Origin of the sequence: Pseudomonas syringae pv. tomato str. DC3000, assembly GCF_000007805.1 — a bacterium.
Classification (GTDB): Bacteria; Pseudomonadota; Gammaproteobacteria; order Pseudomonadales; family Pseudomonadaceae; genus Aquipseudomonas; species Aquipseudomonas avellanae.
The window spans coordinates 887,672-945,066 of sequence record NC_004578.1 but is presented as its reverse complement, the minus strand read 5'-3'; the positions used below and the strand labels follow the sequence as shown (position 1 = coordinate 945,066).

Sequence of the window (57,395 nt, the reverse complement as noted above, 5' to 3'; positions counted from 1 at the left end):
ATCCTGATAGTCATCAATTTCGGTGGCATATGCCTCAGAAAGTTGCTGGACCTCAGTAATGATTCTGACCCCTACAGATCCCGCCAGAGACCGAGGTTTCAAAATAACCGGAAACGTCGCCCCTCCACGGTTAATATCATCAAGCGATAGTTCTTTTGCTGTCGGGATATTAAACTTTTGGGCAATTTTTTTCATTCGCCTTTTATCACGAAACCGTGTCGCCACGTCAAAAGTCAATCCAGGCAGCTGCCAACAGTCGTTGGCCCATGCAGCAATGTATACCGCGAACTCGTCATTCGGAATGACGGCGGTGACGGAATATTTCCTTGCAATCTGGCCGAATACCTTTTCGACCTCGGTGTGAACGGCAAAGTCTCGGATCACAAAGTGTCCATCGCGATTCAGCGCCTCTCCCGCCTGCCCCAGAAGATCCTCCAGAAGGTAGATGAACGTCCAGGCATCGATCGGGTAGAGACTCCTGATTCGGGAGACCACCTCGCTTACATCCAGTTCGGAAGAGACGATCAGAATAGTGTTTGGCTTATTTTTGTCCATGACCTAACAGCTCTTTTAAATGTGGTTATCATTAATTGTGCAAAGGGGAATGTCACTCCTCAAACGGAGGGCTGTTTTTCGCGGCGACCTTTACCGAGTAATGTTCGCTCAGGTAGTGCACATCCCGTGAGACAAGGTCACGGTCTCCACAAAATACGAAGGATCCCAGCGAATCCTTGTAACAGTAGAATTCACCTGATGCGATGTCACCTAGAGCCGGCACTACGTGGGTTCTCAAGGTCGGCATGCTTTCGAGGGGGGGCAAGAAAATCTGAGTGACGTAAAGCGCTTCAGTAGAAAGATGCTTTTTTGGAAAAGTCATATAACCAAACGCCTCTTCCTGACGTTGCGAATCGACATAATCGACGAGCCCAAGTTGCGCCGCTAAGTGAATGCATTTCAAATTCAGCCCATGCACCATCTCAATCATTTCTACAATCGCTGCTCCGCCAGGACGATAAGCAATTTCCAATAACTCTAAGCCGAAGCCGGCATCGGCAAAGGCTTCAATGTGATAAACCCCCTCAGGGGCTTCAAAAGCGTTAATCACGGATTCAGCAAAGGGTCGCCACGTATCTTCGACGGCCTGATCAGGTACAGACAATACTCCGATCGGCTTTTCTTGCAAGAAGTCAATAGGCTTACCCAAATACTGACCGACTGAAATAAAAGATAGGTGGCCCTTAAGAACAATGCAGTCAATATGATAAATCGTATTAGGGTTGTACTGTTCAATCATGTACTGTCGCTCATCCATATCTCGGTAAGCCGCTCCCCAGTCGACATCCATTTCCGTCAGTTGTTTTGCTTCAGTAACGATTTTGACGCCCATTGAACCTGCCAGAGAGCGCGGTTTAACGACCACAGGAAATTCAACATGCCCGCCCTCGATGTCGGACAAGGTGATTTCCCGCGCAGTCCTGATACCGGCGTGTTGAGCGATTTCCTTCATTGCTTTTTTGTCACGAAAAGATTTGGCTTTTTCACGGGTTATACCGGGAAGATCCCAGCGGTCATTGGCCAATGCAGCAATGTAAACAGAAAATTCATCGCTGGGGACAACCTGAGAGATAACGTGCTGCTGGGCAATCACTTCCAGCACCGCCATCATCCCGGCTGTGTCGGCGAAGTCGCGCACGATAAAGTGTTCAGGGCACTTCAGCTCATCGTTGGCCACTCCCAGAAAATCCTCCAACAGGAAGATAAAATCCCACGTGGCAGACGGGTACATGGTTTTGACGTCGCGTACCGTTTTCGCGGCATCCAGTTCGGAAGAAACCACCAGTATTTTTTTTGTAGGGCGCATGTCGAGTTCCTATCGTCTGTGTCCGATTGAAAATGTCTTTGTCAGTGGCAGGGCCTTCAGGCCCTGCACACGCTTAGGCAAGGCCCTCAAATATAACGGTGCAGTCCTCCCCGTCGCTTAACATCCAAAGTGGCACAATGGAACGAGCCGCCGAAGGATTGGAAGTGCTTGAAAGGGCAAAGAATGGTTTCAAAGCCCCATTTGCGGAAAGCGGAGATGAGCGCCTCTTCATCTTTCTCGACCACGACAGTCCGCTCGTCAAGCATCAGGACATTCGTGTGAATCCACTTCGACGTAATGAACAAAGGATGGTCATCCGGGAGGTTGGAGGGAGGCGGATTGAGAATTTCCCAGTCCTTGAAAATATCAGGAATCTGTGGCACCCAATCTTTATTGATGAGTACGCGGCCCGGTGCTAACGGCAATATCGTTGTATCAATGTGCATGGGGCCCGGCTCTTCAAACTCATAGATGTGCACGCGGTAGTCCGGACCCAAGGTTCTACGCAACCATTCAATGCCTTTATTGTTCGTCACATGGCTGCGCTGCCCGATAATATCCCGGCCCATTTTCATAAAATCGGCGGCGTCAAACAGCGGCTCCACCTCCGTGATAATAGAACGAAACGGAAGTTCTTGTTCGAAATCATAATTCGGTTGCCAGACATCGTCCTTCAGCATGGGCTTGGGGGCCGCGATCCACTCGGCGCCCTGACTGAAATAGTCGTTCAACAGGTCGCGGAACGCGAAGGTCTCGAAGTAACGGCTTCGCCAAGCCATGGGTACTTCAATGATTTTTTTGCCGATCGCGAAAAGACAATCTCTGGGCATGGCGGAGTAAAAGGTTCCGCCCGTTGTAAAGTGCGGCGTCATGATGGGTTGGTGGTGATTTGACTCATTGGGCCTTTTTACGCGAACGCCTTCAGTTTCCAATATTCGCGCCAAGGTGTTGACTTCTTGCCTGGCTTTAACAAGCAACTCCTCTGGGAAGCGTCGCCCGGAGTACGTCATAAAAAAATCACTGGATTCTTTCGGGATAATTGCTTTTAGGCCGATGTCCCAATCCGGGACACGAATATCATCCATGATTCCGACGATAACCTCCTCCAACGGGTCCCATTCTGTATAAACCTCTACTGGGCTTTGGGTCGTTGTGAAGTAAGCGGGTTCTGCTTTTTGATATGACATGGTTGACCTTGTTTTTCTATCGATTTTAAACGCCGCTATATTGACTGAAGGGGCGCATTTAAACGTATGACCTTCACAGCCAAGCGCTGCATCCTGAGATTCACGTTATTCAGGCATTCATAGCGTCAGCAGGTAGATGATTACACCATGGCACCTCCAGTTTTTTTCATTAAACGCCTTGAGGAAGGTCTGAAGCAGGCATCAACTTTTGATCACTTTTTAGCCTGAGTTTCAAAAAATCCCCGTCCTATCAGAACCTCAGACTTTTCCCGCGTTTAATTCATTAAGTTTTGTCGATTAGCACCGTCCCAAGACGTTTTCCACACTTAGGTGCAACTTTCCTATCACCGGCAGGCGCTTTCGCCCCCCCCCCCAACTATTCGACAGGGTAAAGAGCGCGGCCTGTTGCCCGGTGTTTTTAGAGCGCCCGCGAAACCGCACTTTCGTATACCCAAACTGGCGCTTGATCACGCGGAACGGATGTTCGACCTTTGCGCGCACTGGGCTTTCGCGTACTCGATTTTGCAATGCACCTGCACGATCCAACTAGTCTCATCAAGCTTTTTGCAGCGGCTCGGACGTACAACAATCGACCAGATAATTTGACGATCCTGATGCTTGTCCACGCCGGTGTAACCCGCATTACCGCTGATCCCGCCTGCTTAATCATGTTTTATGCGCAGCACGGCCATCGGCGGAAAGGCCGGACGAACCCCTTTGCATTTGGGATAATGAGGCTTGGTCAGAAAACGCTCTTTAGAGGCTTGCTTACATTTATCAGCGTACTCGGCGTCGGCGAAGATCATCTGCTTCATCGGGTGTCCCTGCGGTTGAGATCAAACACTCTGCCAAACCTAGAGTGTATGCATCGGAATGTCCTTAAACCATGTAAGTGGCCAAAAAGTCGTTATCGGTTCCATGCCATGAACGTTATTTGTGAGAGGGCATCACTAGTGCGTGCCGTCTTCAAGACGGCGCACGGCGGTTGAAAAAAATCCCATCAGGCAAATCAGTCCGCCTAACACGCCGGTAACGACAAACAGCCATCGCACGCCGATAAGCTCACCTAGTGGAGTTGTCAGTGCCAAACCTAGTGGAGCGGCTAGCCCCATGACCATATTCAGCAACGAAAGACCACGCCCTTGCAGGTGATTGGGGATGCTGCTTTGCAGCAATGCAGTCATTGGGGCATCGCCTAGAATGAAGGACATGCCACTAACCATCCAACACACTGCGGCGATGTTGAAGCGGTCGGCCGGCATCAGACCTGTTAATGCTAGCGCGAAACATGAGGTAGCGAAGCCCCAGAGGATCCATGTGACTGGCTGGCGAGGCGCAAATAGCGCCACAACTACGCCCCCTACCAACATGCCAGCGCCTGCCATCGCATCAATAAACGCAACGTGCGGCGCACCACCGCCGAAGTGCTCTTTGACCAACAATGGCACCAATGTGAACGAAGGCATAATCACAAGTACCACGGCCCCCATCAACGCATAGAGGCGGCGCAAGCCAGGGTGACTCCAGATCAAATGCAAGCCATCGCGAAACTCACTCCTTAGAGTTGATAGGCCCGTGCGGTTGCTATTGGATGCCTGGGGAATACGGTAGCGCAACAACGGCAAGCAGCCCAATAGTGCTGTCACCACATCGATGGACAGTGCCCATCCCAGCGGGATCATGCTGATAGCGAGCGCGCCTAGCGGTGCGGCAGCAACCAGGCTTATTCCCTGCATGGCCTGACTCAAACCCGCTGCACGGGGTAAAAAACTGCGTGGCACAAGCATAGCAACACTAGCCGATGCGGCCGGCGTCTGGAACGCCTGCATCGCGCTGCGTACGAACATCATCCAGTAAATGTGCCACAGTTCAACACGCTCGGTAAGAAACAGTACAATCAATATCGACATGCACAGCGCGCTGATCATATCGGTGGCAATCATCAACACGCGGCGACTGTAGCGGTCAGCAAATATGCCTCCCAGAGGGCTGATCAGCGCCTGCGGCAAGAGCGCTACGACCCCAGCGGTTGCCAGCGCTGCCAGACTACCTGTTGTGTCTGTAATCCACCAAAGGAGAACGAACTGGGTCAGCCCGGAGCCGATCGGGGAAAGAGTCTGACCGGAGAAAATCATCCAGAAACGCACCTGCCAATTGCTCCCAAGATCGCTGTTGTCTGAGTTGGGAAGGGAATGGCCATCAGCGGTATAGATGATTTCCGGACGGTTCGATAAAGCCATAGAAAAACGTTTCCATCGGGTTATTTCTTAATGCGCAATAAAGGGAGCGGTGATCTGGGCACTTTAGGTGTTACGTTCGTGGTGCGCTTGTGCTGATGGGTTCCGTTATTCCCCCATATCTCGAAAAATAAAGGCCATGGTGGAGTTGTTAGCGCCTGAATGAGCCATATGCAAAGGCGCTATGCCCGTCAATAATGATGGCGTTTGGTACTCATCGCGCGCGACTGAAGCTTTCTGATGGGCAAAGTGGATTCAGTAGGATACGACAGTTGCTTCGCCCTCAGCTCGCCCTACCTGCCGACGCGATACTGGGCGAGGATTGCGTTAACTGCATGGACCCGAATCCGTCTTAAACACCACTCAAGGGAAATTCTGAAAAAGACTTCCTGATTGGGCAAAATTCCCGGACACCAATCGCCGAGCTTTTCGATGATGATCTGTCCGATCACACCACCTTGCAGTTGGTATCCTATGACACTCTTTGAATACACCCAGACCTTCGTCCCCCTGCCCTATAAAACCGTGACCAGCGGCGTGCTGATGTTCAAGTCGACAGATGAGACGACCGAACCGGATATTCAAGGTTACTTAAGCAGCCCTGAGACTCTACGTATTGAACCGCTACGGTCGAGAGGGGTGGGAGCTGGTCAGCGTTCAGCCGATCAATCGTGGCCACGAACGATTTGGTAATCAAAACGCCCAGGCCTGGGCGGTTGGGTATGCAATCAGTACCGGGTTCCTTTTCTTCTTTAAACGCAGCATTGTCACACCGACCCGTTTGGATAAACCCTCTCAGACCTAAAAAGGGTTTCGTACTGATTCAAACTCGGCCCTTGGTCATGCTGTGGACATAGATTCCCACAGCATCCAAGGCCCGCGACGTGAAAATCAATCTCCCCGCGCTCAGAACAACGTCTTCACGCGTGCAGATCTGCTTGACCGCAGTCCTGCTGTGCACACCGCTGCTGTTTTCCGCGCATGCCCAGGCAGCCGGCACGGCTTCTGAACAAGCCAATGTGGAAGTGATGATTCGTCAGCTCAACGCGCTCGAGGCCGTCGCCCAGCGCAGTGTCGATCTTCCACAAGACCCGGCCCAACGCTATCACCTGGACTATCCCCGGTTGGTCAGCGACATCGCGCGCATCCGCCAGGGCTTGCAAGACTACCTGTCGCCGTCCCGCGCACAGCCCCGCGACCCCGTGGAGCTATCAGGCCATTACAACGTCAGCGGTGATCACACGCCATGACGATGTCCTCCACCCAGACCAGCGCATTCCAGGCGGCGGCGGGCTTTACGCCTGCCAGCAGCAACACGCTGTGGACCGGAATCGCAGTGGGGATCCTCCTGCTGTGGGGCGTCTGGGTGTTTTCAAGCATTTATCGCGGCTGGGCTACCCGAAACCTGGCAGCCCCGGCGGCGGCAGTCGCTGCCGCTCGCTGGGCGGTGCTGTTCATGATCATGACTTTCATGTTGTTGAGTTGATTTTTCCAAGGAGATAAAGATGACGCTGCTTTCATTGTTCACCCAGGCACGTGCCTTTTTGAAACATCGGCCTTATCCGGTCCTGCTGATGGCTGCCACCCCCGGTAGTAGTTTTGCAGCGCTACCGGGTGCCCAAGCCCCCACGCGCGGCACAGGAACCAGCTTCCTGCAGACATTCCAAAACTACGCTTTCGACGGCTTCACGCTGCTGGGCTTATGCCTGTGCGCGTTCGGCATCATTCTGGTGGGCCGACATGCGCTGGGCGTCTATCACGAAATCCACATGGGCAAGGCCAAATGGGCCGATCTGGGCAGCACCGCAGTGGTCGGCGTCTGCTTGATTGGCGTCACGATCTACCTCGTCACCACCGCGTCTAACATCCTTTAAGGCGGTGAGGCTTGCATGTCTGAGCTCCAGCACGATCAGCATGAAGACGGCACCTTGCGTTTTCTGCCCAGTCGCTTGAATAACCAGCCCGTGGTGATTGGTGGTCTTACGGCGGATGAGATGTGGGTGACCGTTTTTGGCTGCAGCGGGGCAGGCTTTGTGATGGGGCTGCCGTTGGCCTTCGTGATCACTCCATCCATGCCCGTGGTCTGCGCGCTCATCGGAGGAACATTGGGGCTGCTCATCGCTGCTCGGGTCTTGCGACGTCTCAAACGCGGTCGACCGGAGACCTGGTTCTACCGCACGTTGCAGTTGCGGCTCGCCACACTCGGCCCTACGTGTCACCGCCACTGTAAAAATGACCCCCTAACGCCAACCTAGAATTGACCCCCCTGGGTAAAACTGGCGGCTTTGAGCTGCCAATATGTTGACCCAGGAGCAGTCTGTGGAAATTAAAGTGTTGGCCCGTCAGGGCCATGGCATCAAATTCATCGCCCGTGAGCTGGGTATTTCGCGTAACACCGTGCGCAAGTACCTGCGAAAGGCCCGGTCGCTACCCAGTGACAAGGTGAGACCCGCACGTCCGTGCAAAATCGACCCCTTCAAGGACTACCTGCACGAGCGTATTGAGGCGGCGCGCCCACACTGGATTCCGGCGACCGTCCTGCTGCGTGAGATCACGGCATTGGGGTACAGCGGCGGCGTCAGTCGTCTGAAGGCTTATATTCGCCCCTTCAAACGTAAGGCAGAAGAGCCGGTGGTACGTTTCGAGACACTGCCCGGCAAGCAGATACAGGTGGACTTCACCACCATTCGACGAGGCCGTCAGCCGCTTAAGGCGTTCGTGGCGACACTTGGTTTTAGTCGAGCAAGCTTTGTCCGTTTCTCCGAGCGAGAGGACAGCGAAGCCTGGCTGACAGGGCTTCGGGAGGCGTTCGCTTACTTTGGCGGCGTGCCCGAGCAGGCATTGTTTGATAACGCCGGAACCATCATCACCGAGCGAGATGCTTTTGGGGAGGGCCAGCACCGTTGGCATCCCCGATTGGCTGCGCTGGCCGATGAGTTTGGTTTTATTCCCAAGGTCTGCCGCCCTTACCGTGCCCAGACCAAGGGCAAGGTTGAGCGCTTCAACGGGTATCTGAAGGGCAGTTTCATTACCCCGTTGGCCGCTACGCTCAAGAGTGCGGGTCTGACGCTGGATGTGGTGACGGCCAACGCACATATCGGCCAATGGCTCGACGAAGTCGCTCATCAGCGGATTCACGGCACGACGGGTGTTCAACCGGCGGTACGTCTGGCCCAAGAGCAGCAGGTACTATTACCACTGCCAACACAGAGCCTGCGCCCACAACCCGCCCAAGGCCTACGCCTGGGACGGGTCCTGCCGTACGAGAGCTTGCAGCATCCGCTGTCGGTTTATGAGCAACTGCTGGAGGTGAGAGCATGAACCTTCAACATGCTCGCCTGACAGAACTATGCAAGGGGCTAAAGCTTGAGCGCGTCGGGGTGGACTGGCCGCACCTGGCCCAACAAGCAGCAAGCGGCGAAGACAGCTTTGCCGACTTCCTCGAAAAGCTGCTGGCTGCCGAGACCGATGCCCGAAGTGAACGCTCTCGACAGGCCCTGCTGAAAACTGCCGCGCTGCCCGCTGTGAAAACGCTGGAGCAATACGACTTCGCGTTTGCCACCGGCGTCCCCCGGGCACAGCTCCAGGAGCTGGCAGCACTGAGTTTTGTTGGACGTGCCGAGAACATCGTGTTCCTGGGGCCTAGTGGTGTAGGCAAGAGCCACCTGGCTATCGCCCTGGCCTACCGGGCAGTGATGGCCGGTATCAAAACCCGCTTCGTCACGGCGGCTGACTTGATGCTGCAACTGACCGCTGCGCACCGCCAGGAACGGCTCAAGGAATACTTCAGTCGTGTGGTGATGGCCCCTGGGTTGTTGGTCATCGATGAAATCGGCTACCTGCCGTTTGGTCGTGATGAAGCCAACCTGTTCTTCAATGTTGTCGCCAAGCGCTACGAGCAAGGCAGCCTGATCCTCACGAGTAACTTGCCGTTTACCCAGTGGGCCGGAACCTTTGCGGATGATCAAACACTGACAGCGGCCATGCTGGACAGGCTGTTACATCATGCCCATATCGTGCAGATGACAGGTGAAAGCTATCGACTCAAGGACAAGCGCAAAGCAGGAACCAAATCTTCTCGGGCCGAACCGGCTCGAAAATATGAACCCGAGGGGGGTCAAAACTAAGTTGGCGATTTAGCACGGAAGGGGGTCACTTTTTAGTTGGCGTTGACACCTACGTCATACAACAACGCGAATCTGGTCATCCGATCGGGCAACTGGACGTGCCGTCGGAGGGCGCAACAATGAGCCGTTATTTAAAGCTGGCCGACTCGCAGCGGGCGCACATCACCAGCTTGAGGATGGCCATCGTCCTGCTGGCGCTCCTGGCCCTGGGGCTGGGTATCGGCTGGTATCGAGCACCGCAGAACATGACCATTCACGTTCCGCCCGACCTGCGTTCCGGCAGCACACGCCTTTGGTGGGACATCCCTCCTCAGTCGGTGTACGCCTTTGGCCTGTACATCTTTCAGCAAATGAACCGCTGGCCGGTCGACGGTGAACAGGATTATCAGACGAACATCACGCGCCTGGACGCTTACATTACACCGGCTTGCAAGCAATACCTGCAGAGCGATTTTGATCTGCGCAAGTCCAGCGGTGAGCTGCGCAAGCGTGTCCGCGGTGTCTACGAGATTCCCGGCCGAGGCTTTGGCGACTCGCCTGAACTGCGGACGGTGACCAACTCCATCGACGACTGGACGGTGACGCTCGACATCTCAGCCGACGAGTATTACGGCGGTCAGCTGGTCAAGCGTGCCCTCGCACGATACCCGCTTCACGTTGTACGCATGGACGTCGACCCTGAAACCAATCCCTTCGGCTTGGCATGGGACTGCTACAACGGCGCGCCACAACGCATCGAGGGCAACGTCGAAACTCCCGCAGCTCCATCGAAAGGAGTCTTCAAATGAGGATTTTGCGTGTACTCACGGGTTCGGCATTACTGATGGTGTTGGTCGGCACTACACAAATCGCCTCGGCGGTGGAGATTCTCCGCTGGGAGCGTTTGCCACTGGCCATTCCACTGCGCATCAATCAGGAACGCATCGTCTTCGTCGATCAGAATGTCCGAGTCGGGCTTCCGAGGTCTTTGACAGACAAGCTGCGGGTGCAGAGTACGGGCGGCGCGATCTACCTGTTTGCCAAGGATGCGATCGAGCCGACACGTCTCCAGCTGCAGAACGCCAAGACCGGCGAGATCATTCTGGTGGATATCGCTGCTACAGAGGCCCCTATGGATCAACCGGCGCTGGAGCCGGTGAAGATTGTGGAAGGTGAAACATCATCCGCACGCTATGGAGGGGCTGCTACAGCACGCTCAGCCAAGGCCACGACAAAGAGCATGGATTCAACCAGCCGGTCGAACGATGAAGACGATGAGCCAGAGGAAGTAGTCAAGCGAGAAACGCCTGTCCCAGTGGTTCTGACACGCTATGCGGCCCAGATGCTCTATGCGCCGTTGCGCACCGTTGAGCCTGTAGACGGCATCGCCCAGGTGAAGGTTGAGCGCAGCCTTGATCTGGCCACCCTGCTTCCCACTCTACCTGTGAAGTCCACACCCTTGGGCGCATGGCGTCTGGATGATTTTTGGGTGACAGCCGTGAAGTTGCAGAATCAGACGGCGCAGCGCATCACGCTCGACCCTCGGGAACTGATGGGTGAGTTCGTGACAGCGGCCTTTCAACATCCCTATCTCGGGTCGCAAGGTAATGCCAGTGACACTACGACCTTGTACCTGGTCACGCGGGGACACGGGCTGACACAAGCAACCGTGTTCTCCGCCGCCCCAGCAGATCCGCGTGCAACCCGGGGAGCCAAGCATGAAGAGTAACCCGCTGCTCAAGTACCTGGTGGTTCCGCTTCTCCTGCTCACGGTGTTCATCGGCATCAAGATGATGAGAGGTGGACCCGAACAGCAGGCTGACAACGCACCGGCCCCAAAACTCACAGCGGAACAGGCCAAGGCTCTGGGTGTGGAAGGCGACACGCCGAGCGACACGCTACGCACGGTCGTGGCTGAAGGGCGCGAGCTCAAGCAGCAGATCACCGATGTGATGGCGCAGAACTCAGCCGTCAAGCAGGACAACGAGGCGCTCAAACAACGATTGGCGAACATCGATCAGACGGTAGAGCAGCGTCTGAAGAATGCCCAGGAGCAGTTCAAGCTCGACAGTCAGCAGCAACAGCAGAGCGTGCTGGATGGCTTGCGCAAACAGATGGATGAACTGACCCGGATGGGACAAAACGGCGCTACGCACCCGGATCTACCGATTGGCCTGGGCGTTCAGCAGGGAGATGGTCAACAGTTCAAGTCCGACTCAAGCGGTTCGGACCTCATGTGGATCAATCCACAGGACGCGACGGCCCTAGACAGTAACGGTAAACCGATCACTGCTGGCAATAGCGTCCCCGCGAGCGCCTACAGCTTTCCTACAGCCTTTGGCGAATCGGTAGACCGAGGACAGAAAGCCCTGACGACAGGCGCTCAGTCTGTCCGCGATGACATGGGTGGCCAGCAACAGGAGCGCAAGAAGGTACGTCGTGCCTACACCCTGCCTCAAAACTCGACGTTGATGGGGTCGGTGGCCATGTCCGCGTTGATCGGCCGGGTTCCTGTTGATGGGACGGTTAATGACCCCTACCCGTTCAAGGTGCTGATCGGTCCGGACAACCTGACGGCCAATGGCATCGACCTTCCTGACGTAGCCGGTGCGGTGGCCAGCGGTACAGCGTCAGGCGACTGGACCCTCTCATGCGTGCGGGGGCAGATCAAAAGCCTGACCTTCGTGTTCAACGATGGGACTGTCCGTACGTTACCCGCCCCAGTCCAGGGCGGTAATCAGCAGAATAATAACCAGAACAATCAGAACAACTCTGGAGACCAGCAACCCATCCAGGGCGGGCTCGGATGGATCAGTGATCCCTACGGCATTCCGTGCATCGCCGGCGAGCGACGCAGCAATGCGCAGCAGTACATCGGCTCACAAGCCCTGATTACCGCAGCAGGTGCTGGAGCAGCCTCGTTGATCAAGACCGAAGGAAGCACCTCCTCTTACGTCTCGAACGCTTCTGGGACGCTGGGTAGCACCGGTTTGTCTGGTAACGAGGCGATGGGCAAAATTCTCACTCAAGGCGTCACGGACGTGTCCAGCTGGGTCAACAAACTGTATGGCCAGGCGTTTGCGGCCATCTACGTCTTACCTGGTGCGCAGGTCTCACTGCACATCGATCAAGAGCTGGAAATTGACTACGAACTCAAAGGCCGCAAGGTCAAATACGCCTCAGGAGCGAACCATGCCAATGCCAACCTGGATTGATCAATTGGGGTCAGCGCGCAGCGCGCTGATGTTTTGCCTTCTCACGGCGGGCTTGCTGGCTGGATGCTCGACAAACAAAGAGCAAATGCTTCCGCATGGTCAAAACACCATGATGGATGTCTGGAACCAAGGGACGACCGGTTCGGCCGGGAGCGCTAGTGGCCGGCAATTGCTCGATGCACGCTCAGAGTTGCGCCGTCCAATCGATGTACGCGCTACCCAGCCCTTACAGGATAGCGCGGCCTACACCCGTACCGCTCAAAACGAGATCTACAGTCAGTTCAAGCGCCTGCCCAATCCGGACCTGGTCATGTACGTATTCCCTCACCTGGCGGGCTCAGATCCCGCGCCAGTACCGGGGTATACGACTGTTTTTCCGCTGTATCAACGCGTGCAGTACGCGATGCCCGGTGAGCGGGTGGAGGATTATTGATGGGACTTTTGAAGCGTTTGACAAAGCGTCGGGATCGAGGCACTGACACCGTGGTTGATACTCCAGTCGAGACGATCGCCGACCAGCTACGAGAAGAGGCCATCTTCGCGCAGGCCAGAGAGCGTTATCTGGCTCGCCTGGCGGCTGAGGGCATACCAGAGCCTGGCGCGTGGCTAGATCCCAAGCGCAAACCTGCGACGGTCGACGATATCGCAGCCCTGTATGCCGTCAACCCGTCATTCGTCGACATGCTGCCCTGGACGGAGTACCTCCCTCAGGAGCAAGCGATGCTGCTCGAGGACGGCAAGTCACTGGCAGCATTCTATGAACTCACCCCCATCGGCACCGAAGGTCGGGATCCTGAGTGGTTACGCAAAGCGCGCGATGCTCTCGAAAATGCGCTGCAGGACAGTTTTGACGAACTGGATGAATCGCCTTGGGTGGTGCAGTTCTACGCCAGGGATGAAACCAGTTGGGCAGATTATCTGGAGACGTTGCATGATTACGTCCAGCCTCGCGCTCAGGGTACGGCGTTTACAGAAATGTACCTGCAGCAATTCAAACATCACCTAGAGGCAATCTCCAAGCCGGGAGGTTTATTTGAAGACACCAAAGTGTCTCAACTGCCCTGGCGCGGACAGCAACGCAGGGTTCGCATGGTCGTCTACCGGCGCTGCACCGGCGATGGACTGGTTCGTGGCCAGACGCCGTCGATGTACTTGAAAAACATTTGCGAGCGTCTGACGGGAGGACTGGCCAACGCGGGCATCAAAACCCGGCGCATGGATCGCCATGACATTCGTCACTGGCTGTTGCACTGGTTCAACCCGCATCCCGAACACTTGGGATCAAAGCGCCAGGACATCGATCGTTTCTTCGAAATCGTCAATAACCGCAAGGTCGAACCACCAGAAGAGGGCACGCTGCCGCTGGCCAGCGGCGATGATTTCTCTCAGTGCCTGTTTTACAGCGAACCGCAATCGGATGCCAAGAAAGGTCTCTGGTACTTCGACTCGCGCCCTCATCGGGTCATCGTCCTCGATCGCTTACGCGATGCGCCAAAGACCGGGCACCTGACGGGTGAAAACCGTAAAGGCGGGGACGCGCTGCATGCCTTGTTCGACAAGTTGCCCGAAGACACGGTACTCAACATCACGCTGGTGATCACTCCCCAGGATGTTCTGGAGGCCCACCTGGAAAAACTGGCACGTAAATCAGTCGGTGACAATCAAGCCTCCGCCCTGACCCGTGAAGCGGTCGACGAAGCCCGGAAACTGATCGGTCGAAAACACAAGCTGTACCGGGGCAACGTGGTTTTTTACTTGACCGGCAAGGATGAGCAACAACTGGAAAGTCGGAGCATGGAGCTTGCCAATGCCATGCTTAGCGCCGGTATGGAACCTGTCTATCCTCGTGATGAAGTCGCCCCTCTCAGCAGTTACCTGCGGTGGCTGCCCGCCAGTTTTGATGTGAACAAGAAACATGCTTTGGACTGGTACACGCAGATGATGCTCGCCCAGCATGTCGCGAACCTTTCGCCAGTATGGGGGCGTGCCAGCGGCACGGGCAACCCCGGCATAACCCTGTTCAACAGGGGCGGTGCACCGCTGACGTTCGACCCATTCAACAAGCTTGATCGGCAGATGAATGCCCATCTGCTCCTGTTTGGCCCGACAGGTTCAGGTAAGTCAGCCACGGCCAACAATTTGCTGATGCAGTTAATCGCCATTTACAGGCCGCGCCTGTTCATCATTGAAGCCGGTAATAGTTTCGGCCTACTGGGAGATTTTGCCCAAAAGCTTGGGCTGACGGTCAACCGGCTCAAGTTGGCGCCAGGGTCGGGCGTGAGTCTGGCCCCCTTCACTGATGCCATTCGCCTGGTGTCAACACCTGACAAAGTCACGATCCTGGATGCCGATGACATTGAAGGATCCGATGAGCATCTGCAAACAATGCCTGAACAGGGCGAAGAGGAGCGTGATGTTTTGGGCGAAATGGAGATCGTAGCCAGGCTCATGATCACCGGCGGCGAAGAGAGAGAAGAGGCTCGACTCACTCGCGCAGACCGCAGCGCCATTAGGCACTGCATTCTGACGGCAGCCAGAACATGCTTTGACGCTGAACGAGCAGTCAAGACGGAGGATGTGCGTGATGCGCTGAGTGACGCTGGCAAGGACACCACCCTTCCGGAAAAGCGCCGAGAACGCATGTTTGAGATGGCTGAAGCCATGGACATGTTCTGCATGGGGGCTGACGGTGAGATGTTCAACCGGGAGGGTACGCCTTGGCCTGAGGCCGACATCACAATCCTGGACTTGGCCACCTACGCCCGCGAGGGGTATAACGCCCAACTGTCGGTCGCCTACATCTCGCTGATCAACACCGTGAACAACATTGCAGAACGGGACCAATTCAAGGGGCGTCCGATCGTCAACTTCACTGACGAGGGTCACATCATTACGAAAAACCCCCTTCTCTCGCCCTACGTCATCAAGATCACCAAGATGTGGCGAAAACTCGGGGCCTGGTTCTGGCTTGCCACTCAGAACATCGACGACCTTCCGTCAGCAGCAGCACCGATGCTTAACATGATCGAGTGGTGGATCTGCCTGAACATGCCACCGGATGAAGTGGAGAAAATCACCACGTTCCGTAAGCTGACGCCCGCGCAAAAGTCACTGATGCTGTCAGCCCGTAAAGAGAGCGGAAAGTATACTGAAGGGGTTGTGCTTTCCAAATCGATGGAGGTTTTGTTTCGAGCCGTGCCCCCAAGCCTGCTCCTGGCATTGGCCATGACTGAGCCGGAAGAAAAAAAACAGCGGTACGATCTAATGCAGTCGTTAGGGGTAGACGAGCTGGGAGCCGCAATAGCGATCGCACACGACCTCGACCGCATTCGCGGGATTGAACCGACAACCATTACATTCCCCGCTTCGCCCTTGGAGAACCTGGCATGAGAGCCATGGATGCCCTGACTCAAAATCTGATCGACAGCCTGACTCAACTACTCAAAAACCCGCAGGAAGATGCTCTACTGGCCTTGAAAATCTGCGCACCGGTACTGATCGAGCACCTGGAAGTCGTGAAACATGTGGCGGTTGATCGTCGAGAGATCCAGTCCCAACTGCACAAAGCGCTGGACCAGTGGCTTGAGAATCACCCACAGCCTGAAAGCGCGCAGAAGGCTCTTCTCACGTTGCTGGATCAGGAGTTGCTGACCAAACAGTTCCTCGATAAAGAGGCCTCCGCATGAAGCGACCCACACGTCGTCAGATCCTATACGGCATCGGTGCGGTAGCCTTGGCAATTCTGGCTTTTGAATGCCTGCCAGATGTCAGGCAGGGCATGCAAATGCTCAACACCGCCGACAGCATCAGCCAGACATCCAAACAGACGAAGCATAATGGCGCGTGGGTTTACGGGAGCAGCAGTGCCAGATTCACCATCGTCGAGTATGCAGATCTGGAATGCCCGTACTGCAAGGATTATTTCCCACAGCTCAAAGCATGGGTTGATCAGCATCCAGACGTGAACCTGCAGTGGCACCATCTCCCTCTTCCCATGCACGAGCCGGCCGCGAGCTATGAAGCTCGCTGGGCTGAGTGCGCAGGGATCGAGCGAGGCAATGACGTGTTCTGGCTCGCCGTCGAACTCATTTATCAGCGCACTCGGTCGAATGGTGCTGGAACTGCTGGCAATCCGCAGATCCCGGGGCTTGAGGATCGCCAGCACTTCATCGATAACTGCGCGTCGAGCAACCCGGCTGCCCGACAGGCTGTTGTTAGCCAGGCACACAAGGCCAGCCTAGGCGGCATCACCGCCACACCGACGTTGGTCATCAAGGACAAGCACTCTGGCCGCACGATCAAGCTGCAGGGAGCACCTGACGGTAACGTGCTGCTTTCCGCAATCGACTGGATGGCCAGCACGGACTCGAACAGCAGCGATAAGTGAATCCAGGCGCTCCGTGATCCTATGCATTTCGATTACGGACGGTGTGGACAACTACTGCGACCGCCGCATCGATAGCAACCGGCATAATTACGCAAAACGGGATGCCCATACGCTTACATGCAATGTGTATTCGCCAGATGCTTACACCCGTTTTAGGTCTGTAAAGCCAGCTTTCAAGTGGGGTCATCCTCGGGGTTGATCGGCAGCCCCTCCTCACTCTGCACTAGCGTAGGCGTCGCTGCGGGAGGTGTCACCGATGATAGGGCAACCTTTGCCAAGTGCTCCACAGATGGTTCCAAGACAGGCTCCACCGTGGAAGAAACGATGGGTTGGGCGGTGCGGAATATAGAGTCCACCAAACGGCTGCCTGCCCCAACGACTTTAGCCAATACTCGTAGCTGCTCGCTACAGGCAACGTTGTCCGTTGGCGATGGGTAGTTTAAGGAGTGATCTACCTCTCCCCAGATTTCCTCGAAAAGAGTGCGCACTTGGATCTCACACACCACGTCTGACTCGGCTTTTGGACGTATCACATAGTGCAAGCTAGTATAATGGCTCTCCTTCAACTCGGTGTTGATGTCCAGCTTTTTGAAAAACTCTGCTGATTCTGGATCCCACGTGTAGGCCTTTGGGGGTTCCACGAGGTGCCAGTCGTTCTTGGTCTTCTTCAGGAACTCCGCGTGAAGTGCAATAAATTGATACTGGTGTAGCAACAAAACTCTCACTCCAGACAGGTCTGTTAGCCGACGGAACATTTCTTCCGGCGCGGGTTCAGCTGCTAAATCGGCAAGTTTTCGGGCTACTTTTTCTGTTAAATGTCCCGGATCCTTAATGCGACTTTTAACTGAGTGGATAACAGGGTGTGGATGTCCGACCAGTCGCGGGTGTGTCTCAAACCACGTGCGAACTGTCGTCATAAAAATGGACAGCTCATGATTCACCTCAGTGAATCGTTGCAAGCAATGCTGAATCAGCGGCTCGGCGTTTGTCATGTTTAGCCGAGCCTCTCAATGCGTGAGAGGAGATCCTTAGAAAACTCCGTATATTTGTCCAATGTTGCCTCGAAGACCCGCCTGCTCCCCATGACGGTATTCACATCATCACCGAGATTTTCTTCAGCAGGTACTTTCCACATCGGAACGTGATACTTCTGCGACATGCCAGTAAGCGTGTTATGGGTATGCATTATTGCCGTACCGCCTATTGGCTGAGCCAGCACTTCAGCAGGTATAACGTTCCTTACGTCCTCCGGCACACAGCCCATAATTTCAGCAGGTATCTGAAGGGCGTAATGGTAATGGGCCTTCGCAAGCTCCCAAGGTTGGTTTCCTGCATATTTTTTTGCGTTGTAAATAGTGAAGCCAAGTAACTTGACGAAATCCTCGGGAAAGTTCTTCCGTTTTTCTTCCGATAGTAGATGAAATATCGTGCCGAACTGTTTCTGCCATACCGCGAGCGCACTTCCCAGATTTCGAATACCGTAAAGCGAGAACATATCTGGAGCACAAGGAATGATGAAGCCGTCCGTAGTCGAGATGACTACCTTGTTCAACGCACCAATGCTAGGAGACGTGTCCATGATCACAAAGTGATACCCGTAGGCTGCGGCGTATTCCTCGGCAAGCTTCCTTATTCTAGTAATAGTCCTTATTGCGAGCGGATCGCCCTGATAAACATCACTCCACCGGCTTGATATTTTCTCTTCATACAGATGCATCGTCAACCGACCGGGAATAAGGTGCAAATTTGGAGCTAGTGCAACTGGCGGAGGCAAGATGCCTATTTCTGCTGTACCTTCTTGGGTCGGAGTTAGGAGGTAGTGAATAGATCGAACATTTTGATTTAGAGCTTCGAACTCTTCAACGGTGCTCTGCTCGCGAGTAGCCTTGAAGTCATCAATATAAGCATTTTCCTTTGCCCAAACATCCATCAGCCAATCTTGAGGGACTGAGAGAGTGGAAATATTGCACTGAGGATCCAGATCGATAATGAGAACTTTCTTACCCATTGTCGCGAGAGCATGTGCCAAGTGGAACGTCAACGTGGTTTTCCCCACTCCACCTTTGTTGTTGAATATGGAAATGGTTTTCATGCTGATTCCCTTCAAATAGACATCGTGTGATGGCCGAGTGCCGGTAGGAGATCACACAACAGGTAAATAGCGCAAGGAGCGCAAGTGGTTCGGACTCAACCGAGCTGACGCATATCTGCGTGCTCTCCGAGAGTCATTTGGTTTGCGGGCACTCAGTGGTCCAAGGGCTCTGCAGCTTCATTGGCTGAACGGGATTGAGCCAGGATTCGATTGACGAGGGTGAAGATGGATGACCACTACAGATTGACGATGTTGCCAGAGGCCGCGCTAACTCAGTTTTCGGATTGAATTTTGGCAGTTCTAGGCAGTAAGATTTTTCCCCACCCCTGTAGGCTCCCCTATATAGCCCGTTCATGACGAAAGACTCCCTACATCGTTCATGAGCAAGAAAAGTATCGAACAGAGCCGAAAGGCTGAGGAATCTCCCGAAACCCCATCTGTACGAGTAAGCTCATCATACTGATCGAGGCTGGCATGCAACGCACTTGGAGCCTACGCCCAGAGTTCTTCATTTCTTCTCGAAATGCATTGATAACCCAGCGACCAAAACCTCGATTACGCCAATTGGGACTGATCAACAGTACGTTGAGATCTAGAATTGTCGGATCTTCTATAGCTCTGAGCACGCACAAACCTATCGCTTGCCCTTGAGCCTTGATAGCGTAAGTCATTACCATTGCTGGCTTTCCGCTGCTTAGAGCGTCATTTGCAGACTGCAATTCTGACGCGTACTGGGTGACCATAGTATTACTTTTGAGTCCGGTAAAGTGACCACGGCTCGCTTCACATTGAAGAAGCTCTAAGAAATCATCAATCTCCACTCTGCTCGCTTGACTGATCTCTGGCTCAACATACTGCACTCCGCCCATCTCATTCTTCCTTTGATATCGTGCTCGATAGTCCACGCAGACTTCATCTCGCGTGATAGGCAAACCCTACCTATCGGATCAGCAACTTTTCACGCAGCAGCTCAAGAAGCTCGATCCCAAAGGCTGCCATCATAAGTACAATTCCCAAGAAGAGAACGAGAATACCTGCCTCGGTGTACGCCAGATCTGCTGTTCGCTGCCCTGCTTCCCCCAGACCTGTTGAGGCAAGAACCGCAATTACTTGAGCCACTGATGGTTTCATACGACGTTCCTTGGGTCTTTTCGGTGCTAAAGAGGTATTTTTCTACTGACCCAGCCCCGGCGACGTTATTCTGCTTTGAAATATGCCGGTGTCAACCGCTGAATCTACATTGAACAACTCTGCAAACCATGTTGCCCAACAACGCAGGATTGTCTGCACAGCGCTTTCCATCGAACCGCCACTGGATGCGTGTTCGGTTTCAACATAGGGATTGGGGAGCAATAGTCGGTTAAGGCCTATAGGCACTGACCTACTCATCGTCACGAAGCACCCAGCCCGCTTTTGAAAAAGCCCACCGGGTCAGGACGAGGCTATCAAGGGGGGTCATACGGGCGGTTGTCCCATTCGTTACATGAGATGCTCACCCTTCTAGCATTTATGATCAGTGTTCCTGTGTGCCCTCCCCGGGAAATCAATTGGACTGAATTATCTGACTGTCGCTCGAATTCAATCCGAACCAGGATGGGATAGTCATACCCATCGCCTTTGGCCTTAAGCGGCACGGTAAACGCTATGAACCCCATGACAGGGGTAGGAATTGCGTTTATAGAATGTCCCTTAGCACTTTGGCTGCGCAGCGGCCCATTGGATATAAGCACTTTCGATCAACCACGTTGCATCAGCTGCTGTGGTCACAGGATTGAGCGCTATTTGAGCAAGCTTTTTTTCTATCCACGTCATCAATGCGGTACGTCCTGCTGGACAAGGCATCAGATCGCGCTCCAAATGGTCGGCAAGCTCTGAGATAGCAACATCGCGCTCGACACTTTTTGCAGTCATCGCAATTCTCCTTGATCACTTCGCTGCGGCGACTTTACTAGGCCACTTGGCGTTGGTGCATCCCCTTGGCCTCCAGCACCCGCATCGATTCGACCGAGTACAACGACTCGGGGACCAGTAGCAGGCGTTTTATGCCTATGGCCTCGCCAGTTTCCTGGCAAAAACCGTAGTCGCCCAGAGCGAGAATTTCCAGGGCCTTAAGCACATGGCTCAACGTCTGTCTGTCCCTTTCTATCATGCTTGCTGCCACCGCTCTGTTTTCCTCATCGGAAGCGAAGTCGGCTTCGTCCGGGTGACGCTCGACTTCGCAACTGGCCTGACAGCTGAGCAAGCGATCACGAAGCTCTGCGGCTTTGACCTCCAACCTATCTTTGAAAAAGACCAGCTGGTCTACGCTCATGTAATCGTCCTCTGCTTGATTCAGCAGTTGCTCGACACTCATCAATGCCATCTTGTGCTCCTGATCTGGTTGGTCATCCAAACTTCCTACTGAGTGACCAACGAACGCCACCGCCGCTTATGAGTAATAACAGGGCCAGGCTTGTGATCGGTCACTTCGTTCCCAGCGGTTCTGCCCTGGGCCTCGACGACATCCGGGGCTTCAATCTGGATACGTACATCCCCAGTATCCTCTGAAACGCTTAGGACTTGGATCTGAATTCCATCGCCAATCACAATATTTTCACCTTCGCGGCGAGTCAGAAGGAGCATACGATTTTCCTCTTTACCTAGAAAACTGGATCAGCGCTCTGCCTCTGGCATAAACCAACGCTGTATCGAGCAACCAAAGGACAGCCACCACAGCTGCCAGGATGTTCAAGTCAGACGATAGACCTCGCCCAACTGACGAACAAAATCATGTCAGCTGTACCAAGGCACCGACCTGGCAAAGGGTGCCGGTCGATACGCTGGGCGTAAACCTAATACCAAAATGCATGAACGGGTCATCGCCCTCAACAGCGGTGGATGTAGCATTCGCAGCAAAACACGATGCAGCAACAGTGCGACTTTACGTTCGGTCGTTATCGCTGATAAGCAATGTCATTGGTACCCTCGAGCCTCAAATTTCATGTTTTCTTGATCCAGATCAATAAAGACCCTCTGGCCTATTGCTGATGGAACCAAATTGCTGGCTACGCTAACCAAGGCCTGTGTTACGGAAAAATTGCGAAAAAGAGACGATTTGTAGATGGTGGGTTTACAGAAGACCGTAATCCAGTTACAGCGCTTTGTGATCCTCAATGGAATGCAATGACTTGACCTTAGCGGGTCACTAACACTTTTTATTTAAGGAGAAGATCAATTAAAAGGGCTAATAATTGGAAAGGCAATCTGGATGCCTACAGGATACTCCAAGAAACGCAAAATTTTACTGCGGTGCTTCCTCACTTTGTTACGACTTTCCCAGTTCAGACATGAAAACATGGCGCCACCGGAGCATCACAACCATCGCTACTTTATTACACAAGAGGAACGCCTTGGCCGAGATCTTGCTGCAAACAGGAATACGGGCCCCACCCTCAGCACGTGCGTTCGGAAACGCCAGAGATAACAGTTCGCGAAAACTGAAACAAACAGACTTATGCTTAAACGCTTCTGGATATTCGGTGCGGAATTTGTATAGAAATCATCTTTTCCGCAGCGTCACCGTTCGATTTTCAAACTCTATCAGCAATCATGGAAGAAGCACATGACTAAATTTCCATACCTCGTAACCCCCAATGATATTCGGATTGATCGGGAGTCGAGTCCACATACTGCTACAGTGCGAGGTGCGGGTGGCGAACCGGTACTGACAGTTCCCGCCAGCCTGCCTGACGAAGAAATAATGCATGTGGTAGACACGTTCAACCTTGTTTATGCGCAGGGATTTGAACTTACCAAACGGCAAGGAGGATAAGACGGCAAAGGTTCGTGTGTAGGAATTCAAAATCCTACACATCGAGATTGAGACGGCGGCTAGAAAAAACAGATGCTCCGTCACCGGCTCAGCCGGCAGACATGACGGAGTGACTACCAAGCAGTGGAGACAGAGGAGTAAGAGGGCCTGTTTCCTACAGGAAATGCTGACCGTAAGGTTTGTCCCCGAATGCTGCGGGCTCCGCGTTGTCGACATAGCGTGATAGTGCAGGACTTGCATGGCTGATAGAAATTTCCGATGGAACCTCACGCTTAGTGATGACCACGCATAGCCCTGCAACATGAACAAATGGCCCAGCACATAGGATATGTAGATTATGCAAATAAGGAATGCCCACACTTCTTCATTGATAAGGCTGGCGCAGAATACCTCGACACCTCCCCAAGTTAGAAGCACCACATAGGCCACTTTCACTGCACAAGCACCGTATTGGAATCTTTACAGGAGAGTAAAAGCTATGCGTTCCAGGGTTATAACTACATCGCTGGTAGTCATTATGCTCTCATGTGCATCAGCCGCTCCAGCTTGCTTCTCCGCAGACATGACTCCCAGCGTGTCGAACGAGAGCACGTCGGAGGCGGATTTTCAGCAATGGCTGGCTACTTTCCGCAGCAATGCAACTACTAAGGGCATCGACACAGCCACACTCGATCTTGCTTTCCAAAACATCACGCTTGACCCGACTGTGCACCAGTTGGATATGGCGCAACCAGAGTTCACGACGGCCATCTGGGATTATTTGTCTGAACGTCTGACTCCGAAGAATATCCAGCAAGGGCAGGAGCTTCTGCAAAAAGAGCCAGTTCTGAACGAGGTAGAGCGTCACTACGGTGTGGATGCGAAGATTATCGCGGCCATCTGGTGTATTGAAAGCGGCTACGGTAAGGATATTGGTAGTCGCGATGTGATTCGTTCCTTGGCCACGCTTGCTTACAAGGGCCGGCGGATGGATTACGGGGCTACACAGTTGATGGCCGCCCTTCATATCGTGCAAAACAAAGACATCGCCCGTGCGCAATTGATTGGCTCGTGGGCTGGCGCGATGGGGCAGACGCAATTCATCCCGACGACCTATCTCGACTATGCAGTTGATTTTAACCACGACAATCGGCGCGACGTTTGGAGTTCCCGGGCCGATGCGCTGGCCTCCACTGCCTCTTATTTACAACGCAGCGCTTGGAACTCGCGCGTCTCTTGGGGACAGGAGGTGCAGTTGCCCGAGAATTTCGATTACGCTCAGGCTGACATGTCGATCAAGAAGCCCGTTGCCGAATGGCAACGGCTCGGGGTGATGGGAACGAAGCAAGCGATTCCGGGCGAGCTCGCACAGGAGCAAGCATCGGTCCTGCTGCCCGCAGGTTATCGCGGGCCAGCATTTATGGTCCTAAGTAATTTCCGTAGCATCCTGCGCTATAACAACTCCACTGCCTATGCGCTAACGATCGGGCTACTAGCCGACAGTTATGCTGGCGGGACCGGCGTGTCTCACCCGTGGCCAACTGATAATCCTCCCTTGGGCAGCATTGCGCAGGTAACCGATTTGCAGAAACTGCTGACTGCTAAGGGCTACTCCCTGGGTGCTGCTGACGGTGTTATAGGGGCGATGACCCGGGCGGCCATCCGGGCTTACCAGAAGGATCAGCATTTGCCACCCGACGGTTACGCCAGCACTGTACTACTGGAGAGCCTGCGCCGATAGGTGTACTCACTTCATAGGTTTAGCTCGCTATATTTTTTTTTTTTGGGGGGGGGGTTACGCCGGGTTACACCCCCCAGAAAGAAAGCGAAAAAATTTGTATGATCGTGTGCAGTCCCAGAATAAGATCGCTTCGATATTTATAATTTACCTATTAAAATCATAGTGATACGAATAGCCGTCGGGTACTTCTATTTTGAGGAAACGCTCTGGGCGCGGATCTGGATCTCTCAAGCTTGGTCTATCGAAGGAAAGGATGTTGACTTGAAAACTCGTGAATATTATGTCGCGGCAGCGGCCGGCCTAATTGGAGGTAACGTTTCTAGCTTTGTCAAGTGGGGGACGGAAATCCCATTTCCGCCTCGCACACCAGATCGTCCGATCCCGCCTTTAGAGATGCTTGATTCGCTCGGTATCAACGCTAATCAGCTTACCTACGTGTACTCCGAGCACATGGTGAATTATGGCAGTGCCTTGATTCACCAAAGCTTTTCCATTTTTTTCGCCATCTTCTATTGCCTGACTGCGCTTAGGTATCCGCGTGTTGCCGTATGGCAAGGTTTTGGCTTTGGCATGCTTGTCACCTTGGCTTTTCACGGGGTACTTTTACCGATGTTTCACTGGGCTCCTCCGCTCTGGGAGCTTCCTCCAGCGGAATGGGCATCTGAAACCTTTGGACACTTGCTATGGATATGGGTGATCGAAGTCATACGTCGCGATCTGCAGCAACGTTGGTCGCCCGGCCCTGGTTAGCTGTAACGGCCTGCAATCGAAATGGCCTCAACCTGCGACCATCGCGTTTTTCGACCGGGATTGATTGCTTGGCGGTAAAGGCGACGTTTCAAGCTGGGCCAGCTCTGTGACGCGCAGGCCAGCTGTGTGAGTGAGCCAAAGCAGCAGCACGTCCGCTCTGGCATGCGGCCTGTCATCGAAGCCACTCTTATGAGGTGTTTGATTTGACCACGTCGAAGGTATGTTGCACGACGGATCTTGGCTGTAGTGGAACTCTCTATCAGGATTGGCGGAAATTCGCTGTCGTTCCAAAGAGAGTCAGCAGCAGGCCTCCGGGAAAGCCTACCACCAGTGTTTATGCGGCGTTATAAGAAAATGCTACCGCGCCTGCTGCTCAATGGCAGGCGCATGGCCCAGACAGGCGCCACCAAACCCCAACCGTCCCGATAACGGTTTCCTACTGACGACAGTTCATTAATCGCGTTTTCTGTACCTGACACCACCTGCAGGTACTGCCTCATGCCACCCTCCAGCCCCTATCGTTTCAGCTACAACATCCGCATGGCCTTCCTGATCTTGATTGCGGCCATACAGGTCCCCTTCGCGAACGCGGAGACGTGGATCGTTACTGACCGGAACCACCCAGTTCAGGCACCGGCACGTGTCCGGCTGATCCTCCTGGACGAATCAGAAAGGCTTGAGGCCAAGTTCTCTGAAGGATTGCCAGCGAATCAGCAGCAGGCCATTGTGATCATGCAGCAACGCCTCAAGAGCGCCGATGCGCAGCGCTTGCAACGCGACCAACAAAACCTCGTAGACGCCTGGAGCATTGGGGTCACGAAGGTCCCAGCAGTGGTGGTCGACCGCACGTTTGTTGTGTATGGCGAAACCAATGTTCTGGCGGCGGAACAGCGCATTGCCCAGTGGCGTGCTGCTGCCCACCATCAAGATGAAGCTGGCCAGGGAGATATACCGTGATGAACCTGCGCAAGCCTTCGGCATGGACGGCCTTGGCCCTGTCGATCTCGACCGGGCCAGCCGCCGCCGGTACAGTGACCTCGGCCACCCTCGCCGCCTCAACCCTGTCGCCTGACTGCCTGGAGTACAAGGTGGTCGGCATATGCTACTGGCTGCTCTGCACGCCGTTTGGCTGCAAGGTCAAGACGTCGACCAAGGTTCGACATTATGTTCCCGACGCGGTTGTATCGAGCTACTCGAACACTGGGGAAAACCCTTGGGTCGAAGTCTCTTCGCTGAGTTCACCCACTTCATTCGCCCAGGATGGCGGCGACGGAACCACCAGCCACAACAACGAAGACAACCTGGCCAAATTCAAAAACACTGACGTCATTGGCCACCCCGGGGGAGCTACGTTCAGTAAGTTTGCCAGCGCTTCGGGGTATGCCTGTCAGGGTGCTGCGACCCCCTACATGCCTTACCTGCTGAGCACGCTGGACACCATCGCCTGGCGTTATGGTGTTCCAGAATCAGCCTATCCCGAAGCCCTGATTCCCGGTCAGCGAGAGGTGGGCGGTCTCACCTCGGGGGACATGTGGGGAAGCCTTTATCCCCGTAGTGGTTTTATCCATCAAGCCGACGATTACAAGGCAGCGGCCGTGATCGCGCAGCGCGCTGGTGACGTGGTCACTCGCCGCGGTCAGATTCACATCTATCAACCCCTTCTGGCAAAACCTCAGTCAGGCTACTGGCCTGCTGGGGAATTGATCGAGACCGACGCCAGCACCGGTAAGTGGCAAGAGCTCACGCCGACCCTCAGTCAAAGCTGTGCGGTATTCCCGAACTCGCAGCCCCGTGTGCAGGCGACCGATGGCGGTTATGCCTGGGCGCTATGGCGACCCTATTCCTGCTGCAAGCGGCAAGGACAAACTTTTCTTGGCAGTACGGACTTTCAATGATGATCAAGAGGACTTCAATCATGCGCCGCGCCGCCATGTTGACTATCGCAATCATGAGCGCCCTGACGGTAAACAGCGCCCTTGCCGAGACGCCAGGGATCAGTGCCAGCTCGTCCGGCAGCGTCATCGGTGATGATGTGTTGTACAGCGTCGGTGGCGGCAACGCCGTGACCATGGGAAGCGCCGGGAACATGGACAGCATCAGCATTGGCGGTGGCTGGAACAGTAACCTGGTCTGCGGAAACATGAGCCTGAACAATACACTGGAGAATCAGTTGAACGGTACCACTTCCGGCTTTCAGACGATCATGGGCTCGATGATCTCCAACGCCACCAGCGCGGTGGCTTCATTGCCAGGGCTGATTATCCAGCGCGCCAATCCAGCGCTTTACAACCTGCTCACCAACGGCATCCTGCAAGGCCGTCTTGATTTCGACCGTTCCAAAGGCACGTGCCGCGCCATAGCGGACAAGATGCTCGATGTCGCGGGCGGACAAATGGGCTGGTACAAGATCGCCGAAGGCCAGGCCATGAGTCAGGCAGTGAAAACCGGAAACACAGACGCGGTCTCAGCCGTTGCTCAGGTCGAAAAGCAAGGTGGGAATGACGGTATCACCTGGGTGGGTGGAAGCAAGGCCGGCGGATCGGGCCAGCAACCGATCAAGGTCGTAGGCGATGTCACTCGGGCAGGATACAACCTGCTGAACGGACGTAATGCCGCTGATACAGCGTCTATCAGCCCATCGAGCTGCAACAACGGCATGGTGTGCTCTATCTGGCCTTCGCCGCAGGAAGCAACCACATTCGCCAACCGTGTTCTGGGAGAGCAGCAACAGCGCACGTGTGAGGGTTGCAACAAAACCACCTCCACTGCTGGCGTTGGGCTCACGCCCCTCATTCAAGAGTCCTACGACTCAAAACTCAAGGCACTGCAGGAGCTCATTTCAGGCAACAAGTCCCTCACGCAGGAGAACCTGTCGCAAGCCAGCAGTAGCTCTCTGCCTGTGACGCGTGGCGTGGTCGAGGCCCTTCGTTCCGAACACGACCAGGACATATTGGCCAAACGCCTTGCTTCAGAGCTCGCTTTATCGGATGTGCTGGGCAAAGCGTTGCTGCTTCAACGCACCCTGTTTACCGGAAGCAAGGAACCGAACATCGCCGCCAATGATGTGGCCCAGCAGGCGGTCAGTCAGCAGAACAACAACCTGCAACAGGAAATTGACAACCTGAAGACCGAGCTGGACATGCGGCGCAATCTGGCCAGCAACTCTCCGACAGCCATTCTCCAACGGGCTCAAATCAGGAGAGACGGTTCAAAAGGCATCTTCCAAGGCGACCCGACGCCTGATCGTCTTGACCAGTTGCAAAATCCTGCGAAAGGAAACGCACCATGATATCCACCAATTTAAAGCCTGGACGACTTAAAAAAACAGCGAAAGCGATTTTGGCTTTTCTATCACTGACATCACTGACGGTGCTGCTGGTCGTGGTGTTTTTGACTTTCGTCAACATAGCGTTCGGTGATCTGGAGCGTTTCAGTGAATGGCAGAAGGCACATTACGGAGCGATGCTGGCCTGGAGGTTAATGGTCTATACGGCGCTAGCGTTAACATGGTTCAGAGTTAGGAAGCACCTGGTTCACCAGGCATCGTCCGATATTCCCGCAGGTCTAATGCGATGTGAGGTGATCGCCCTGCTGTTGATTGCATTGATGGAGCTACGACGTGCCGGCCTACTCGAGGGAGTCAGTACGCTATGATGTTACACACCAATGATTATCTGGAGTATTACCTCACGCTGGTGGGCTGGATCATCAACAGCGGCATCTGGAACATGATTGAGGACAGCGGCTTGGTGGCCACGCCGTTTGCCGCCATCATCATCAGCGAATGGCTCAAAGCACGTGCTGAGGGTGCCGACGAAGGTAACAAAGGCGCACTCTCGCTGGCTCGAGTGGAGAACCGCTTCTACACCGCGATTCTGGTCATCATTGTCTGCTGTATGCCTTTGGTGACGGTCAGCATCGACACGCTGCAGTTTGATCGAAGCCGCTCGGAGCAGTGTCAGTATTCGGTACCCAACCCTGCCGATACGGGCTGGAACACCTCATTCAGTACGTTGAACGGCAAGAGCGCCGTAGTGCCGGTGTGGTGGTTATTTGTGCATGCGATGTCCAAGGCCGCGACAGCAGCCTCCATCACGGCGATTCCTTGCGGAGTGGACCTGCAACAGGTACGGATGGATGTGAACAGGGCACGTATCAACGACCCGCTGCTTGCCCAGGAGGTCGCTGACTTCACGAACGACTGCTATGCACGGGCGCGTGCAAAACTGTTCATGACCCAGCCTACCCTGAGTAAGGATCAACTCAACGACGTCAACTGGATCGGCTCGAGGTTCTTTCTGCAGACGCCAGGGTATTACGATGATGGTTTCTCTGGATTTAGATCACACACGCCTCGAACCAAATGGCCTTATGACACAACTCGCGATGCAGGCCTGCCCCAAACCACCGGTGGGGGTGGCTTCCCTACCTGCACGCAGTGGTGGTCGGATAGCAGCATTGGCCTACGAGCCAGGCTGCTGGAACAGGTCAGTCCAGATCTGCTGAGCAAGCTTGCACAGTGGGCAAAGTTCATGACCCAGACAGAGGTGAGTGACTCGGTCATTCGCGATCTGGTTTCTCCGAGGAAGCAGAAACTGACCCAGGGACAGGTGTATACCGACTACGGCGGCCAAGTAGGTGGTTCAGTGATGAATGACTTCACCCGCCTGACTGCAACCGTCGGTCAGGCAGCAGGATCGTTGGCGATGTACCCCGCCATGGACAGCGTCCGTCAGGCAGCCCCCATGGTAATGGCGTAAGCGATCCACCAACCACACCTACCATCAGATGCGGCTTCCGTTTATCTTGGCATTTCCGGTGAGCAGTTCCACGGCAGCAACGCCTCATAGTCGGCCACCGACTGCGCAAGTGGCAACCTCTCCAGTACGTGGCGCAGCCACGTATAGGGCTCCTGGCCGTTGACCTTGGCGGTCTCGACCAAGCTATAGATCTGTGCACTGGCGGTGGCGCCTTTAGGCGTGTCGCTGAACAGCCAGGCTTTGCGCCCAATAACAAACGGCTTTATTGCGCGCTCTGCCGGGTTGTTGTCGATCGGTAAAAAGCCGGCTTCCACGTAACGCTTCAGCCGACTCCAGTTATTCGCCAGATAACCAACTGCCTTGCCCAGCACGCTTTGCGGCGTCACGTGGGACTGAGTTTTATCCAGCCAGCTTTTCAACTGAGCCAAGATTGGCAGGCTTTTCTCCTGCCGACCGGTAAAGCGCTGTTCGTCGCTGCCGTCTTTCAATTCGCGCTCGATACCGTACAGCTTATTGATCATCGTCAGCGCGATATCGGCACGCCCGGTCTTGCCCTTAGGTTGCACTTTTTGTGCTTCGACAAATTTGCGCCGCGCATGGGCCATACACGCCAAGCGCTCCACGCCCGGTTGTAACGCCAGCGCGTTATAGCCCGCGTAATCATCAGTCATCACATAGCCGCGATAACTTTCCAGCAGCCGTAACGGTACGTCCTGCGCGCGGCTGGAAGTGTAGTCGAACAATACGACTTTATGATCTGGAGGCCCGCTGGCCTGTACCCACATCCAGGATTGGCTGGTCGGGTCTCGATCTGGTTCTTTCAGTACCTGAACGCGGGTTTCGTCACAGTGGATGACCGGGCTTTCCAGCAATCGATCACGCATCAGATTTAACAGCGGCTGCAAATGTTCGCCGCACTGGATAATCCAGCGGGCCAACGTTTGACGCGGGATTTCTATGCCATGTCGGCTTAGCACCGTTTCAAAACGATGCAGCGGCAAGCCGTCGACATACTTGGTGGTCAGCAGCATGGCCAACACGCTGGGGCTGGCCATGCTCTTTTCAATCAACTGCGCAGGCTTGCCGGCTGTGACCGGTGCCGACTCACAGCCACGACAGCCGTAGACTTTGCGGATGTGTTTGATCACCCGAATCTGCATCGGCACGATATCCAGTTGCTCGCTGGTTTCCTCGCTGACGACATGCTTGCGGCAACCGCAGGCACAGGTCAGTTCGTGTTCGGGCAGCTCGTGGATGACTTCAATGCGCGGCAGATCAGCCGACAGTGGCTTGCGCTTGCCACGGCGTGGCGCAGGAGCAACTACTTCCTCATCAGCATCGCCGACCGGGAGCATAGGCTCGCTTTCAGGTTCATTGAACAAGGCAAGTTGAGGGGTATTAGGCTCGACGGTTTGTTCGGACTTTCGACCAAAAATACGGTCACGCAGCAGCTTGATCTGCTCTTTGAGATCAACGATGTGAGTGGCGTAGGCGTCTTTAAGGAAACTCTGAAAAAGGTTTCCTGATTTGGCAAAATACCCCAACACCTTTCACCGAGCTTCCCTGATGAAACAGATGACCTTCGCCGATGCCGAGTACGCGGGTAAACGTAAGCATACCCGCCGCGAGCGCTTTCTCATCGAGATGGATCAGGTTGTGCCCTGGAAAGGCTTGATTGCCCTTATCGAACCACATTATCCAAAGGGCGAAGGTGGCCGTCCGGCTTATCCGCTGATGGCGATGCTGCGTATTCACCTGATGCAGAACTGGTTTGGTTACAGCGATCCGGCGATGGAGGAAGCACTTTACGAGACAACGATCCTGCGCCAGTTCGCAGGGTTGAGTCTGGATCGAATCGCCGATGAAACCACGATTCTCAACTTCCGGCGTCTGTTGGAAAAGCATGAGTTGGCAGGCGGGATTTTGCAGGTCATCAATGGCTATCTGGGTGATCGAGGTTTGATGCTGCGCCAAGGTACGGTGGTCGATGCGACGATCATTCATGCGCCGAGCTCGACCAAGAACAAGGACGGCAAACGCGATCCCGAAATGCATCAGACGAAGAAAGGAAACCAGTATTTCTTCGGCATGAAAGCGCATATCGGCGTCGATGCCGAGTCGGGTTTAGTCCATAGCCTGGTGGGTACTGCGGCGAATGTGGCGGACGTGACTCAGGTTGATCAATTGCTACATGGTGAGGAAACCTATGTCAGCGGTGATGCGGGCTACACCGGCGTGGACAAGCGTGCGGAGCATCAGGATCGTCAGATGATCTGGTCAATTGCGGCCCGCCCAAGCCGTTATAAAAAGCATGGCGAGAAAAGTTTGATCGCACGGGTCTATCGCAAAATCGAGTTCACGAAAGCCCAGTTACGGGCGAAGGTTGAACATCCGTTTCGCGTGATCAAGCGCCAGTTTGGTTATACGAAAGTCCGGTTTCGCGGGCTGGCTAAAAACACCGCGCAACAGGCTACTCTGTTTGCCTTGTCGAACCTTTGGATGGTGCGAAAACGGCTGCTGGCGATGGGAGAGGTGCGCCTGTAATGCGGAAAAACGCCTTGGAAAGGTGCTGTTTGAAGGAAAATCGATGAGTTAAGAGCGGAAAACGTCTAATTATCTGATCGGGCGAGCTTTTTTTGAACCTCAGGCCATGAGAGCGTCAAAAATCGATGCCTACTTCAGACCTTCCTTAACTTCCTGTTCGCGCGAGCGTGCTTCGTAGCTCTCAAGCAGCATCTGTTTGAGCAATACGGGATCGTCAGGAAGGTTGTCGGGCAATGGTCGCATGCCCTGGATTATACCCGTCAGGCAACAAACCTTGGAGTCAAAATCTTATGAGGACGGTTGCGCCACAGATCAAATCCATCCAGCAGCCAATTCAATTCCTGAACCGTCAGCACAATGGCTTCGTCGACATCATCTGGCGAGATTTTGAAACGCTCGGACTCGAGACGCTTGAGCCAAAGGCAGAAGCCGTTACGCTCCCAATACAAAATCTTCACTCGATTCCGGGATTTGTTGAGAAAGACAAAGAGCACCGGATCAAAGACCGCCACTTTAATATCCAACTCGACCAAAGCAGCTAAGCCATCGATGGATTTTCTGAAATCCACGGGTTTGGGATAGAGGTAGACTTTCTCGACTTTGGCGTCGGGTCGCATCATGGTGCTGGCTCCTGAAAGAAAACGGGAGCACAGCATCAGGCGTCAGCCAGTGGCTTGAAATGTGGGGTTCGTGGATCGGATACGTAATGGCCTTTTTGAAGATGGCTTTGATCATCTGCATTCCATTTGTCCTGGTATTCGGAATGTTTGATCTGAAGGTCGTGATGACGATCACATTCGCCGAGTTTGCACTGATTTTTGTCGACTTCTGGTTCCAACTGGCCCGCTGGGTGGACAGCACGATACTGGACGCCTTGTACGGCAACGGGATCGGCAGTGACGTACCTCATTCCAACTTCGACCCAGTGTTTGGAGCCACCAATGCACAGGGAGACCTGCTGCTGGACTTCGTGATAGGGGCAATGTTCATCGTCCTGCCAAGTTTCTGGGTCGTTGCGCTCGGCTGGACCGGAATGAAGCTTGGCTCACTTATGAGCGGACTGACCGACGGTGTTGATAGTGCGAGGCAAGCATCATCGAAAGGTGCTAATCAAATTAAAGCAGCAATGGAAAAAAAACCTTAGCATCAGCTGATTAGGGTGCTGCGCTTTACGGATTCGGCACTCTAATCAACACGAACACCACCAATATAGTTACCGAAGCCATCTACGCCATTGCGTTTGACCTTGCTGGAGGTAAGATCTTCTTCATCACCAAATCCATCCCCATCAAAATGAACAAGCTGAGAACCACGCAAAGAGCGTTCAATATCAGGGTTTGTGACGAAACCGATTGCAATTGCAATAAAGCAAACAACCGCCAAAACATACAACAATCCCCAAGCCACGAAAAATGCGCCAGTACCGATCACCGCCGCACGGGCACACCACTTGACTGGAGTGACGATCACTCTGGGCACACCGGTGCGGTCGAAAAGCGACCAGAACGCGCGCTCAACATTAAGTATTCGACGCAGACCATGACCGAGCAAGTGACCAAAACGCGCTGCTCCGCGTAAATCCGTATTGGCGTCTGTGCTCATGTGTCACCTAGTCTGGTCGGCTGAAGCATGCAGTATTGATATCAATCTATAGCCCTAAGCTTGGTATATTCAACTCAACTCCCTTTGAAATCAAGCTCACAACGGACAACTGGACAACTGATACATGCCGCTTGATTACACGAAATGGATGCTCGACCTTGGCCCGTGTCTGAGCTTTGCAGTACTCGATCTTGCGCTTGGCCTTGTAGAGAACGCTGCGTTTATTGAACCTGGAATACGTGCTGCGCCGCGCCGCGATTTGCCAGATGACCTCACGATTTTCATGCTCTTCACGCTTCTCGACACTTATGTATCCAGCGTCTGCATACACCGCGTTTTCTTCGCCGCGCAACAGCTCGGCGACCTGCGTGACATCGGCCACATTGGCCGCAGTGCCATGAACATGATGAACCAGTCCCGACTCGGCGTCGGCGCCGATATGCGCCTTCATGCCAAAGAAATATTGGTTACCTTTCTTGGTCTGATGCATCTCGGGATCACGTTTTCCTTCCTCGTTCTTGGTCGAGCTGGGGGCATGAATGATGGTGGCATCGACGATGGTGCCCTGGCGCAGGGACAGGCCTTTCTCTTGCAGATAACCGTTGATGACCGCGAGGATCGCTGGGGCCAGTTGATGCTTTTCCAGCAGGTGCTGGAAGTTCATGATCGTGGTGTCTTCAGGTATCGGGGCGCTTAAAGTCAGGCGTGCAAACTGGCGCATGGGCGTGGTTTCGTAGAGCGCTTCTTCCATGGCCGGGTCGCTCAGGGAGAACCAGTTTTGCAGCAGATGAATGCGCAGCATGGTTTCCAGAGGATAAGGTTTTCTGCCACCGCCAGCCTTGGGGTAGAACGGCTCGATAAGGCCCAGCAGACCTGTCCAGGGCACGACCTGATCCATCTCGGCGAGGAAGCGTTCGCGGCGTGTCTGCTTGCGCTTGCCAGCATATTCGAAATCGGAAAAGCTCATCTGGCTCATGAGCAGCTCGGATCAGGTGGTCAGGGCGTATTTCATCACATTTGGGGACTTGTTCGGAGATTACCTTGGTCAAGGAGGAGGAATCACAGCCTTTCCACGTGACCAACGAGCCATCCATACGAGCAACACCATCATCCCTACCGGGCAAGCCATGACCGCCAACAATCCAATGTGAATGTCTGAATAATTTATGATGACACCCACCAACCAAGGGACAATACTACACCCCGCGTTGCCGATCGCTGTCAATACAGAGAACATTGTCGCCCCTCCCTGGGGGTAGGCATCAGCAGAAACAGCTAGCATCGTTGGCCAAAGGCAACTTCCCGAAAATCCTGCGGCAATAGCAGCAGCTATTGCAATTACAGGGCTAGGCGGAAAACTGATTAGTATGAAAAGAACAGCAGTAACCGCGCAACACCCCAGCATCAGAGGAACTGGTGGGATGTGCTCTTGCAAGACCGCAGCGACCATTCGGCCGAGTGCCATACCGACGGAAAATCCAGCCAGCGTAAAGCCACCAGCTTCTTTCGAGTACCCTAATCCTTGTTCGACGTAGGTAGGCAGCCATTGTGAAAGCCCTGTTTCGGTTGCTCCACCTAAAAAGATGGCGATCAGACAAACGATAAAAAAGGGTTGCCGGATAAGCGCCGGCATCGAGTCACGTTGCGTGTCTTCATCTATTAAGGGGGGCAAGGTCAACCGCAGAAACAGCAAAAAAGTAAATAAAGGCGCAGCCATCATGACGAGTGAAACAATGCGCCACGAAATACCCCACCTCAGCGCGACACTGGCGATCAGCACTGCCCCCACAGCACCTACGCAGAAAAAAGCATGCAACCAGTTTATGGCTGCGCTACGCCGATCTGGCTGCAGGGCCGCCACGATGGGGCTCAGGATCATGTCCAGTACACCCGCGCCAAAACCCATAACCGCAACGGCGAACAACAGAAAGGAGTAGGAAGGAGAGCAGGCGACTACTCCCAAACCGGCCATGGTGATCAGCAGACCGATGAGAATGAAAGCCATGGCGCTGCCACGGTCCGCCAAAGGCCCCGTAACCAGAATTGCAACGATGAAACTGAGAAACATGACAGCGGGAATTCTGCCAAGTTGCTCAGCTGTAAGCCCTGATGCTCCACCGAACGTATCACTGAATGAAGTCAGATATACCGGTAGGAAGTTAAGCGCCATGGCCAGACATGCCATGGCGGCGTAGCACGCATAAAGTGCGCGACTGTTTTGGCTGAATAGATTTTTCATTACTCACACGACTCTTTGAATTAGAAACGGGAGGAGGTATGCGCATCCCACAGACACTCTGTCCACTCTATTTCCGAAAAGTGTGCGGCAAATGACGAGTCACCCGGGCTACTCGCAAAGAACCCGAATTGAACCGTGGTATATGCTTGAAACATATGAAACATCCGCATCATATTAAAGATTTTTCCGTCAGCGGAATGCTCGAGCAGAAAATCGTTGCCCCGGCGACTAAGTCGGTAGTACATAGTCTGCGTAACACGATCAAGATTGGTCATTGCCCAATCCGAAAACCCGTTATTCGTGACCACCGAAAAAAGCTGCTGATAGCCATTACTCTGATATTCGATCCCGCTTTTCATCCAGTTATTATCATCTATATAGATCAACATTCCACACTGATCAAAAAACATATTGGATTCAAACGCGACCTTAGATTTCAGCGTCCAGAAACGTTCCTCGCTGCGCATCACAATACCCGGAGCATTATTGTATTCAAGACCATAATAGGTACCCCGCCAAAAGTCAGTATCAGGTGACGTATGGATGACGAGTTCATTTTCGGTAATCGAGAAATTCTCAGGAGTGTTAATCCAGTTCAGCTCGGAAAAATTGAGTTTTTTCATACTATTTTTCTGCAAACCATTGCTTGATGTCATAATGATTATTGGCGATCAGATCAGCAGCGCTCAGATCCTGCTGAAATGAGCTGGAATGACGCAAACCTATACAAAACATATGGGCGGCCTTCGCAGCGGTAACACCGTGATGGGAGTCTTCAATAACCAGACATGCACGAGGTGACACTCCAAGTCCCTTGGCCGCCGTAAGAAAAATCTCCGGATTCGGTTTACTCTCTTTAACATCAGTACCACAAATAACCTCTTTGAAAAATCGACGCAATTTCGTTTTCTTCAATATAAGCTCGACCAAATTACGTGGAGACGAAGAGGCTACGGCACAGGGCACTCCGGTATGCTCCAGTAAATTGAGAAGCGCCTCCACGCCAGGCATGGATTGAAACAATTCAAAACTGATTGAGCGCATTAATTGCTGTTGATGCTGTGCCATCAAGTGGTCGATGGATTCAGTGAGCGCGTACTCATTTTTAATCGTGCTCCACATGTAGTGCTGTGTAGTTCCCAAAAAACGTGACAGATCTTTTTCATTAAGGGTCACGCCGTAGCGCAAACAGGAACTCTTTTCCTGCTCCATATAAAGGGGCTCACTGTCAACCAGAACTCCATCCATATCAAAAATAACAGCCCCTATCGCCTGCATCAGTACGGGCTCCGATTGTTCGATTCGCGCTTGAAGTGCATGAGATTGTAATGGGGGCGTGCTTCTAAAGCATGCAGCGTAAACGAATTGGCCATGTTGATATCCCGATACCCCACCCCGTCAGCAAGCGTTGCAGTTGCCGCACCACCTATGATGATAGGCACCTGCATGAGTATAATTTCATCTACCAGATCGAGATTGAATACCTGCCAGTTCAGGTGGCCACCGCCCTCAACCATGATGTGGTTTATTCCGCGCGCCTCCAGCATAGGGAAAAGTCGTGTAAAGTCGACATGCTTTGCACCGGCAAAGAGCACCTCCTTTCCACAAGCACGGATATGTTTGACCATTTCATGATCACGAGCCTGTTCGCTAGTTGCGATAATAGTTTTCTCTGGTGATTTGAAAATACTGGCGGAAGTAGGCAGATCTAAGGAGGTGGTGGGAATGATACGTATTGGGTTACGACCCGACTCATAGCGATTGGTCAATTGTGGATCGTCAGTAACAATTGTATTGCGCCCTACCATGATTGCGTCGACTTCGCCGCGGAACTTATGAATAAAACGCATGTCATCATCATCAAAGTTCTGAAACAACGGCTTGCTGGATGCGCCTTTGCCCATCGTCAACTTGCCATCAATTGATATCTGACTGAATACAGTAACTTTCATATTGACTCCTTTATTCCTTTATTCCTTTATTCCTTTATTTCGTTCGTATCATACAGAGGAAATTGGGTATTAAAGATAAGCGAGATTTGGTGTGAATACGCTTTTTATATTGGGGGCGGAAGCATCGTTCAGAAGTGCATCGAAAACCTCCGAGTGATTTTCTAGTACGTAGCGATGCGTTACCAGCCGCCCTAGCTCAGGAAGTTTTTGCACAAGACGAATTGCTCTAGGAAAGTGCTGATTGTATTCTCCAGCAGAAATAATACTGATAGCGTTAACCAGGAAGTACTTTACAGGCAGCATGTAGTGATAGTCACTATCAAATCCAAAAAGTACAATTCTCCCACCGCGACCGATGTAGCGTGAAGCTGTATCGATCTGATTACCGACAGTATCGATAACAACATCAAACTTTTCTTGGTGCTGCATCTGCAACTCAAGATCATCGGCATGTATAACATCAAGACTTTGTGAGCGGCCGAACTGTATGCGATGTGTGTTTCGATCAGTGGCGAGCGTGTCAACTCCCATTGAGCGCAGAACGATCTGCGCAATCAGACTCATAGGGCCAGACCCTAGGATCAACACACGCTCTCCCGCTCGAATGAACGCCTGGTCTATATTATTCAGAATGCAGGCAACAGGCTCAACCAACACACCAGCTGCCCAGCTCATATCGTCTGGCAATTGATACACAAAACGCTCACGAGTAACGAAGCGCTCGGCAAAAGTTCCATGTTTGTTGACACCTGCGATATCCAACCCAGCGTTCACCCCCCCATTGCATAGGTGCGTTTTAGCAAGACGGCAAGGTTCGCAAACGCCACAGTATTCGTTGGGATCAACCACCACCCGCATCCCTTTTTGTAGGTGTACTACATCCTTACCTACATCGATAATAATGCCAACTGCTTCGTGCCCGCGTATAATGCCCACCTCTCCACCTTCACGGCCCGACAATACCGCCAGATCAGTTCCGCATATACCTGATAGCACGATATCGATTTCTACGCCGTCAGGAGCAAGCATGACAGGATCCTTGCAATCCACAAGTTCAAGCCTCTGGTTATCCATTAAGCCCAGTGCTTTCATAAGTTGATAATCACTCCATTTCTACCAGGAAAACATTAGCCATAAAGCGCTTGTGCTGCCAAACCTGCAGCAACGCTTAGCCTTAAGCAATGTTGGTGTCTGCCCAACTATCTCTGTCCCAAACCGAAAAAATTCGTGCACGTTGAGTGGATGTTTTTCCAGTTTTGGTTCCAAATTTTTCGCGCCTCGCCTCCCTGCTGCCCAGTTCCCCGTACAAACGGGTTGATTTTCAGCCCCTCTCCTCACAGGCGCAATGAAGCAGGCTGAGGCAATCAAAGCCCCAAAGAGCCGAAATGGTCTGAAGCAAATGGCAAGGCGAAGGGTTTGAATGGAACGGGGAATAAGGGTAAGTGCCTTACCCGAAAAGGCCGGCGAGCCCGCCGGAAATGGATGCCGAAAGGGCTAGAAAGGCAGCTTTGCACGAATTGAAATTTACAAAAAACCATCCTAAACAAGCACTTGGAGACTACATTTTCTTCGGCAAGCATGGCAACATCGGTTCGCTGACACTGTTTGGATCCCAACCATTCAGGTGGCGGCTGATGTACTTAACCTTTCCAGGATGGATATGGGTGTCACCGCCACTGTAAAAATGACCCCCTAACGCCAACCTAGAATTGACCCCCCTGGGTAAAACTGGCGGCTTTGAGCTGCCAATATGTTGACCCAGGAGCAGTCTGTGGAAATTAAAGTGTTGGCCCGTCAGGGCCATGGCATCAAATTCATCGCCCGTGAGCTGGGTATTTCGCGTAACACCGTGCGCAAGTACCTGCGAAAGGCCCGGTCGCTACCCAGTGACAAGGTGAGACCCGCACGTCCGTGCAAAATCGACCCCTTCAAGGACTACCTGCACGAGCGTATTGAGGCGGCGCGCCCACACTGGATTCCGGCGACCGTCCTGCTGCGTGAGATCACGGCATTGGGGTACAGCGGCGGCGTCAGTCGTCTGAAGGCTTATATTCGCCCCTTCAAACGTAAGGCAGAAGAGCCGGTGGTACGTTTCGAGACACTGCCCGGCAAGCAGATACAGGTGGACTTCACCACCATTCGACGAGGCCGTCAGCCGCTTAAGGCGTTCGTGGCGACACTTGGTTTTAGTCGAGCAAGCTTTGTCCGTTTCTCCGAGCGAGAGGACAGCGAAGCCTGGCTGACAGGGCTTCGGGAGGCGTTCGCTTACTTTGGCGGCGTGCCCGAGCAGGCATTGTTTGATAACGCCGGAACCATCATCACCGAGCGAGATGCTTTTGGGGAGGGCCAGCACCGTTGGCATCCCCGATTGGCTGCGCTGGCCGATGAGTTTGGTTTTATTCCCAAGGTCTGCCGCCCTTACCGTGCCCAGACCAAGGGCAAGGTTGAGCGCTTCAACGGGTATCTGAAGGGCAGTTTCATTACCCCGTTGGCCGCTACGCTCAAGAGTGCGGGTCTGACGCTGGATGTGGTGACGGCCAACGCACATATCGGCCAATGGCTCGACGAAGTCGCTCATCAGCGGATTCACGGCACGACGGGTGTTCAACCGGCGGTACGTCTGGCCCAAGAGCAGCAGGTACTATTACCACTGCCAACACAGAGCCTGCGCCCACAACCCGCCCAAGGCCTACGCCTGGGACGGGTCCTGCCGTACGAGAGCTTGCAGCATCCGCTGTCGGTTTATGAGCAACTGCTGGAGGTGAGAGCATGAACCTTCAACATGCTCGCCTGACAGAACTATGCAAGGGGCTAAAGCTTGAGCGCGTCGGGGTGGACTGGCCGCACCTGGCCCAACAAGCAGCAAGCGGCGAAGACAGCTTTGCCGACTTCCTCGAAAAGCTGCTGGCTGCCGAGACCGATGCCCGAAGTGAACGCTCTCGACAGGCCCTGCTGAAAACTGCCGCGCTGCCCGCTGTGAAAACGCTGGAGCAATACGACTTCGCGTTTGCCACCGGCGTCCCCCGGGCACAGCTCCAGGAGCTGGCAGCACTGAGTTTTGTTGGACGTGCCGAGAACATCGTGTTCCTGGGGCCTAGTGGTGTAGGCAAGAGCCACCTGGCTATCGCCCTGGCCTACCGGGCAGTGATGGCCGGTATCAAAACCCGCTTCGTCACGGCGGCTGACTTGATGCTGCAACTGACCGCTGCGCACCGCCAGGAACGGCTCAAGGAATACTTCAGTCGTGTGGTGATGGCCCCTGGGTTGTTGGTCATCGATGAAATCGGCTACCTGCCGTTTGGTCGTGATGAAGCCAACCTGTTCTTCAATGTTGTCGCCAAGCGCTACGAGCAAGGCAGCCTGATCCTCACGAGTAACTTGCCGTTTACCCAGTGGGCCGGAACCTTTGCGGATGATCAAACACTGACAGCGGCCATGCTGGACAGGCTGTTACATCATGCCCATATCGTGCAGATGACAGGTGAAAGCTATCGACTCAAGGACAAGCGCAAAGCAGGAACCAAATCTTCTCGGGCCGAACCGGCTCGAAAATATGAACCCGAGGGGGGTCAAAACTAAGTTGGCGATTTAGCACGGAAGGGGGTCACTTTTTAGTTGGCGTTGACATATGGGTTTCGACTTGTCACGCTGAGCCCTATAGAGCAAAAGGCCCACCATGACTTCATCATGGGTACCTCAATGCTTAGTTTCTTTCAGCGAAGAAAAACATCTCCAACCACGCCCTCCAATGCTGCAGGGTTTACCAAACCCGAGTCTGCCGACGCGTTACTGTCTACTCCCCGACGGCGTCAGCTCATTGAAAACATATGGCAGCGAACGTCCCTGCCCCGCACGCAGTTCGATACGCTATACGTGCAGGCATTCAAGAGCTACGCAGCCTTGGTGCAGCATCTCCCTGCCTCGGAGAATCATCACCATGCCTATCATGGTGGCATGCTGGATCACGGTCTTGAAATCGTCGCCTACGCACTGAAGATTCGGCAAATGTATCTGCTGCCAATCGGAGCTCCGCCCGAGTCACAGGCTGCCCAGTCCGAAGCGTGGTCTGCAGCATCGGCTTATGGTGCGCTCGTCCATGACCTGGGCAAGATTGCTGTAGACGTCAAGGTGGAACTGGCAGACGGCACGACCTGGCATCCATGGCATGGGCCACTGGATCAGCCATACCGATTCAAGTACGTGAAAGGTCGGGACTACCGGTTGCATGGAGCTGCTTCGTCGCTGATCTACGCGAATGTCATTCCGGCGAAGGCACTGGACTGGCTCAGCGGGTTTCCCGAGCTCTGGACCCAACTGGTGTTCGCGTTCGCAGGGCAATATGAGCATGCCGACATCCTGGGAGAAATTGTCTCACAGGCGGATCAGGCATCGGTGGCGCAAGAACTCGGCGGCAATCCGGGTCGGGCAATGTCAGCGCCTAAACAATCCATTCAGCGGCAGCTGGCCGAAGGCTTGAGGATGCTCATCTCTGAGAAATTCAAGCTGAACCAGCCCGATGGTCCTTCAGACGGCTGGCTGACGCAGGACGGCTTGTGGCTTGTCAGCAAGCCTGCGGTAGACCAGCTCAGGGCTCATCTGCTGTCACAGGGCATTGAGCACATTCCGACGTCCAATGCCCCCATGTTCAATCTGCTCCAGGATCAGGCAATCATTCAGCCTAATGGAGAGGGAAAAGCCATTTGGAAGGCCAACATCGACAATGGTCGAGGCTGGAAGAACACGCTCACGCTACTGAAAATCGCGCCGGCATTGATCTGGCCGAACGCCACCGAAAGACCAGAGGCGTATACCGGCACCCTTACGGTGGAAGCCGCAGGACCGGTGGAAGAAGTCGAGCAAGCGCTTGTGGGAGCCGCCGAACCACTATCGGTAGATAACAACAAGAAGATACCTGCCGCGGTCAATCAGACGGCGCAGCAATCCTCGCAGAAACAAGCACCGGCACCAGTAAAAGATTTTGATGCGCTGGATGAGCTGCTCGATCTATTTCCCGATCCAGTACCTGCTGCTCCAACTGCACTAGTGCAAAGTGGCCCGGAGAGCACTGACGACGACCAGATCCCCTTTTCTCTTCCAACCAAACCACCTGCACGGCTTAGTCAGCCCAAGCTGGCTGAGGCTGACATCCCCGTTTTTGAGACAACTCCAGCAACAGACACTGCCAAGAACTCGACTGACTCGGCCCCGAATCATGGCACCAACTTCCTCACCTGGCTGAAGGGCGGTGTGATCTCTCACCGGATCATCATCAATGACGCCAAAGCGCGTATACATACCGTGGACAGCACGGCGTTTCTGGTCAGTCCGGATATCTTCAAACGTTATGCGCTTGAGCATCCCGCGATTGAGCACGAGGCGAAAGAGCGCGATCTCGAAGCCTGGCAATTGGTCCAGCGATCTTTTGAGAAGCTGAAAAAACATCGGAAGACGCCCGCAGGCCTGAACATCTGGACATGCCTGGTCAAAGGACCGCGCAAAAGCAAGCAACTGCGGGGCTATCTGCTCCTAGAGCCCACCGACGTCTTCAGTGAAGTGCCCTACGATAACCCTGTGGTCAGTTTGGCGGACTTGGCAGATAAGGAAGCATCTGAATGAACACGATGACACTGCCTGAACTGACCCAGGAATACATCCTCACTCATGACCTGAGACCCGACACCGTCAAGATCTACTGGGCTGCCACAAAGTCCTATGTCAGATTCTTCGGTAACCGTCTGGCAAGCGAGACGACGCACCGGGACATGCTCGACTGGCGCAGATCCGAACTGGAGAGAGTTTCCAAGCGGAGCTGGAATACGTACTCCAGTCACCTGCGAACGGTATACCGGTATGCAATGGAACACGGTCTCGTCGAACTCAAGGTGAATCCTCTGAAAGAAACGCGCGTGATTCCAACAAAACGTCCGAAGAAAACCATCAACACAGACGCCATTGTGCGCGCAAGAAACTGGCTAAACATTTTGGTCCAGGAGGAGCGTGCAACCGGGAACAGAACAGAGATCACCCCCGCATGGTTCTGGCTCGCAGTATTTGAAATGTTCTACTACACGGGCATCAGGCTCAATGCACTGATCTGCTTGAGGTATGCCGATATAGATTTGGGACAACGCCTGATCAGAGTCAGGGGAGAGACAGAAAAAACCCATAGAGAATTCATGATCCCCATTCCAGACGGACTGATGCCTCATCTGAAATTGCTCATGGAAATCGCGCACAAAGTCGGCTTCGCACCCACGGATCAGATTTTCAATGTTAACAGGTTTTCCGGCCATTACAGTCGGTCACAGATGAACTCTGACCAGGTGGAAGCCATGTACAAAAAGCTCACCGCTATGACGGGCGTTCGAATGACCCCTCATCGCTTCAGACATACCATCGCCAGTGAAATGATGCGACAACCGGAGCGCAATATTCACATTACAAAAAACCTGCTCAACCACTCCAATATCGCGACCACTATGGAATATATCGAGCCAGATTACGATGTGATGCGTGAGGTCATGAATGAGCGCGGCAAAAGACCAGCAAAAATTAACTACTTAGCCAAGTCAGATGCTGCTAACCGAGCGAATGCGCGCACAAGCAAGAAAGCAGCACCCGTTAAAGATCTGGCTCGGAGCTCAGCTACAAGCATCCCTGCCAGAGGTAGCTCCTCCCAAAACACAAGGATCCCTGCCCCAGCAGCAAATTTCCACTCACAATTGAAAGCTGATGAGATACACCGCCCAAGTGATCAGGTCAAAAACAATGAGTCAAACCAACCGGAAAAATATGGAACCGACCCAGTACCCGTTGGGCAAGCAGATCTTCTTGACGATTCCACTGACACACCAATGAGGCAGGCTCTGCCTCAGGACCTGTTCAGCCCGGAATATCTCGCACGGCGGCTTGACGAATTTTCTCAGTGGGTAAGAGAAGCCGCTAGCGGCAGAATAGTCGTATGTCCTACAACCACCGATAGCCGATTATCCTCAGGCCCGAACGAGCAAATGGGCAACCCACTGCCGTCAGGCTTTGACGCAAGCGTCTGGAACAACCGCACCGGCTAAAGTATGGGGGCTAAGACAATTGCTAACTGCCATCAGTAATGGTCATACCCGCCTATTGTCTGTGCCGAGAGCCTGCGTCAGGAAGACGGTACGAGGGTAGATAGCGATGAACGCTTATTCGCACACGCAAAAAAAACGCCCTGTTCACAAGCTTTCGCCTAGAACAGAGCGCTGCAATTTGACATCACCGCGTGTCGGAGTTATGTTTCGCGACAGACGGCTGCTTGCCTGGATAAATCGTTTCACATGCAATGCTCGCCCTCAATAAGCAGACGACACACCGTAATTGAAGATTTGAAGCACACAACAGTGTTTGGTCGGGGTAAGGGGATTCGAACTCCTGACATCCTGCTCCCAAAGCAGGCGCGCTACCGGACTGCGCTATACCCCGGTAAATCAAGGCACCTCAACCAGCTGCCTGCGACCTGATACGAGTGGCATCAGATCTTTAAGATTCGGCTCCAAGGTGAACCTTGGAACCAAAAATGGTGGGTCGTGTGGGATTCGAACCTACGACCAATTGGTTAAAAGCCAACTGCTCTACCAACTGAGCTAACGACCCAAATATGGTCGGGGTAAGGGGATTCGAACTCCTGACATCCTGCTCCCAAAGCAGGCGCGCTACCGGACTGCGCTATACCCCGACTGAAACTGCATTGAACCTTGCGAAATCTGGCTCCACGACCTGGACTCGAACCAGGGACCCAGTGATTAACAGTCACTTGCTCTACCAACTGAGCTATCGCGGAACTATCGATTTCAGATTCAACTTTACAACCTGTAGCCTTGAAACCAGCTCGCTGTTAACTCGTTGATTTCAATCTCATCGACCTTTGCGCTTCGTTTGTATCGTTGCGTTCACGTCTCTGAGGCGCGCTATTCTACAATTTTAAAAACACCTGTCAACCCTATAAATTGCTTTTTAAGACAATGATTTGCGATTTTTTTTCAGATGGCCTTTCGAGGCCGATTTTACCGCTGGCAGCCCCCTCATGAGAAGGGCCCTCATCCCGAGAGCCCTTCTATAGAGGCGAGAAGCCGACGCACCGATCAGCCAAACACGATCTCGTCGTCGACCACCTTGCCGGTGATGCTGCTGCCCGGCTCGAAGCCACCCGAGAGGATCAGTTGCGCCAGCGGGTTTTCGATCCAGCGCTGAATGGCGCGCTTGAGTGGCCGTGCGCCATAGACCGGGTCGTAACCGACGGCAATCAGCTTGTCGAGCGCCTCGGGGCTCAGCACCATTGTCAGCTCGCGCTCGGCCAGACGCTTGCGCAGACGGCCAAGCTGGATATCGGTGATACCGGCAATCTGATCACGCGCCAAGGGCTCGAAGATCACCACCTCGTCGATCCGGTTGACGAACTCCGGACGGAAGTGCGTGCTGACTGCGTCCATTACCGCCGCACGCTGCGCCTCGCGATCACCCACCAGTTCCTGGATCTGCGCCGAGCCCAGGTTGGAGGTCATGACGATCACGGTATTACGGAAATCCACTGTCCGCCCGTGGCTGTCGGTCAGGCGTCCGTCTTCAAGCACCTGCAGCAGGATGTTGAAGACATCGGAGTGCGCCTTCTCCACCTCATCGAGCAGGATCACCGAGTACGGCTTGCGACGCACGGCTTCGGTCAGGTAGCCGCCCTCTTCGTAACCGACATAGCCGGGTGGTGCACCGATCAGGCGAGCCACGGAATGTTTCTCCATGAACTCGGACATGTCGATTCGCACCATCGCCTCTTCGGTGTCGAACAGAAATTCGGCCAGCGCCTTGCACAGTTCGGTTTTACCCACGCCGGTGGGGCCGAGGAACATGAACGAGCCGCTTGGGCGATTAGGGTCGGACAACCCGGCACGCGAGCGCCGCACGGCGTTGGAAACCGCCACTACCGCCTCTTCCTGACCGATCACCCGGTTATGCAGCAGGGTTTCCATGCGCAACAGCTTCTCGCGCTCGCCCTCCAGCATCTTCGACACAGGAATACCGGTCCATTTGGAGACGACTTCGGCAATTTCTTCTTCGGTCACTTTGCTGCGCAGCAACTGGTTCTCGGGCTTGCCGTGCTGATCGACCATTTGCAGGCTGCGTTCCAGGTCCGGGATGATGCCGTACTGCAACTCGGCCATGCGGTTCAGGTCGCCACGGCGACGCGCCGCTTCCAGTTCCTGACGGGACTGCTCTATTTTCTGCTGGATCTGCGCAGAACCGGTGACTTCGGCTTTTTCCGAAGTCCAGATTTCTTCGAGATCGGCGTATTCCTTCTCAAGGCGCACGATTTCTTCCTGGAGTTTTTCCAGGCGTTTGATGGCTGCCTCGTCCTTTTCCTTCTTGAGCGCCTGAGCTTCGACTTTCAGCTGAATCAGACGTCGCTCAAGACGGTCGAGCACTTCGGGCTTGGAGTCGATCTCCATGCGAATGCGGCTGGCCGCTTCGTCAATCAGGTCAATGGCCTTGTCCGGCAACTGACGATCGGTGATGTAGCGATGGCTCAGCTTGGCCGCAGCGATGATCGCGCCGTCGGTGATCGCAACCTTGTGATGCACTTCATAGCGCTCTTTCAGGCCACGCAGAATTGCAATGGTGTCCTCTTCGCTCGGCTCGTCCACCAGCACTTTCTGGAAACGACGCTCAAGCGCGGCGTCCTTCTCGATATATTGGCGGTACTCGTTGAGCGTGGTGGCGCCGACGCAGTGCAACTCGCCCCGAGCCAGTGCCGGCTTGAGCATGTTGCCCGCGTCCATCGAGCCCTCGCCCTTGCCCGCGCCGACCATGGTGTGTAATTCGTCGATGAACAGGATGATCTGGCCTTCCTGCTTGGACAGCTCGTTGAGCAGCGACTTCAAGCGCTCTTCGAACTCGCCACGGTACTTGGCACCGGCAATCAGTGCGCCCATGTCCAGCGACAGCAGACGCTTGCCGCGCAGGCCATCCGGCACCTCGCCATTGATGATGCGCTGCGCCAGACCTTCGGCGATGGCGGTTTTACCCACACCGGGCTCACCGATCAGCACCGGATTGTTTTTGGTTCGGCGTTGCAGAACCTGAATGGTGCGACGGATCTCGTCATCACGGCCAATCACCGGGTCTAGCTTGCCCTCTTCGGCGCGCTTGGTCAGGTCAACGGTGTACTTGTCGAGCGCCTGACGCGACTCTTCGATGTTCGGGTCATTGACGGCACCTTCGCCGCGCAGGTTATTGATGGCATTTTCCAGGGCCTTCTTGCTGACGCCCTGCCCCAGCAACAACTTGCCGAGCTTGCTGTTCTCATCCATTGCAGCGAGCAGCACCAGCTCGCTGGAAATGAACTGATCGCCCTTCTGCTGCGCCAGGCGGTCGGCCTGATTGAGCAGGCGCGCCAGGTCCTGCGACATATTCACGTCGCCGGTCGGGTTCTGGATTTTGGGCAGTCGGTCCAGCTCAGCGCTCAGTTCCTTGCGCAGGCTGTTGATATCGAAGCCGACTTGCAGCAGCAATGGCTTGATGGAACCGCCCTGCTGTTCGAGCAGTGCCTGCATCAAATGCGCAGGCTCGATGGCGGGATGGTCGAGGCCGACGGCCAGCGACTGGGAATCCGATAACGCTAACTGTAATTTACTGGTCAATCTGTCGATACGCATCAGTCACCTTCCTTTTAATGCAGGCCGGAGCAATGAACACACCTATAACGAAAACCTGCTGAATAGTCAGTTAGATGCGGACGATTCTGCGTGTTTCAAGCGGGGCCAGGTTGATACAGATCAGACAAGCATTGCGGCAAGCCCGGCTGGCTGGCGCAAAAGAGCCCGTGTTCAGGCGTGATCGATCCAGATCAGTGAGGCGAAGCGCCCGGTGCGAGCGGCACGGCGATAGGAATAGAAGCGCGAATCCGTAAAGGTATCCAGCCCGCCGCCATAGACAGCAGTAATACCGTGGGCCGCCAGCCGCAAGCGGGCCAGCTTATAAATGTCAGCCATGAAACGATCAGGATTCGAACTGGCGACAAACGCCTGCGCCGTTTGAGGATGACTGCCAATAAAGGCTTCGCGCACCTCTGGACCGACTTCAAACGAAGGCTGGCCGATGGCAGGACCGAGCCAGGCCATGATGTCTTCTGGCTTGCTGTGCAGGCTGTCGGCGGTCGCTTCCAGCACACCGGCCGCCAGCCCGCGCCAACCTGCATGCGCTGCGGCGACACGCGTGCCGTCGCGACGACAGAACAATGCAGGCAGACAATCGGCCGTCATGATGGTGCAGGCCACGCCGGGGCTGCTTGTCCAGCTGGCATCAGCCTCGACAACCCGGGACGGATCAGCATGAGCAACGTCCACGCCATGCACCTGGCATAACCAGGCGGGCTGAACATTCAGATGAGTGGTCAGGCGCAGGCGATTGCTCGCCACCGCCGATGGGCTGTCATCGACATGATCGCCCAGATTGAAGCTGTCGAACGGAGCCAGACTGGCCCCGCCCGAGCGAGTAGTAACGCACGACTTGATCTGTGCTGGCGCAGGCCAGTCAGGTATCAGCCAGTCATTCACCCGATGAACGCCTCGCGATCCTGCTTGAGCAACGACAGCAACCAGACGAAATCGTCGGGCAGTGGCGATTCCCAGCTCATGCGCTTACCGGTGATCGGATGATCAAGCTCCAGGAAACGCGCATGCAGCGCCTGACGCGGGAAGGTCTTGAGCGAATCGACCATGGTCAGGCTGGCCGCTGGCGGAATGCGGAAACGACCGCCGTAGGCCGGGTCTCCGACCAACGGGTAGTTGACGTGCGCCATGTGCACACGAATCTGGTGCGTGCGGCCGGTTTCGAGCTTGACCCGAACGTGGGTGTGCGAACGGAAACGCTCCAGCACGCGGTAATGGCTGACCGCCTGCTTGCCGCCTTCCATCACCGCCATACGCTGGCGCTGCTGGCCGTGACGGCCGATCGGCGCGTCGATCTTGCCGCCTGCGGTCACCACGCCGATCACGATGCACTCGTAGATACGGCTGACACTGCGACTCTGCAACTGGGTCACCAGTTGGGTCTGCGCCTGAATGGTCTTGGCGACCACCATCAGACCGGTGGTGTCCTTGTCCAGACGGTGCACGATACCGGCACGCGGGACATTGACGATGTCCGGCACGTGGTGCAGCAAGGCATTGAGCAGCGTGCCGTCGGCGTGACCAGCAGCCGGATGCACCACCAGACCTGCCGGCTTGTTGATGACGAGGATCTGATCGTCTTCATAGATGATGTCGAGCTCGATGTCCTGAGCGACCCATTCACCCTGGGCCTCCTGCTCGGCAATCAGCTCGAGAACAGCGCCACCATGCACGATGTCACGAGGGCGCAGCACGCCTCCGTCCACAGTCAGGCGGCCGTCCTTGATCCAGGCGGAAAGGCGCGAGCGCGAGTGCTCAGCGAATAATTGTGCGGCGACTTGATCGAGGCGTTGACCGCCCAATTCGGACGGCACCTCTGCGCGGAGTTCTATATTTTCGGACATGACCAGACTAGGTGGCGGCTAGCCTTTGGTTTCGGCAGCGCGCTTGTGGTTAAATACGGCGTCTTTTGTCCCGCCGGTATCGCGGGGCGCTCATCATAACAGGACGGCCCCGCCCAAGACAGCAGGCCGTTATAGGGACGCAAGCCGCCATGCAAGTGAAACACCTGCTGCTGATCGCCATCCTCGCATTGACTGCGGCCTGTTCGTCGAAGGAAGTCATCGACGAAAACCTCAGCGAAGTCGAGCTGTACCAGCAGGCGCAGGCCGACCTGGGAAATAACAGCTATAACAGCGCCACGGAGAAGCTCAAGGCGCTGGAATCACGCTATCCGTTCGGTCGCTATGCCGATCAGGCCCAGCTCGAGTTGATCTACTCGAACTACAAGAATGGTGAACCCGAAGCAGCCAAATCCGCTGCCGAGCGTTTCATTCGCCTGCATCCGCAGCACCCGAACGTCGATTACGCCTACTACATGAAGGGCCTGACTTCCTTCGACCAGGACGTTGGCCTGCTGGCCCGCTTCCTGCCGCTGGACCAGACCAAGCGTGACCCCGGTGCTGCCCGCGACTCGTTCAACGAGTTCGCCCAGCTGACCAGCCGCTACCCCAACAGCCGTTATTCGCCTGATGCCAAGCAGCGCATGATTTACCTGCGCAACCTGCTGGCCTCCTACGAAATCCACGTGGCCGACTATTACCTGACCCGTCAGGCCTATGTCGCCGCCGCCAACCGTGGCCGTTACGTGGTGGAAAACTTCCAGGAGACGCCATCGGTCGGCGACGGCCTGGCTGTCATGGTCGAGTCCTATCAGCGTCTGCACCTTGACGACCTCGCGGCCACCAGCCTCGAAGTGCTGAAGACCAACTACCCGAATCACCCTCAACTGGTGGACGGCAAGTTCAACCCGCGTCAGGCCGAAGCCGATAACCGCTCATGGCTGTCGAAAGCGACCCTTGGCCTGATCGACGGCAGCGCGCCGCTGCCACCAGGCCAGACCCGTGCCGATCAGGACATCAAGAAGCAGTATCAGGACGCCAAGGACTCCATCCCGAAAGAGCTGTTGCCGGAAAATCAGGCAGAGCTGGACGAGCAGGCGGAAAAAGACGCCGAAGCGAAAGGCACCAAAAGCCGCTCGTGGTTCAGCTACATGACCCTGGGTCTGTTCGACTGACTGATAGTAGCTAGCTCAGAAAAGAGGCCTGCGGGCCTCTTTTTTTATGCATCACATTTATAAGGCACAGCCACTGTGCGCCCGCCTGCCGCTTGGCTACACTGCGCCATCGTCAATCACTAAGCTGGTAGTCATGGTTCGCTTACTCATGTGGGTCGCGTTGATCGCGGCGGTGATCTGGTTCGTCAAGCGCCTGATCAATCCCCCCAAGCCCAAGCCACGCGCAGAGCCGCCCGAAATCGCTGCTACCCCGATGGTGCGTTGCGCACACTGCGGCGTTCACCTGCCTCAGGATCGCGCGTTGAGCCAGGAAAAACAGTGGTATTGCAGCGAGGCACACCGACTGGAAGGCCCTGCGGCACGTGACCGCTGAGACGCCTTCGCTTACCAGCCCGCAGGCGCAACGGATTCTGCGGCTGTATCACCTTTATCGACTGACCATTGGCGTCGTGCTGGTTCTGTTGATCTCCAGCAGCCTGGAAACCGAGTTGCTGCAACTGGCCAATCCGAATCTGTTCCGTTCGGGCTGCTGGCTGTACCTGGTGTTCAACATTCTGGTGGTGGTGCTGCTGGAGCGCCCCAGCCGCCAGGCGCAGCTGTTTGGCTTGGCGATGACCGACGCAATCATGCTTTCCGGGCTGTTTTATGCGGCCGGCGGGCCGTCGAGCGGCATCGGCAACCTGTTGATCGCATCCGTGGCGATCAGCAACGTGCTGCTGCGAGGCCGCATCGGCCTGTTGATCGCTGCTGTTTCTGCCATTGGCATCATCTACCTGACGTTCTACATCAGCTTCGGCACACCTTCGGTGTCCAACGACTACGTGCAGGCCGGTTCTCTGGGTGCGCTGTGCTTCGCCGCCGCGCTGTTGGTGCAGGCACTGACTGCGCGCCTGCAAGTCAGCGAGGGGCTGGCCGAGCAACGGGCAGCGGATGTCGACAGCCTTGAAGAGCTCAATGCGCTGATCCTGCAGCGCATGCGCACAGGCATTGTGGTACTGGATGCGCGCCGCCAGGTGGTGCTGGCCAATCAGGGGGCCTTGACCCTGCTCGGCCATGAACGATTGGTCGGTCAGGTCATCGACGCTTACTCGCCGCAGTTGGTCGAGCGCCTGCGCCAGTGGCTGATCAACCCGATCATGGTGCCGCGCAGCATCACCACCTCATCTATCGGGCCTGTGCTGCAACCCAGCTTTGCCGCGCTCAATCGGGGCGACCAGCGTCAAACGCTGATCTTCCTTGAAGATCTGTCGCAGATTGCCCATCAGGCGCAGCAGCTCAAGCTTGCTGCGCTGGGCCGCCTGACCGCAGGCATCGCCCACGAAATACGCAACCCGTTGGGTGCGGTCAGCCATGCTGCGCAGTTACTCAACGAGTCGGAAGACCTCAGCGCGCCGGATCGCCGTCTGGGGCAGATCATTCATGATCAGTCGCAGCGCATTGATCGGGTGATTGAAAACGTCCTGCAATTGTCTCGCCGACGCGAAGCACAACCCGAACTGCTCGACCTGAAAGTCTGGCTGGAAAATTTTGTCAGCGACTTTCGTAGCTCGGCCGCTGCGGATCAGTCGATTCATGTGCAAATAAGCTCAGGCATGCTGACCACTCGCATGGACGCCGGGCAACTGACCCAGATCATCACCAACCTGGTGCAGAACGGCCTACGCTACAGCCGCCGCAATCACCCGTCGGCGCAGGTCTGGCTGAACCTGCACCATGACCGGGAAAGCGATTTACCCATCCTGGAAGTGCTGGACGACGGGCCGGGTGTCAGCGAACAACACCTGAGCAAGATTTTCGAACCGTTTTTCACCACGGAAAGCAAAGGCACCGGCCTGGGTCTATACCTTTCCCGTGAATTGTGCGAAAGCAATCAGGCGCATCTGGAATATATCCCCCGACCACACGACGGTGGCAGCTGTTTGCGCATCACCTTCGCCCACCCGTTCAAAACGAGCTGAGCATGAGCCAACGGCAAAAGATCCTGATAGTCGATGATGAGCCGGATATTCGCGAACTCCTGGAGATCACCCTCGGGCGCATGAAGCTCGACACGCGCAGCGCCCGCAACGTTGCCGAGGCCCATGACTGGCTGGCCCGCGAGCCGTTCGATATGTGCCTGACCGACATGCGCCTGCCCGATGGCAACGGCCTGGAACTGGTGCAGCACATCCAGCACGGCTACCCCCATGTGCCAGTGGCGATGATCACCGCCCACGGCAACCTGGACACGGCGATTCATGCGTTAAAAGCCGGGGCCTTCGATTTCGTGACCAAACCGGTGGACCTCAACCGGCTCCGCGAACTGGTCAATAGTGCTCTGAGCCTGCCCTCCGCCACTCAACCGGTGCACAGCATCGACAGCCGTCTGCTGGGTGATTCGCCGCCGATGCGCACCCTGCGCAACCAGATCGGCAAGCTGGCGCGCAGCCAGGCACCCATCTACATCAGCGGCGAATCGGGCAGTGGCAAAGAGCTGGTAGCCCGACTGATTCACGAGCAAGGGCCGCGCATCGACAAACCGTTCGTGCCGGTCAACTGCGGGGCTATCCCTTCCGAATTGATGGAGAGCGAATTCTTCGGCCATCGCAAAGGCAGCTTCAGCGGTGCCCACGAAGACAAGCCAGGGTTGTTTCAGGCGGCGCACAACGGCACGCTGTTTCTTGATGAGGTCGCTGATCTGCCGCTGGCCATGCAGGTAAAACTGCTGCGCGCGATCCAGGAAAAGTCCATCCGCAGCGTCGGCGGTCAGCAGGAGCAGGTCGTTGACGTGCGCATTCTATGCGCCACCCACAAGGACCTGAATATCGAAGTCGCTGCAGGTCGTTTCCGTCAGGACCTGTATTACCGACTGAACGTGATCGAACTGCGCGTACCTTCACTGCGCGAGCGGCGTGAGGATATCGATCAGTTGGCAGCCAGTGTTTTGCGACGACTTGCCGGCAACGGCGCTCAGCCCGTCGCGCGCCTGCATGCGCATGCACTGGAAACGCTAAAAAGTTATCGATTCCCCGGGAACGTGCGCGAACTGGAAAACATGCTGGAACGCGCTTACACCCTCTGTGAAAACTATGAGATCCACGCCAGCGACCTGCGTCTGGCAGAGTCCGCCAGCCCCCAGGCACAACAGGGTGCGAACCTGGCTGATATCGATAACCTGGAAGACTACCTGGAAAGCATCGAACGCACACTCATCCTCCAGGCGCTGGAAGAAACCCGCTGGAACCGCACCGCAGCGGCCGAGCGGCTCAGTTTGTCATTCAGATCGTTGCGTTACCGGTTGAAGAAGCTGGGGCTGGATTGACGCCACGGGTGACTATCGTGCGACGCTCCGCGTCGGCATGCCGTTCTGGACGCCCTGCGTCCGGTCCTGAATACGCGGCGCGGCGCAGATTTGTGACGCAGAGCGTCACCCAAGGCATTCCTAGGCTGGAGCGTGAGGAACAATAGGTGTCTGGGCTGGAGCGCACGGAACGACAACCTCACTATCGTGCGACGCTCCGCGTCGCATGCCGTTCTGGACGCTCTGCGTCCGGTCCTGAATACGCGGCGCGGCGCAGATTTGTGACGCAGAGCGTCACCCAAGGCGTTCCTACGCTGGAGCGTGAGGAACGATAGGTGTCTGGGCTGGAGCGTGGAACGATAATCTCGACTATCGTGCGGCGCTCTGTGTCCGGTACTGTTGGGTGCAGCGGGCGTTGAGGCGAGAATATCCGTGACCCTATTCCGTAGAAGTCACTTATTGTCCACTCCCCTCAATGTCAGTAAGCTGCGCCCATGAACAAAACCATCAGCAATCCCGCAGCAGGCCGTGGTCCGGTGGACCATGAGATTCGTGATCAGATCGTGATTGCGGCCACAGAACATTTCAGTCAATACGGTTACGGCAAGACCACTGTGTCCGATCTGGCCAGGGCTATCGGGTTTTCCAAGGCGTACATCTACAAGTTCTTCGAGTCCAAGCAGGCCATCGGCGAGATGATCTGCGCCAACTGTCTGAGTGAAATCGAAGCAGAGGTCAGAGCAGCAGTCAACGAAACCGACCGCCCGCCCGAAAAGCTGCGACGCATGTTCAAATCAGTCGTCGAAGCCAGCATTCGCCTGTTCTCGCATGACCGCAAGCTGTACGAGATTGCTACGTCGGCAGCGACCGAGCGCTGGCAGGCGACGTTGATTTACGAGGACAACCTCAAGGCCATGCTTCAGAACATTCTGCAGGAAGGTCGGCAAACCGGCGACTTCGAGCGTAAGACGCCCCTTGATGAAACCGTCATGGCGATCTATCTGGTAATGCGTCCCTACATCAACCCGCTGCTCCTGCAACACACCTTCGATCACACCGACGAAGGCCCGAGTCAGCTATCCAGTCTGGTGCTGCGCAGCCTGTCGCCGTGACAAAACAACGATTGTGACCATTGACTAATTTGGTCACTGGAATCAAAGTGCAGATATCGATCACTGCACGTTGAGATTCCCATGCTCCGGCACCGCTTTGCTTTGCTTGTTCTTGCCAGTGTTCTGCCGTTGGCCCTGACCGCCTGCAGCGAAAAAACGCAACCGGACCCACGCACAGACGCGCCGTTGGTGCGCGTGGCGATCCTCCAGGAAGCCAGCGTAGCGCCCCGCTCGTTCACCGGCACCGTGGCGGCGCGGGTGCAAAGCGACCTCGGTTTCCGGGTGTCCGGCAAGGTGCTGGAGCGCTTTGTCGATACCGGGCAGGCCGTCAAGCGCGGCCAACCGCTGATGCGTATCGACCCTGCCGACCTGAAGCTTGCTGCGCACGCACAGCGCGAAGCAGTGACGGCGGCCAAAGCGCAGGCAAAGCAGGCAGCGGACGAAGAGACGCGCTATAGAAGCCTGCGCAGCAGCGGCGCAATTTCAGCCTCCAGCTACGACCAGATCAAAGCGACGGCGGACTCGGCCAAAGCTCAACTCAGTTCGGCCCAAGCGCAGGCTGAAGTGGCCCTCAACGCGACCCGATACGCAGACCTTGTAGCGGATGCCGACGGTATCGTCATGGAAACCCTCGTGGAACCCGGTCAGGTCGTCAGCGCAGGGCAAGCAGTGGTGCGCGTGGCACACGCCGGGCCGCGTGAAGCCGTCATCCAGCTTCCGGAAAACCTGCGCCCTCTCATAGGTTCTGCCGCCCAGGCCACGCTGTTCGGCAACAAAGACCTGAGCACCACGACCCGGCTGCGACAGCTGTCGGACGTCGCGGA

Annotated in this window: 53 protein-coding genes, 4 tRNA genes and 7 pseudogenes (2 of these 64 running past the window's edge); 35 read left to right on the top strand and 29 right to left on the bottom strand. The window is 54.9% G+C overall.

Annotation, left to right across the window (positions count from 1 at the left end; genetic code table 11):
* The 5 genes and pseudogenes from PSPTO_RS04640 to PSPTO_RS04620 all read right to left on the bottom strand — a co-directional run.
* On the bottom strand, positions 1–555 hold the 5' portion of the coding sequence (locus tag PSPTO_RS04640; RefSeq protein ID WP_005769303.1) for an ATP-grasp domain-containing protein. 690 nt of this gene lie to the left of the window's left edge; 555 of the gene's 1,245 nt are visible here — the first part of the coding sequence; its start codon is at positions 553–555; the stop codon falls past the left edge of the window.
* 52 nt (positions 556–607) lie between these two features.
* The gene (locus PSPTO_RS04635) at positions 608–1,861 is read right to left on the bottom strand and encodes an ATP-grasp domain-containing protein (RefSeq protein WP_005769301.1); all 1,254 of its coding nucleotides are present in this window, start codon (positions 1,859–1,861) and stop codon (positions 608–610) included.
* A gap of 86 nt (positions 1,862–1,947) precedes the next feature.
* Positions 1,948–3,048 (bottom strand): amidinotransferase, encoded by a 1,101-nt coding sequence (locus tag PSPTO_RS04630; RefSeq protein WP_005614684.1) that lies wholly within the window; start codon positions 3,046–3,048, stop codon positions 1,948–1,950.
* A 297-nt stretch (positions 3,049–3,345) separates the two neighbouring features.
* Positions 3,346–3,863 (bottom strand): annotated as a pseudogene (locus PSPTO_RS04625) (transposase).
* A 135-nt stretch (positions 3,864–3,998) separates the two neighbouring features.
* Positions 3,999–5,288, bottom strand: coding sequence for an MFS transporter (locus PSPTO_RS04620; protein WP_005769298.1), 1,290 nt, complete (start codon positions 5,286–5,288; stop codon positions 3,999–4,001).
* Positions 5,289–5,759: 471 nt separating this feature from the next.
* Between PSPTO_RS04620 and PSPTO_RS29845 the strand changes: the two are divergent.
* From PSPTO_RS29845 to PSPTO_RS04550, 15 genes and pseudogenes are all read left to right on the top strand, one after another.
* Positions 5,760–6,090 (top strand): annotated as a pseudogene (locus PSPTO_RS29845) (DUF4177 domain-containing protein).
* Between the two features lie 79 nt (positions 6,091–6,169).
* A complete protein-coding gene (locus tag PSPTO_RS04615) occupies positions 6,170–6,535 on the top strand; it encodes an RAQPRD family integrative conjugative element protein (RefSeq protein ID WP_011103322.1) in 366 nt (121 codons plus the stop codon).
* Complete coding sequence (locus tag PSPTO_RS04610) at positions 6,532–6,771, top strand: TIGR03758 family integrating conjugative element protein (protein WP_004662733.1); 240 nt, start codon at positions 6,532–6,534, stop codon at positions 6,769–6,771. The genes PSPTO_RS04615 and PSPTO_RS04610 overlap by 4 nt, the downstream gene beginning before the upstream one ends.
* Positions 6,772–6,790: 19 nt before the next feature.
* The gene (locus PSPTO_RS04605) at positions 6,791–7,159 is read left to right on the top strand and encodes a TIGR03745 family integrating conjugative element membrane protein (RefSeq protein WP_005769295.1); all 369 of its coding nucleotides are present in this window, start codon (positions 6,791–6,793) and stop codon (positions 7,157–7,159) included.
* Between the two features lie 15 nt (positions 7,160–7,174).
* On the top strand, positions 7,175–7,540 hold the full coding sequence (locus PSPTO_RS04600) for a TIGR03750 family conjugal transfer protein (RefSeq protein WP_011103320.1): 366 nt from the start codon (positions 7,175–7,177) through the stop codon (positions 7,538–7,540).
* A gap of 43 nt (positions 7,541–7,583) precedes the next feature.
* Positions 7,584–8,606, top strand: coding sequence for an IS21-like element ISPsy4 family transposase (gene istA / locus PSPTO_RS04595; protein ID WP_002551322.1), 1,023 nt, complete (start codon positions 7,584–7,586; stop codon positions 8,604–8,606).
* Complete coding sequence (istB, locus tag PSPTO_RS04590) at positions 8,603–9,412, top strand: IS21-like element ISPsy4 family helper ATPase IstB (RefSeq protein ID WP_005741073.1); 810 nt, start codon at positions 8,603–8,605, stop codon at positions 9,410–9,412. The genes istA (PSPTO_RS04595) and istB (PSPTO_RS04590) overlap by 4 nt, the downstream gene beginning before the upstream one ends.
* Before the next feature lie 42 nt (positions 9,413–9,454).
* Positions 9,455–9,535 (top strand): annotated as a pseudogene (locus PSPTO_RS04585) (TIGR03750 family conjugal transfer protein); the annotation flags it as partial.
* Complete coding sequence (locus tag PSPTO_RS04580) at positions 9,532–10,200, top strand: PFL_4703 family integrating conjugative element protein (RefSeq protein ID WP_003319098.1); 669 nt, start codon at positions 9,532–9,534, stop codon at positions 10,198–10,200. The pseudogene PSPTO_RS04585 and the gene PSPTO_RS04580, both read left to right, overlap by 4 nt.
* Positions 10,197–11,120, top strand: a complete 924-nt coding sequence (locus tag PSPTO_RS04575) for a TIGR03749 family integrating conjugative element protein (protein WP_005769293.1) — start codon at positions 10,197–10,199, stop codon at positions 11,118–11,120. Before PSPTO_RS04580 ends, PSPTO_RS04575 begins: the two co-directional genes overlap by 4 nt.
* Complete coding sequence (locus tag PSPTO_RS04570; RefSeq protein WP_005769292.1) at positions 11,110–12,606, top strand: TIGR03752 family integrating conjugative element protein; 1,497 nt, start codon at positions 11,110–11,112, stop codon at positions 12,604–12,606. The genes PSPTO_RS04575 and PSPTO_RS04570 overlap by 11 nt, the downstream gene beginning before the upstream one ends.
* Complete coding sequence (locus PSPTO_RS04565) at positions 12,584–13,039, top strand: TIGR03751 family conjugal transfer lipoprotein (RefSeq protein WP_005740043.1); 456 nt, start codon at positions 12,584–12,586, stop codon at positions 13,037–13,039. Before PSPTO_RS04570 ends, PSPTO_RS04565 begins: the two co-directional genes overlap by 23 nt.
* Positions 13,039–15,996, top strand: a complete 2,958-nt coding sequence (locus PSPTO_RS04560) for a conjugative transfer ATPase (RefSeq protein ID WP_005769291.1) — start codon at positions 13,039–13,041, stop codon at positions 15,994–15,996. The genes PSPTO_RS04565 and PSPTO_RS04560 overlap by 1 nt, the downstream gene beginning before the upstream one ends.
* Positions 15,993–16,292 (top strand): hypothetical protein, encoded by a 300-nt coding sequence (locus PSPTO_RS04555; protein ID WP_011103318.1) that lies wholly within the window; start codon positions 15,993–15,995, stop codon positions 16,290–16,292. Before PSPTO_RS04560 ends, PSPTO_RS04555 begins: the two co-directional genes overlap by 4 nt.
* Positions 16,289–16,993, top strand: a complete 705-nt coding sequence (locus PSPTO_RS04550; protein WP_011103317.1) for a DsbA family protein — start codon at positions 16,289–16,291, stop codon at positions 16,991–16,993. The genes PSPTO_RS04555 and PSPTO_RS04550 overlap by 4 nt, the downstream gene beginning before the upstream one ends.
* Positions 16,994–17,166: 173 nt before the next feature.
* Here the strand turns inward: PSPTO_RS04550 and PSPTO_RS04545 are convergent, their stop codons facing one another.
* The 8 genes and pseudogenes from PSPTO_RS04545 to PSPTO_RS04515 all read right to left on the bottom strand — a co-directional run bounded on the left by PSPTO_RS04545 (position 17,167) and on the right by PSPTO_RS04515 (position 21,707).
* Positions 17,167–17,985, bottom strand: coding sequence for a RelA/SpoT domain-containing protein (locus PSPTO_RS04545; protein WP_011103316.1), 819 nt, complete (start codon positions 17,983–17,985; stop codon positions 17,167–17,169).
* A 2-nt stretch (positions 17,986–17,987) separates the two neighbouring features.
* Positions 17,988–19,085 (bottom strand): ParA family protein, encoded by a 1,098-nt coding sequence (locus PSPTO_RS04540; RefSeq protein ID WP_003347743.1) that lies wholly within the window; start codon positions 19,083–19,085, stop codon positions 17,988–17,990.
* Positions 19,086–19,462: 377 nt separating this feature from the next.
* Positions 19,463–19,954, bottom strand: a complete 492-nt coding sequence (locus PSPTO_RS04535; protein ID WP_003347742.1) for a GNAT family N-acetyltransferase — start codon at positions 19,952–19,954, stop codon at positions 19,463–19,465.
* Between the two features lie 70 nt (positions 19,955–20,024).
* A complete protein-coding gene (locus PSPTO_RS04530) occupies positions 20,025–20,216 on the bottom strand; it encodes a hypothetical protein (protein ID WP_003347741.1) in 192 nt (63 codons plus the stop codon).
* A gap of 250 nt (positions 20,217–20,466) precedes the next feature.
* Positions 20,467–20,764 (bottom strand): annotated as a pseudogene (locus PSPTO_RS30630) (hypothetical protein).
* 10 nt (positions 20,765–20,774) lie between these two features.
* The gene (locus PSPTO_RS04525; RefSeq protein WP_011103315.1) at positions 20,775–20,996 is read right to left on the bottom strand and encodes a hypothetical protein; all 222 of its coding nucleotides are present in this window, start codon (positions 20,994–20,996) and stop codon (positions 20,775–20,777) included.
* A gap of 37 nt (positions 20,997–21,033) precedes the next feature.
* Positions 21,034–21,447: a TraR/DksA family transcriptional regulator gene (locus tag PSPTO_RS04520; protein WP_011103314.1), complete on the bottom strand. Its 414-nt coding sequence runs from the start codon at positions 21,445–21,447 to the stop codon at positions 21,034–21,036.
* 35 nt (positions 21,448–21,482) lie between these two features.
* A complete protein-coding gene (locus tag PSPTO_RS04515; RefSeq protein ID WP_011103313.1) occupies positions 21,483–21,707 on the bottom strand; it encodes a carbon storage regulator in 225 nt (74 codons plus the stop codon).
* Positions 21,708–21,867: 160 nt separating this feature from the next.
* On the opposite strand from PSPTO_RS04515, the pseudogene PSPTO_RS30150 reads away from it, so the two are divergent.
* The 8 genes and pseudogenes from PSPTO_RS30150 to PSPTO_RS04480 all read left to right on the top strand — a co-directional run.
* Positions 21,868–21,972: pseudogene (locus PSPTO_RS30150) on the top strand (resolvase); the annotation flags it as partial.
* A gap of 1,498 nt (positions 21,973–23,470) precedes the next feature.
* Positions 23,471–24,616, top strand: a complete 1,146-nt coding sequence (locus PSPTO_RS04510; RefSeq protein WP_223810519.1) for a lytic murein transglycosylase — start codon at positions 23,471–23,473, stop codon at positions 24,614–24,616.
* A 261-nt stretch (positions 24,617–24,877) separates the two neighbouring features.
* Positions 24,878–25,366, top strand: coding sequence for a YagU family protein (locus PSPTO_RS04505; protein WP_011103311.1), 489 nt, complete (start codon positions 24,878–24,880; stop codon positions 25,364–25,366).
* Positions 25,367–25,864: 498 nt separating this feature from the next.
* On the top strand, positions 25,865–26,323 hold the full coding sequence (locus PSPTO_RS04500; protein ID WP_046463796.1) for a TIGR03757 family integrating conjugative element protein: 459 nt from the start codon (positions 25,865–25,867) through the stop codon (positions 26,321–26,323).
* Complete coding sequence (locus tag PSPTO_RS04495; RefSeq protein ID WP_011103309.1) at positions 26,323–27,261, top strand: TIGR03756 family integrating conjugative element protein; 939 nt, start codon at positions 26,323–26,325, stop codon at positions 27,259–27,261. The genes PSPTO_RS04500 and PSPTO_RS04495 overlap by 1 nt, the downstream gene beginning before the upstream one ends.
* Positions 27,258–28,655: an integrating conjugative element protein gene (locus tag PSPTO_RS04490; protein ID WP_024648762.1), complete on the top strand. Its 1,398-nt coding sequence runs from the start codon at positions 27,258–27,260 to the stop codon at positions 28,653–28,655. Before PSPTO_RS04495 ends, PSPTO_RS04490 begins: the two co-directional genes overlap by 4 nt.
* Complete coding sequence (locus PSPTO_RS04485; RefSeq protein WP_011103307.1) at positions 28,652–29,020, top strand: hypothetical protein; 369 nt, start codon at positions 28,652–28,654, stop codon at positions 29,018–29,020. Before PSPTO_RS04490 ends, PSPTO_RS04485 begins: the two co-directional genes overlap by 4 nt.
* Positions 29,017–30,123 (top strand): annotated as a pseudogene (locus PSPTO_RS04480) (conjugal transfer protein TraG); the annotation flags it as partial. The gene PSPTO_RS04485 and the pseudogene PSPTO_RS04480, both read left to right, overlap by 4 nt.
* Positions 30,124–30,167: 44 nt before the next feature.
* Here PSPTO_RS04480 and PSPTO_RS04475 read toward each other — a convergent pair.
* Positions 30,168–31,607: pseudogene (locus PSPTO_RS04475) on the bottom strand (IS66-like element ISPsy5 family transposase); the annotation flags it as partial.
* An 85-nt stretch (positions 31,608–31,692) separates the two neighbouring features.
* Between PSPTO_RS04475 and PSPTO_RS04470 the strand changes: the two are divergent.
* Complete coding sequence (locus PSPTO_RS04470) at positions 31,693–32,670, top strand: IS5-like element ISPssy family transposase (protein ID WP_007247571.1); 978 nt, start codon at positions 31,693–31,695, stop codon at positions 32,668–32,670.
* Positions 32,671–32,930: 260 nt separating this feature from the next.
* On the opposite strand, the gene tnpB is transcribed toward PSPTO_RS04470, so the two are convergent.
* Positions 32,931–33,290, bottom strand: a complete 360-nt coding sequence (tnpB, locus tag PSPTO_RS04465; protein ID WP_003409203.1) for an IS66 family insertion sequence element accessory protein TnpB — start codon at positions 33,288–33,290, stop codon at positions 32,931–32,933.
* 11 nt (positions 33,291–33,301) lie between these two features.
* Between tnpB and PSPTO_RS04460 the strand changes: the two genes are divergently transcribed.
* On the top strand, positions 33,302–33,814 hold the full coding sequence (locus PSPTO_RS04460; protein WP_264370965.1) for a conjugal transfer protein TraG N-terminal domain-containing protein: 513 nt from the start codon (positions 33,302–33,304) through the stop codon (positions 33,812–33,814).
* A gap of 41 nt (positions 33,815–33,855) precedes the next feature.
* Here the strand turns inward: PSPTO_RS04460 and PSPTO_RS04455 are convergent, their stop codons facing one another.
* From PSPTO_RS04455 to PSPTO_RS04425, 7 genes are all read right to left on the bottom strand, one after another.
* Positions 33,856–34,272 carry a DUF3742 family protein gene (locus PSPTO_RS04455; RefSeq protein ID WP_011103306.1) on the bottom strand — a complete coding sequence of 139 codons (417 nt, stop codon included), beginning with the start codon at positions 34,270–34,272 and terminating at the stop codon, positions 33,856–33,858.
* Positions 34,273–34,318: 46 nt separating this feature from the next.
* Positions 34,319–35,170, bottom strand: a complete 852-nt coding sequence (locus tag PSPTO_RS04450) for an IS5 family transposase (RefSeq protein WP_258381644.1) — start codon at positions 35,168–35,170, stop codon at positions 34,319–34,321.
* 147 nt (positions 35,171–35,317) lie between these two features.
* On the bottom strand, positions 35,318–36,511 hold the full coding sequence (locus PSPTO_RS04445; RefSeq protein WP_005769287.1) for an MFS transporter: 1,194 nt from the start codon (positions 36,509–36,511) through the stop codon (positions 35,318–35,320).
* A 20-nt stretch (positions 36,512–36,531) separates the two neighbouring features.
* Positions 36,532–37,134, bottom strand: a complete 603-nt coding sequence (locus PSPTO_RS04440; protein ID WP_003319037.1) for a DUF1349 domain-containing protein — start codon at positions 37,132–37,134, stop codon at positions 36,532–36,534.
* A gap of 1 nt (position 37,135) precedes the next feature.
* Complete coding sequence (locus PSPTO_RS04435) at positions 37,136–37,789, bottom strand: HAD family hydrolase (protein WP_005769285.1); 654 nt, start codon at positions 37,787–37,789, stop codon at positions 37,136–37,138.
* Positions 37,789–38,463: a dihydrofolate reductase family protein gene (locus PSPTO_RS04430; RefSeq protein ID WP_005769284.1), complete on the bottom strand. Its 675-nt coding sequence runs from the start codon at positions 38,461–38,463 to the stop codon at positions 37,789–37,791. Before PSPTO_RS04430 ends, PSPTO_RS04435 begins: the two co-directional genes overlap by 1 nt.
* Positions 38,464–38,532: 69 nt before the next feature.
* Complete coding sequence (locus tag PSPTO_RS04425; protein WP_005769283.1) at positions 38,533–39,555, bottom strand: zinc-dependent alcohol dehydrogenase; 1,023 nt, start codon at positions 39,553–39,555, stop codon at positions 38,533–38,535.
* A 658-nt stretch (positions 39,556–40,213) separates the two neighbouring features.
* Here PSPTO_RS04425 and istA (PSPTO_RS04420) point away from each other — a divergent pair.
* The 4 genes from istA (PSPTO_RS04420) (at position 40,214) to xerC (ending at position 45,533) form a co-directional block, all read left to right on the top strand.
* Positions 40,214–41,236: an IS21-like element ISPsy4 family transposase gene (gene istA, locus PSPTO_RS04420; protein WP_002551322.1), complete on the top strand. Its 1,023-nt coding sequence runs from the start codon at positions 40,214–40,216 to the stop codon at positions 41,234–41,236.
* A complete protein-coding gene (gene istB / locus PSPTO_RS04415; protein ID WP_005741073.1) occupies positions 41,233–42,042 on the top strand; it encodes an IS21-like element ISPsy4 family helper ATPase IstB in 810 nt (269 codons plus the stop codon). Before istA (PSPTO_RS04420) ends, istB (PSPTO_RS04415) begins: the two co-directional genes overlap by 4 nt.
* 108 nt (positions 42,043–42,150) lie before the next feature.
* Positions 42,151–44,079 (top strand): MobH family relaxase, encoded by a 1,929-nt coding sequence (gene mobH / locus PSPTO_RS04410; protein WP_011103304.1) that lies wholly within the window; start codon positions 42,151–42,153, stop codon positions 44,077–44,079.
* Entirely contained in the window at positions 44,076–45,533 is a 1,458-nt protein-coding gene (gene xerC, locus PSPTO_RS04405; protein ID WP_005769281.1) for a site-specific integrase, read from the top strand. The genes mobH and xerC overlap by 4 nt, the downstream gene beginning before the upstream one ends.
* A gap of 314 nt (positions 45,534–45,847) precedes the next feature.
* Here xerC and PSPTO_RS04400 read toward each other — a convergent pair.
* From PSPTO_RS04400 to rluD, 7 genes are all read right to left on the bottom strand, one after another.
* Positions 45,848–45,924, bottom strand: a tRNA-Pro gene (locus PSPTO_RS04400).
* 95 nt (positions 45,925–46,019) lie between these two features.
* Positions 46,020–46,095, bottom strand: a tRNA-Lys gene (locus tag PSPTO_RS04395).
* A 5-nt stretch (positions 46,096–46,100) separates the two neighbouring features.
* Positions 46,101–46,177, bottom strand: a tRNA-Pro gene (locus PSPTO_RS04390).
* A 29-nt stretch (positions 46,178–46,206) separates the two neighbouring features.
* Positions 46,207–46,282: transfer RNA gene (locus PSPTO_RS04385), tRNA-Asn, on the bottom strand.
* Positions 46,283–46,583: 301 nt separating this feature from the next.
* Complete coding sequence (gene clpB, locus PSPTO_RS04380; protein WP_005614629.1) at positions 46,584–49,148, bottom strand: ATP-dependent chaperone ClpB; 2,565 nt, start codon at positions 49,146–49,148, stop codon at positions 46,584–46,586.
* Positions 49,149–49,319: 171 nt separating this feature from the next.
* On the bottom strand, positions 49,320–50,048 hold the full coding sequence (gene pgeF, locus PSPTO_RS04375) for a peptidoglycan editing factor PgeF (protein WP_011103303.1): 729 nt from the start codon (positions 50,046–50,048) through the stop codon (positions 49,320–49,322).
* Positions 50,045–51,007: a 23S rRNA pseudouridine(1911/1915/1917) synthase RluD gene (gene rluD, locus PSPTO_RS04370; protein ID WP_003381266.1), complete on the bottom strand. Its 963-nt coding sequence runs from the start codon at positions 51,005–51,007 to the stop codon at positions 50,045–50,047. The genes pgeF and rluD overlap by 4 nt, the downstream gene beginning before the upstream one ends.
* 149 nt (positions 51,008–51,156) lie before the next feature.
* Here rluD and PSPTO_RS04365 point away from each other — a divergent pair, with 149 nt between their 5' ends.
* From PSPTO_RS04365 to PSPTO_RS04335, 6 genes are all read left to right on the top strand, one after another.
* Positions 51,157–52,179: an outer membrane protein assembly factor BamD gene (locus tag PSPTO_RS04365; protein WP_005769279.1), complete on the top strand. Its 1,023-nt coding sequence runs from the start codon at positions 51,157–51,159 to the stop codon at positions 52,177–52,179.
* A gap of 133 nt (positions 52,180–52,312) precedes the next feature.
* On the top strand, positions 52,313–52,552 hold the full coding sequence (locus tag PSPTO_RS04360) for a PP0621 family protein (protein WP_057403016.1): 240 nt from the start codon (positions 52,313–52,315) through the stop codon (positions 52,550–52,552).
* Positions 52,542–54,137, top strand: a complete 1,596-nt coding sequence (locus PSPTO_RS04355; RefSeq protein WP_005769277.1) for a sensor histidine kinase — start codon at positions 52,542–52,544, stop codon at positions 54,135–54,137. Before PSPTO_RS04360 ends, PSPTO_RS04355 begins: the two co-directional genes overlap by 11 nt.
* 2 nt (positions 54,138–54,139) lie before the next feature.
* The gene (locus tag PSPTO_RS04350) at positions 54,140–55,480 is read left to right on the top strand and encodes a sigma-54-dependent transcriptional regulator (protein ID WP_011103301.1); all 1,341 of its coding nucleotides are present in this window, start codon (positions 54,140–54,142) and stop codon (positions 55,478–55,480) included.
* Between the two features lie 473 nt (positions 55,481–55,953).
* Positions 55,954–56,571 (top strand): TetR/AcrR family transcriptional regulator, encoded by a 618-nt coding sequence (locus PSPTO_RS04340; RefSeq protein ID WP_011103300.1) that lies wholly within the window; start codon positions 55,954–55,956, stop codon positions 56,569–56,571.
* Between the two features lie 81 nt (positions 56,572–56,652).
* On the top strand, positions 56,653–57,395 hold the 5' portion of the coding sequence (locus tag PSPTO_RS04335) for an efflux RND transporter periplasmic adaptor subunit (RefSeq protein ID WP_011103299.1). 373 nt of this gene lie beyond the right edge of the window; only the first 743 of its 1,116 coding nucleotides appear in the window; the start codon lies at positions 56,653–56,655; the stop codon falls past the right edge of the window.

Coding starts and splice junctions, on each gene's coding strand:
- PSPTO_RS04540 (WP_003347743.1), bottom strand. CDS start 19,085: ATGAAAACCATTTCCATATTCAACAACAAAGGTGGAGTGGGGAAAACC.
- tnpB (WP_003409203.1), bottom strand. CDS start 33,290: ATGATGCGACCCGACGCCAAAGTCGAGAAAGTCTACCTCTATCCCAAA.
- istA (WP_002551322.1), top strand. CDS start 7,584: ATGTTGACCCAGGAGCAGTCTGTGGAAATTAAAGTGTTGGCCCGTCAG.
- PSPTO_RS04430 (WP_005769284.1), bottom strand. CDS start 38,463: ATGAAAGTTACTGTATTCAGTCAGATATCAATTGATGGCAAGTTGACG.
- PSPTO_RS04445 (WP_005769287.1), bottom strand. CDS start 36,511: ATGAAAAATCTATTCAGCCAAAACAGTCGCGCACTTTATGCGTGCTAC.
- PSPTO_RS04350 (WP_011103301.1), top strand. CDS start 54,140: ATGAGCCAACGGCAAAAGATCCTGATAGTCGATGATGAGCCGGATATT.
- PSPTO_RS04610 (WP_004662733.1), top strand. CDS start 6,532: ATGACGATGTCCTCCACCCAGACCAGCGCATTCCAGGCGGCGGCGGGC.
- PSPTO_RS04520 (WP_011103314.1), bottom strand. CDS start 21,447: ATGGCATTGATGAGTGTCGAGCAACTGCTGAATCAAGCAGAGGACGAT.
- PSPTO_RS04580 (WP_003319098.1), top strand. CDS start 9,532: ATGAGCCGTTATTTAAAGCTGGCCGACTCGCAGCGGGCGCACATCACC.
- PSPTO_RS04495 (WP_011103309.1), top strand. CDS start 26,323: ATGAACCTGCGCAAGCCTTCGGCATGGACGGCCTTGGCCCTGTCGATC.
- clpB (WP_005614629.1), bottom strand. CDS start 49,148: ATGCGTATCGACAGATTGACCAGTAAATTACAGTTAGCGTTATCGGAT.
- PSPTO_RS04365 (WP_005769279.1), top strand. CDS start 51,157: ATGCAAGTGAAACACCTGCTGCTGATCGCCATCCTCGCATTGACTGCG.
- PSPTO_RS04600 (WP_011103320.1), top strand. CDS start 7,175: ATGTCTGAGCTCCAGCACGATCAGCATGAAGACGGCACCTTGCGTTTT.
- PSPTO_RS04630 (WP_005614684.1), bottom strand. CDS start 3,048: ATGTCATATCAAAAAGCAGAACCCGCTTACTTCACAACGACCCAAAGC.
- PSPTO_RS04450 (WP_258381644.1), bottom strand. CDS start 35,170: ATGGATCAGGTCGTGCCCTGGACAGGTCTGCTGGGCCTTATCGAGCCG.
- PSPTO_RS04425 (WP_005769283.1), bottom strand. CDS start 39,555: ATGAAAGCACTGGGCTTAATGGATAACCAGAGGCTTGAACTTGTGGAT.
- PSPTO_RS04635 (WP_005769301.1), bottom strand. CDS start 1,861: ATGCGCCCTACAAAAAAAATACTGGTGGTTTCTTCCGAACTGGATGCC.
- PSPTO_RS04485 (WP_011103307.1), top strand. CDS start 28,652: ATGATATCCACCAATTTAAAGCCTGGACGACTTAAAAAAACAGCGAAA.
- PSPTO_RS04525 (WP_011103315.1), bottom strand. CDS start 20,996: ATGACTGCAAAAAGTGTCGAGCGCGATGTTGCTATCTCAGAGCTTGCC.
- PSPTO_RS04605 (WP_005769295.1), top strand. CDS start 6,791: ATGACGCTGCTTTCATTGTTCACCCAGGCACGTGCCTTTTTGAAACAT.
- istB (WP_005741073.1), top strand. CDS start 41,233: ATGAACCTTCAACATGCTCGCCTGACAGAACTATGCAAGGGGCTAAAG.
- PSPTO_RS04570 (WP_005769292.1), top strand. CDS start 11,110: ATGAAGAGTAACCCGCTGCTCAAGTACCTGGTGGTTCCGCTTCTCCTG.
- PSPTO_RS04550 (WP_011103317.1), top strand. CDS start 16,289: ATGAAGCGACCCACACGTCGTCAGATCCTATACGGCATCGGTGCGGTA.
- istB (WP_005741073.1), top strand. CDS start 8,603: ATGAACCTTCAACATGCTCGCCTGACAGAACTATGCAAGGGGCTAAAG.
- PSPTO_RS04440 (WP_003319037.1), bottom strand. CDS start 37,134: ATGAAAAAACTCAATTTTTCCGAGCTGAACTGGATTAACACTCCTGAG.
- mobH (WP_011103304.1), top strand. CDS start 42,151: ATGGGTACCTCAATGCTTAGTTTCTTTCAGCGAAGAAAAACATCTCCA.
- PSPTO_RS04500 (WP_046463796.1), top strand. CDS start 25,865: ATGCCACCCTCCAGCCCCTATCGTTTCAGCTACAACATCCGCATGGCC.
- PSPTO_RS04340 (WP_011103300.1), top strand. CDS start 55,954: ATGAACAAAACCATCAGCAATCCCGCAGCAGGCCGTGGTCCGGTGGAC.
- PSPTO_RS04535 (WP_003347742.1), bottom strand. CDS start 19,954: ATGGGCGGAGTGCAGTATGTTGAGCCAGAGATCAGTCAAGCGAGCAGA.
- PSPTO_RS04575 (WP_005769293.1), top strand. CDS start 10,197: ATGAGGATTTTGCGTGTACTCACGGGTTCGGCATTACTGATGGTGTTG.
- PSPTO_RS04555 (WP_011103318.1), top strand. CDS start 15,993: ATGAGAGCCATGGATGCCCTGACTCAAAATCTGATCGACAGCCTGACT.
- PSPTO_RS04455 (WP_011103306.1), bottom strand. CDS start 34,272: ATGAGCACAGACGCCAATACGGATTTACGCGGAGCAGCGCGTTTTGGT.
- istA (WP_002551322.1), top strand. CDS start 40,214: ATGTTGACCCAGGAGCAGTCTGTGGAAATTAAAGTGTTGGCCCGTCAG.
- PSPTO_RS04620 (WP_005769298.1), bottom strand. CDS start 5,288: ATGGCTTTATCGAACCGTCCGGAAATCATCTATACCGCTGATGGCCAT.
- PSPTO_RS04360 (WP_057403016.1), top strand. CDS start 52,313: ATGGTTCGCTTACTCATGTGGGTCGCGTTGATCGCGGCGGTGATCTGG.
- PSPTO_RS04560 (WP_005769291.1), top strand. CDS start 13,039: ATGGGACTTTTGAAGCGTTTGACAAAGCGTCGGGATCGAGGCACTGAC.
- PSPTO_RS04545 (WP_011103316.1), bottom strand. CDS start 17,985: ATGACAAACGCCGAGCCGCTGATTCAGCATTGCTTGCAACGATTCACT.
- xerC (WP_005769281.1), top strand. CDS start 44,076: ATGAACACGATGACACTGCCTGAACTGACCCAGGAATACATCCTCACT.
- PSPTO_RS04530 (WP_003347741.1), bottom strand. CDS start 20,216: ATGAAACCATCAGTGGCTCAAGTAATTGCGGTTCTTGCCTCAACAGGT.
- PSPTO_RS04515 (WP_011103313.1), bottom strand. CDS start 21,707: ATGCTCCTTCTGACTCGCCGCGAAGGTGAAAATATTGTGATTGGCGAT.
- rluD (WP_003381266.1), bottom strand. CDS start 51,007: ATGTCCGAAAATATAGAACTCCGCGCAGAGGTGCCGTCCGAATTGGGC.
- PSPTO_RS04565 (WP_005740043.1), top strand. CDS start 12,584: ATGCCAATGCCAACCTGGATTGATCAATTGGGGTCAGCGCGCAGCGCG.
- PSPTO_RS04470 (WP_007247571.1), top strand. CDS start 31,693: ATGAAACAGATGACCTTCGCCGATGCCGAGTACGCGGGTAAACGTAAG.
- PSPTO_RS04435 (WP_005769285.1), bottom strand. CDS start 37,789: ATGCAGGCGATAGGGGCTGTTATTTTTGATATGGATGGAGTTCTGGTT.
- PSPTO_RS04490 (WP_024648762.1), top strand. CDS start 27,258: ATGATGATCAAGAGGACTTCAATCATGCGCCGCGCCGCCATGTTGACT.